The sequence below is a fragment of the Microbacterium sp. UBA7513 genome (assembly GCF_002478345.1).
Classification (GTDB): domain Bacteria; phylum Actinomycetota; class Actinomycetes; order Actinomycetales; family Microbacteriaceae; genus Microbacterium.
Genome location: NZ_DLNJ01000008.1, coordinates 1 through 54,696 on the forward strand (window position 1 = coordinate 1; position 54,696 = coordinate 54,696).

62 protein-coding genes, 3 tRNA genes and 1 pseudogene (1 of these 66 only partly in view) are annotated in these 54,696 nt (G+C 65.9%); 44 read left to right on the plus strand and 22 right to left on the minus strand.

Going from position 1 to position 54,696, the window contains the following annotated elements:
* Together B2W79_RS04325 and hpt are read right to left on the minus strand one after the other, a co-directional pair.
* A partial coding sequence (locus B2W79_RS04325; protein WP_292787465.1) for an ATP-dependent metallopeptidase FtsH/Yme1/Tma family protein occupies positions 1-731 on the minus strand: 731 nt, incomplete at its 3' end.
* A gap of 95 nt (positions 732-826) precedes the next feature.
* On the minus strand, positions 827-1,378 hold the full coding sequence (gene hpt / locus B2W79_RS04330; protein WP_071327677.1) for a hypoxanthine phosphoribosyltransferase: 552 nt from the start codon (positions 1,376-1,378) through the stop codon (positions 827-829).
* Between the two features lie 119 nt (positions 1,379-1,497).
* On the opposite strand from hpt, the gene B2W79_RS04335 reads away from it, so the two are divergent.
* A complete protein-coding gene (locus tag B2W79_RS04335) occupies positions 1,498-2,088 on the plus strand; it encodes a DUF937 domain-containing protein (RefSeq protein ID WP_071327678.1) in 591 nt (196 codons plus the stop codon).
* Positions 2,089-2,114: 26 nt separating this feature from the next.
* On the opposite strand, the gene tilS is transcribed toward B2W79_RS04335, so the two are convergent.
* Positions 2,115-3,107: a tRNA lysidine(34) synthetase TilS gene (tilS, locus tag B2W79_RS04340; RefSeq protein ID WP_292787470.1), complete on the minus strand. Its 993-nt coding sequence runs from the start codon at positions 3,105-3,107 to the stop codon at positions 2,115-2,117.
* Positions 3,108-3,208: 101 nt separating this feature from the next.
* Between tilS and B2W79_RS04345 the strand changes: the two genes are divergently transcribed.
* On the plus strand, positions 3,209-3,700 hold the full coding sequence (locus B2W79_RS04345; protein ID WP_071327680.1) for an inorganic diphosphatase: 492 nt from the start codon (positions 3,209-3,211) through the stop codon (positions 3,698-3,700).
* Positions 3,701-3,800: 100 nt separating this feature from the next.
* On the opposite strand, the gene B2W79_RS04350 is transcribed toward B2W79_RS04345, so the two are convergent.
* Positions 3,801-5,150 carry a M23 family metallopeptidase gene (locus B2W79_RS04350; protein ID WP_292787473.1) on the minus strand — a complete coding sequence of 450 codons (1,350 nt, stop codon included), beginning with the start codon at positions 5,148-5,150 and terminating at the stop codon, positions 3,801-3,803.
* A gap of 211 nt (positions 5,151-5,361) precedes the next feature.
* On the opposite strand from B2W79_RS04350, the gene B2W79_RS04355 reads away from it, so the two are divergent.
* The 3 genes from B2W79_RS04355 to B2W79_RS04365 all read left to right on the plus strand — a co-directional run bounded on the left by B2W79_RS04355 (position 5,362) and on the right by B2W79_RS04365 (position 5,680).
* Positions 5,362-5,434: transfer RNA gene (locus tag B2W79_RS04355), tRNA-Glu, on the plus strand.
* 31 nt (positions 5,435-5,465) lie between these two features.
* A tRNA-Asp gene (locus B2W79_RS04360) sits at positions 5,466-5,539 on the plus strand.
* A 68-nt stretch (positions 5,540-5,607) separates the two neighbouring features.
* Positions 5,608-5,680 (plus strand) — tRNA-Phe (locus tag B2W79_RS04365).
* A 168-nt stretch (positions 5,681-5,848) separates the two neighbouring features.
* Here the strand turns inward: B2W79_RS04365 and B2W79_RS04370 are convergent.
* The 3 genes from B2W79_RS04370 to B2W79_RS04380 all read right to left on the minus strand — a co-directional run bounded on the left by B2W79_RS04370 (position 5,849) and on the right by B2W79_RS04380 (position 8,769).
* Positions 5,849-6,796 carry a hypothetical protein gene (locus tag B2W79_RS04370; protein ID WP_029266130.1) on the minus strand — a complete coding sequence of 316 codons (948 nt, stop codon included), beginning with the start codon at positions 6,794-6,796 and terminating at the stop codon, positions 5,849-5,851.
* Between the two features lie 90 nt (positions 6,797-6,886).
* Entirely contained in the window at positions 6,887-8,032 is a 1,146-nt protein-coding gene (locus tag B2W79_RS04375) for a site-specific integrase (RefSeq protein ID WP_051667910.1), read from the minus strand.
* The gene (locus B2W79_RS04380; protein ID WP_062635493.1) at positions 8,032-8,769 is read right to left on the minus strand and encodes a helix-turn-helix domain-containing protein; all 738 of its coding nucleotides are present in this window, start codon (positions 8,767-8,769) and stop codon (positions 8,032-8,034) included. The genes B2W79_RS04375 and B2W79_RS04380 overlap by 1 nt, the downstream gene beginning before the upstream one ends.
* Positions 8,770-8,864: 95 nt before the next feature.
* Here B2W79_RS04380 and B2W79_RS04385 point away from each other — a divergent pair, with 95 nt between their 5' ends.
* From B2W79_RS04385 to B2W79_RS04430, 10 genes are all read left to right on the plus strand, one after another.
* Entirely contained in the window at positions 8,865-9,059 is a 195-nt protein-coding gene (locus B2W79_RS04385; protein ID WP_062635491.1) for a helix-turn-helix transcriptional regulator, read from the plus strand.
* A 464-nt stretch (positions 9,060-9,523) separates the two neighbouring features.
* Positions 9,524-11,344 carry a hypothetical protein gene (locus B2W79_RS04390; RefSeq protein ID WP_051667911.1) on the plus strand — a complete coding sequence of 607 codons (1,821 nt, stop codon included), beginning with the start codon at positions 9,524-9,526 and terminating at the stop codon, positions 11,342-11,344.
* Between the two features lie 39 nt (positions 11,345-11,383).
* Positions 11,384-11,800 carry a hypothetical protein gene (locus B2W79_RS04395; protein ID WP_029266140.1) on the plus strand — a complete coding sequence of 139 codons (417 nt, stop codon included), beginning with the start codon at positions 11,384-11,386 and terminating at the stop codon, positions 11,798-11,800.
* A 303-nt stretch (positions 11,801-12,103) separates the two neighbouring features.
* Positions 12,104-12,622 carry a plasmid mobilization relaxosome protein MobC gene (gene mobC, locus B2W79_RS04400; RefSeq protein WP_029266142.1) on the plus strand — a complete coding sequence of 173 codons (519 nt, stop codon included), beginning with the start codon at positions 12,104-12,106 and terminating at the stop codon, positions 12,620-12,622.
* Between the two features lie 2 nt (positions 12,623-12,624).
* Complete coding sequence (locus tag B2W79_RS04405; RefSeq protein ID WP_029266145.1) at positions 12,625-14,031, plus strand: relaxase/mobilization nuclease domain-containing protein; 1,407 nt, start codon at positions 12,625-12,627, stop codon at positions 14,029-14,031.
* A 285-nt stretch (positions 14,032-14,316) separates the two neighbouring features.
* Entirely contained in the window at positions 14,317-15,183 is an 867-nt protein-coding gene (locus B2W79_RS04410; RefSeq protein WP_051667912.1) for a metallophosphoesterase family protein, read from the plus strand.
* A 676-nt stretch (positions 15,184-15,859) separates the two neighbouring features.
* Positions 15,860-16,465: a hypothetical protein gene (locus B2W79_RS04415; RefSeq protein ID WP_143049225.1), complete on the plus strand. Its 606-nt coding sequence runs from the start codon at positions 15,860-15,862 to the stop codon at positions 16,463-16,465.
* Between the two features lie 362 nt (positions 16,466-16,827).
* A complete protein-coding gene (locus tag B2W79_RS04420; RefSeq protein ID WP_143049226.1) occupies positions 16,828-17,172 on the plus strand; it encodes a hypothetical protein in 345 nt (114 codons plus the stop codon).
* 20 nt (positions 17,173-17,192) lie between these two features.
* Positions 17,193-17,492 carry a hypothetical protein gene (locus tag B2W79_RS04425; RefSeq protein WP_029266153.1) on the plus strand — a complete coding sequence of 100 codons (300 nt, stop codon included), beginning with the start codon at positions 17,193-17,195 and terminating at the stop codon, positions 17,490-17,492.
* A gap of 178 nt (positions 17,493-17,670) precedes the next feature.
* A complete protein-coding gene (locus tag B2W79_RS04430; protein WP_029266155.1) occupies positions 17,671-17,952 on the plus strand; it encodes a hypothetical protein in 282 nt (93 codons plus the stop codon).
* 413 nt (positions 17,953-18,365) lie between these two features.
* Here the strand turns inward: B2W79_RS04430 and B2W79_RS04435 are convergent, their stop codons facing one another.
* Positions 18,366-18,713: a histone-like nucleoid-structuring protein Lsr2 gene (locus B2W79_RS04435; RefSeq protein WP_029266159.1), complete on the minus strand. Its 348-nt coding sequence runs from the start codon at positions 18,711-18,713 to the stop codon at positions 18,366-18,368.
* Positions 18,714-18,863: 150 nt separating this feature from the next.
* On the opposite strand from B2W79_RS04435, the gene B2W79_RS04440 reads away from it, so the two are divergent.
* From B2W79_RS04440 to B2W79_RS04460, 5 genes are all read left to right on the plus strand, one after another.
* On the plus strand, positions 18,864-19,109 hold the full coding sequence (locus B2W79_RS04440) for a hypothetical protein (protein WP_029266161.1): 246 nt from the start codon (positions 18,864-18,866) through the stop codon (positions 19,107-19,109).
* Positions 19,106-19,756 carry a hypothetical protein gene (locus B2W79_RS04445; protein ID WP_292787481.1) on the plus strand — a complete coding sequence of 217 codons (651 nt, stop codon included), beginning with the start codon at positions 19,106-19,108 and terminating at the stop codon, positions 19,754-19,756. Before B2W79_RS04440 ends, B2W79_RS04445 begins: the two co-directional genes overlap by 4 nt.
* Before the next feature lie 79 nt (positions 19,757-19,835).
* Positions 19,836-20,033, plus strand: a complete 198-nt coding sequence (locus B2W79_RS04450; RefSeq protein WP_071327683.1) for a hypothetical protein — start codon at positions 19,836-19,838, stop codon at positions 20,031-20,033.
* Positions 20,030-20,635 (plus strand): GIY-YIG nuclease family protein, encoded by a 606-nt coding sequence (locus B2W79_RS04455; protein WP_029266166.1) that lies wholly within the window; start codon positions 20,030-20,032, stop codon positions 20,633-20,635. The genes B2W79_RS04450 and B2W79_RS04455 overlap by 4 nt, the downstream gene beginning before the upstream one ends.
* Before the next feature lie 115 nt (positions 20,636-20,750).
* Positions 20,751-21,758: a hypothetical protein gene (locus B2W79_RS04460; protein WP_292787483.1), complete on the plus strand. Its 1,008-nt coding sequence runs from the start codon at positions 20,751-20,753 to the stop codon at positions 21,756-21,758.
* Positions 21,759-21,817: 59 nt separating this feature from the next.
* On the opposite strand, the gene B2W79_RS04465 is transcribed toward B2W79_RS04460, so the two are convergent.
* From B2W79_RS04465 to B2W79_RS04475, 3 genes are all read right to left on the minus strand, one after another.
* On the minus strand, positions 21,818-22,231 hold the full coding sequence (locus B2W79_RS04465) for a DUF3224 domain-containing protein (protein ID WP_197462133.1): 414 nt from the start codon (positions 22,229-22,231) through the stop codon (positions 21,818-21,820).
* Positions 22,232-22,407: 176 nt separating this feature from the next.
* The gene (locus tag B2W79_RS04470) at positions 22,408-22,896 is read right to left on the minus strand and encodes a hypothetical protein (RefSeq protein WP_029266170.1); all 489 of its coding nucleotides are present in this window, start codon (positions 22,894-22,896) and stop codon (positions 22,408-22,410) included.
* A 148-nt stretch (positions 22,897-23,044) separates the two neighbouring features.
* Positions 23,045-23,674, minus strand: coding sequence for a uracil-DNA glycosylase (locus B2W79_RS04475; protein WP_199787686.1), 630 nt, complete (start codon positions 23,672-23,674; stop codon positions 23,045-23,047).
* A 278-nt stretch (positions 23,675-23,952) separates the two neighbouring features.
* On the opposite strand from B2W79_RS04475, the gene B2W79_RS04480 reads away from it, so the two are divergent.
* The 3 genes from B2W79_RS04480 (at position 23,953) to lspA (ending at position 27,085) form a co-directional block, all read left to right on the plus strand.
* The gene (locus B2W79_RS04480; protein ID WP_036331343.1) at positions 23,953-25,821 is read left to right on the plus strand and encodes an alkyl/aryl-sulfatase; all 1,869 of its coding nucleotides are present in this window, start codon (positions 23,953-23,955) and stop codon (positions 25,819-25,821) included.
* Between the two features lie 12 nt (positions 25,822-25,833).
* Positions 25,834-26,457 carry a hypothetical protein gene (locus B2W79_RS04485; RefSeq protein WP_051667916.1) on the plus strand — a complete coding sequence of 208 codons (624 nt, stop codon included), beginning with the start codon at positions 25,834-25,836 and terminating at the stop codon, positions 26,455-26,457.
* A gap of 109 nt (positions 26,458-26,566) precedes the next feature.
* The gene (gene lspA / locus B2W79_RS04490) at positions 26,567-27,085 is read left to right on the plus strand and encodes a signal peptidase II (protein WP_081859717.1); all 519 of its coding nucleotides are present in this window, start codon (positions 26,567-26,569) and stop codon (positions 27,083-27,085) included.
* Here lspA and B2W79_RS04495 read toward each other — a convergent pair whose 3' ends face one another.
* The 5 genes from B2W79_RS04495 to B2W79_RS04515 form a co-directional block, all read right to left on the minus strand.
* On the minus strand, positions 27,086-27,526 hold the full coding sequence (locus tag B2W79_RS04495; RefSeq protein ID WP_036331298.1) for a VOC family protein: 441 nt from the start codon (positions 27,524-27,526) through the stop codon (positions 27,086-27,088).
* 1,004 nt (positions 27,527-28,530) lie between these two features.
* Positions 28,531-29,370 (minus strand): F510_1955 family glycosylhydrolase, encoded by an 840-nt coding sequence (locus B2W79_RS04500; RefSeq protein WP_029266184.1) that lies wholly within the window; start codon positions 29,368-29,370, stop codon positions 28,531-28,533.
* Between the two features lie 145 nt (positions 29,371-29,515).
* Positions 29,516-30,124 carry a DUF305 domain-containing protein gene (locus tag B2W79_RS04505; protein WP_029266186.1) on the minus strand — a complete coding sequence of 203 codons (609 nt, stop codon included), beginning with the start codon at positions 30,122-30,124 and terminating at the stop codon, positions 29,516-29,518.
* Between the two features lie 94 nt (positions 30,125-30,218).
* Complete coding sequence (locus B2W79_RS04510; protein ID WP_029266188.1) at positions 30,219-30,665, minus strand: DUF6153 family protein; 447 nt, start codon at positions 30,663-30,665, stop codon at positions 30,219-30,221.
* 70 nt (positions 30,666-30,735) lie between these two features.
* Positions 30,736-31,896, minus strand: a complete 1,161-nt coding sequence (locus tag B2W79_RS04515; RefSeq protein WP_051667917.1) for an FAD-dependent oxidoreductase — start codon at positions 31,894-31,896, stop codon at positions 30,736-30,738.
* A 104-nt stretch (positions 31,897-32,000) separates the two neighbouring features.
* Here B2W79_RS04515 and B2W79_RS04520 point away from each other — a divergent pair, with 104 nt between their 5' ends.
* From B2W79_RS04520 to B2W79_RS04575, 12 genes are all read left to right on the plus strand, one after another.
* Entirely contained in the window at positions 32,001-32,213 is a 213-nt protein-coding gene (locus tag B2W79_RS04520) for a heavy-metal-associated domain-containing protein (protein WP_029266192.1), read from the plus strand.
* Positions 32,210-33,160, plus strand: coding sequence for a hypothetical protein (locus tag B2W79_RS04525; RefSeq protein ID WP_029266194.1), 951 nt, complete (start codon positions 32,210-32,212; stop codon positions 33,158-33,160). Before B2W79_RS04520 ends, B2W79_RS04525 begins: the two co-directional genes overlap by 4 nt.
* Before the next feature lie 45 nt (positions 33,161-33,205).
* Positions 33,206-35,527 carry a heavy metal translocating P-type ATPase gene (locus B2W79_RS04530; RefSeq protein WP_029266196.1) on the plus strand — a complete coding sequence of 774 codons (2,322 nt, stop codon included), beginning with the start codon at positions 33,206-33,208 and terminating at the stop codon, positions 35,525-35,527.
* Between the two features lie 21 nt (positions 35,528-35,548).
* On the plus strand, positions 35,549-35,803 hold the full coding sequence (locus B2W79_RS04535) for a YHS domain-containing protein (RefSeq protein WP_029266198.1): 255 nt from the start codon (positions 35,549-35,551) through the stop codon (positions 35,801-35,803).
* Between the two features lie 73 nt (positions 35,804-35,876).
* On the plus strand, positions 35,877-38,120 hold the full coding sequence (locus B2W79_RS04540) for a heavy metal translocating P-type ATPase (RefSeq protein ID WP_371511043.1): 2,244 nt from the start codon (positions 35,877-35,879) through the stop codon (positions 38,118-38,120).
* Positions 38,121-38,143: 23 nt separating this feature from the next.
* Positions 38,144-38,488 carry a metal-sensitive transcriptional regulator gene (locus B2W79_RS04545; RefSeq protein ID WP_029266204.1) on the plus strand — a complete coding sequence of 115 codons (345 nt, stop codon included), beginning with the start codon at positions 38,144-38,146 and terminating at the stop codon, positions 38,486-38,488.
* Positions 38,489-39,019: 531 nt separating this feature from the next.
* The gene (locus B2W79_RS17635; protein ID WP_371511042.1) at positions 39,020-39,208 is read left to right on the plus strand and encodes a hypothetical protein; all 189 of its coding nucleotides are present in this window, start codon (positions 39,020-39,022) and stop codon (positions 39,206-39,208) included.
* 304 nt (positions 39,209-39,512) lie between these two features.
* Entirely contained in the window at positions 39,513-40,490 is a 978-nt protein-coding gene (gene trxB, locus B2W79_RS04555; RefSeq protein WP_029266208.1) for a thioredoxin-disulfide reductase, read from the plus strand.
* The gene (trxA, locus tag B2W79_RS04560; RefSeq protein WP_029266209.1) at positions 40,487-40,813 is read left to right on the plus strand and encodes a thioredoxin; all 327 of its coding nucleotides are present in this window, start codon (positions 40,487-40,489) and stop codon (positions 40,811-40,813) included. Before trxB ends, trxA begins: the two co-directional genes overlap by 4 nt.
* Positions 40,810-41,907: an ACR3 family arsenite efflux transporter gene (gene arsB, locus B2W79_RS04565; RefSeq protein WP_029266210.1), complete on the plus strand. Its 1,098-nt coding sequence runs from the start codon at positions 40,810-40,812 to the stop codon at positions 41,905-41,907. The genes trxA and arsB overlap by 4 nt, the downstream gene beginning before the upstream one ends.
* Positions 41,904-42,902, plus strand: a complete 999-nt coding sequence (locus B2W79_RS04570; protein WP_029266212.1) for a metalloregulator ArsR/SmtB family transcription factor — start codon at positions 41,904-41,906, stop codon at positions 42,900-42,902. Before arsB ends, B2W79_RS04570 begins: the two co-directional genes overlap by 4 nt.
* Positions 42,903-42,923: 21 nt before the next feature.
* Positions 42,924-43,328: an arsenate reductase ArsC gene (locus B2W79_RS04575; RefSeq protein ID WP_029266214.1), complete on the plus strand. Its 405-nt coding sequence runs from the start codon at positions 42,924-42,926 to the stop codon at positions 43,326-43,328.
* 46 nt (positions 43,329-43,374) lie between these two features.
* Here B2W79_RS04575 and B2W79_RS04580 read toward each other — a convergent pair whose 3' ends face one another.
* The 6 genes and pseudogenes from B2W79_RS04580 to B2W79_RS04605 all read right to left on the minus strand — a co-directional run bounded on the left by B2W79_RS04580 (position 43,375) and on the right by B2W79_RS04605 (position 48,096).
* The gene (locus B2W79_RS04580; RefSeq protein ID WP_029266216.1) at positions 43,375-44,031 is read right to left on the minus strand and encodes a DsbA family protein; all 657 of its coding nucleotides are present in this window, start codon (positions 44,029-44,031) and stop codon (positions 43,375-43,377) included.
* Between the two features lie 44 nt (positions 44,032-44,075).
* A complete protein-coding gene (locus tag B2W79_RS04585; protein ID WP_231479865.1) occupies positions 44,076-46,160 on the minus strand; it encodes a heavy metal translocating P-type ATPase in 2,085 nt (694 codons plus the stop codon).
* A complete protein-coding gene (gene cmtR / locus B2W79_RS04590) occupies positions 46,157-46,492 on the minus strand; it encodes a Cd(II)/Pb(II)-sensing metalloregulatory transcriptional regulator CmtR (RefSeq protein ID WP_029266220.1) in 336 nt (111 codons plus the stop codon). The genes B2W79_RS04585 and cmtR overlap by 4 nt, the downstream gene beginning before the upstream one ends.
* Positions 46,493-46,612: 120 nt before the next feature.
* Positions 46,613-46,999, minus strand: a complete 387-nt coding sequence (locus B2W79_RS04595; protein WP_029266222.1) for a hypothetical protein — start codon at positions 46,997-46,999, stop codon at positions 46,613-46,615.
* Positions 46,999-47,436: a hypothetical protein gene (locus B2W79_RS04600; RefSeq protein WP_292787498.1), complete on the minus strand. Its 438-nt coding sequence runs from the start codon at positions 47,434-47,436 to the stop codon at positions 46,999-47,001. The genes B2W79_RS04595 and B2W79_RS04600 overlap by 1 nt, the downstream gene beginning before the upstream one ends.
* Positions 47,437-47,687: 251 nt before the next feature.
* Positions 47,688-48,096: pseudogene (locus tag B2W79_RS04605) on the minus strand (heat-shock protein HtpX).
* 265 nt (positions 48,097-48,361) lie between these two features.
* Between B2W79_RS04605 and B2W79_RS04610 the strand changes: the two are divergent.
* The 9 genes from B2W79_RS04610 to lnt form a co-directional block, all read left to right on the plus strand.
* On the plus strand, positions 48,362-48,661 hold the full coding sequence (locus B2W79_RS04610) for a hypothetical protein (protein ID WP_143049227.1): 300 nt from the start codon (positions 48,362-48,364) through the stop codon (positions 48,659-48,661).
* Between the two features lie 79 nt (positions 48,662-48,740).
* Positions 48,741-49,406 carry a DsbA family protein gene (locus B2W79_RS04615; RefSeq protein ID WP_029266226.1) on the plus strand — a complete coding sequence of 222 codons (666 nt, stop codon included), beginning with the start codon at positions 48,741-48,743 and terminating at the stop codon, positions 49,404-49,406.
* On the plus strand, positions 49,406-50,395 hold the full coding sequence (locus B2W79_RS04620) for a flavin-containing monooxygenase (protein ID WP_029266228.1): 990 nt from the start codon (positions 49,406-49,408) through the stop codon (positions 50,393-50,395). Before B2W79_RS04615 ends, B2W79_RS04620 begins: the two co-directional genes overlap by 1 nt.
* A 10-nt stretch (positions 50,396-50,405) precedes the next feature.
* Positions 50,406-51,320, plus strand: a complete 915-nt coding sequence (locus B2W79_RS04625; protein ID WP_029266230.1) for a cation diffusion facilitator family transporter — start codon at positions 50,406-50,408, stop codon at positions 51,318-51,320.
* Positions 51,313-52,005: a copper resistance CopC family protein gene (locus B2W79_RS04630; protein ID WP_292787502.1), complete on the plus strand. Its 693-nt coding sequence runs from the start codon at positions 51,313-51,315 to the stop codon at positions 52,003-52,005. Before B2W79_RS04625 ends, B2W79_RS04630 begins: the two co-directional genes overlap by 8 nt.
* Before the next feature lie 19 nt (positions 52,006-52,024).
* A complete protein-coding gene (locus B2W79_RS04635; protein WP_231868231.1) occupies positions 52,025-52,534 on the plus strand; it encodes a signal peptidase II in 510 nt (169 codons plus the stop codon).
* Positions 52,531-52,866, plus strand: coding sequence for a DUF6804 family protein (locus tag B2W79_RS04640; RefSeq protein ID WP_029266233.1), 336 nt, complete (start codon positions 52,531-52,533; stop codon positions 52,864-52,866). Before B2W79_RS04635 ends, B2W79_RS04640 begins: the two co-directional genes overlap by 4 nt.
* Positions 52,867-52,891: 25 nt before the next feature.
* Complete coding sequence (locus tag B2W79_RS04645) at positions 52,892-53,842, plus strand: cytochrome c oxidase assembly protein (protein ID WP_029266234.1); 951 nt, start codon at positions 52,892-52,894, stop codon at positions 53,840-53,842.
* Positions 53,843-53,912: 70 nt separating this feature from the next.
* Positions 53,913-54,696, plus strand: the 5' portion of a protein-coding gene (gene lnt / locus B2W79_RS04650; protein WP_051667918.1) for an apolipoprotein N-acyltransferase. Its footprint extends 740 nt past the window's final position; 784 of the gene's 1,524 nt are visible here — the first part of the coding sequence; it begins with the start codon at positions 53,913-53,915; its stop codon lies off the right edge, out of view.

A 54,696-nucleotide genomic window follows, 5' to 3' on the forward strand; every position in this document is an offset into this window, starting at 1 on the left:
CGGGAGGCGCCGACACCGACGAACATCTCGACGAAGTCGGAACCGGAGATCGAGTAGAACGGAGCTCCGGCCTCACCGGCGACGGCGCGGGCGAGGAGGGTCTTTCCGGTTCCGGGAGGGCCGTACAGCAGCACGCCCTTCGGGATGCGGGCGCCGATGGCCTGGAACTTCGCCGGGTCCTGCAGGAACTCCTTGATCTCGTGGAGCTCCTCGATGGCCTCGTCGGCACCGGCGACGTCGGCGAAGGTGACCGTCGGGGTCTCCTTGTTGACGAGCTTGGCCTTGGACTTGCCGAACTGCATGACCTTGCCGCCGCCGCCCTGCATGGACGACAGGAGCCACCAGAACAGCAGACCGAGCAGCACGAGGGGAAGCAGCAGGGAGAGGAAGCCGTCGAACCAGGTCGCGCGCGGCACGGCGTCGTTGAAACCGTCCTTCGGAGCGGCCGCATCGATCGCGGCGACCACCTCGTCGGCGCGGGCCTCGACGTAGTAGAACTGGACGTTCTCGGAGCCCTCGTACGGCTTCGACAGCGTCATGTCCACGCGCTGATCGCCGTCGGTGGTGGTGACCTCGGTCACGGTCTTGCCGGAGAGGAGCTCGAGCCCCTCCTGCGTCGTGATCTGCTTCGGCGCGCCGAGGTTCGAGATCAGCAGGAATCCGCCGAAGAGCAGCACGCCGATCAGAGCGACGTAGATCAGCGGATTGCGGGTGAGCTTCTTCACATCCATGGTCGGATCAGCGTATCGCCTCCGTGCTAGGGGGCCGCTGTGCGTTCACCCACGGCGCAACGCCCCGAGGCTGGGTCGCTGAACCTGTCGAAGCGTCAGCTGTAGACGTGGGGCGCCAGCACGGCGACGTCGCGGAGGTTGCGGTAGCGCTCGGCGTAGTCGAGCCCGTAGCCGACGACGAATTCCACGGGGATGTCGAAGCCGACGTACTTGCAGTCGATCTCGACCTTCGCGGCCTCCGGCTTGCGCAGCAGAGCCAGGACCTCGATCGACTCCGCGCCACGGGACCCGAAGTTCTCCAGGAGCCAGCTCAGCGTGAGGCCGGAGTCGATGATGTCCTCGACGATGAGCACGTGCTTGCCGTGCAGGTCGGTGTCGAGGTCCTTCCGGATCTGCACGACACCGCTCGACTTCGTGCTGGCGCCGTAGCTCGACACCGCCATCCAGTCCATCGGCGCGTGGAACGGCAGCGCGCGCGCGAAGTCCGCCATGACCATGACCGCGCCCTTCAGCACGCCGACGAGGATGAGGTCCTTGCCCTCGTAATCCTTCGCGACCTGCGCCGCGAGCTCGTCGAGCTTGGCGTGGATCTCCTCCTCGGTGACGAGGATCTGTGCAAGGTCGTCCTGGATCTCCGCGGCGCGCATGGATCGATTTTAGGCGATGCGGCCGTGTGCTCCGTTCGCGCGCGTGCCTCCCCTGCGCGGGCGGCACCGCACTACTCTGACGGTGACGCGGGCGGACGCCCCGACGGAAGGAGATCCCCATGGCGACTCACGACATCCTCAGCCAGGTCCCCCTCGACGACATCGCGCAGAAGCTCGGAGTGTCGCGCGACGAGGCCAAGGTCGCGGTCGAGCAGGGCGGCGCCGTGCTGCTCGGCGGGCTGGCCAGGAACGCGGAGAGCTCCGAGGGGTCGGCGGCCATCGAGAAGGCTCTCGGCAAGCACCGCGGTGCGTCGAGCCCGGCGACGGTCGACGACATCGATCAGGAGGACGGCGAGAAGATCGTCTCCCACATCCTCGGAGGGAAGGAGAAGGAGGTCACGAAGGAGCTGACGGAGTCGAAGGCGACCCCGGGCATCGACTTCGGAAAGCTCCTCCCCATCCTCGCGCCGATCGTGATGGGTCTCATCGCCAACGCGACGAAGGACAAGACGGCGAAGGCGGACGCGGGCACGGAGGGCTCCGGCGGGATCGGCGACGTCATCGGCGGCATCCTCGGCGGCGGCGACTCCGGCTCCGGCGGCGGGCTGAGTGACGTGCTGGGTGGCCTCCTCGGCGGCGGCAAGAGCGGCTCCGGCGGCGGCATCGACCTCGGCGGCATCCTCGGCGGCCTCTTCGGCGGCAAGAAGTAGGACGTGACGCCGCCGCGGTCCGCGATTCAGCGGGTCGCGGCGGTGAACACGATCCGGCCGCCCTGGCGCACGGCGGCGCACCCCGGCAGGTCGATCGGCCCTTGACCCGACCAGTCGGTCACGAGGCGGGCGACCTCGATCGTCTGCGTGCGGCTCAGGCTCGCCCCGAACTCGCTGTCGACCACGAGCCGGATGATGCGGTTGCGCAGCGCCGCGGGGTTGGCGGCGAGCGCGGCGACGCTCACCGAGATGCCGGCCTCGGCGTGCTCGACGATGTCCTCGATCGTCTCGTGGGTCATCTCGTCGAACGCATCCGCATCCTCCCGGAGCTGCTCGGCGGTGCGGGCCAGTGCCTCGGCGATGCCTGGGCCGAGCTGCGCCTCCAGCACCGGGAGCACGTGGCGACGCACCCGCACCCGCGTGTAGCGGTCGTCGGTGTTGTGCGGGTCGTCCCAGGGCTGCAGCTCCGCCGCGGCGCAGAACGCACAGGTGGTCTCGCGGCGCACGCCGAGCAGCGGGCGCAGCCACCGGAGGCCGTCCTCGTCCTCCCGCTCCGGCGCCATGCCCTGCAGGCTCGTCGCCCCGGAGCCGCGCGCGAGCCCGAGCAGGACGGTCTCCGCCTGGTCGTCGAGGGTGTGTCCGAGCAGGACTGCCCGCGCGCCGATGTCGCCCGCCGCCTCCTGGAGCGCGCGGTACCGCGCATCCCGCGCGGCCGCCTCCGGCCCGCCGTCGCCGTCGACCTCGACGCGGACGACGAGCGCCTCGAGCCCGAGCCGTCCGGCGACGCGTGCCGTCTCGGCGGCGACCTCGGCCGACCCGTCCTGCAGGCCGTGATCGACCGTCACCGCGGTCGCACGCACCCCGCGTTTCGCGGCCTCGAACGCGGTGGCCGCCGCCAGTGCGAGCGAGTCGGCACCGCCGGACACCGCGACGACGACGGTCGAGCCCTCCGGCAGATCGGCGAGCGCGGTGCGCACGGCGAGGCGGATCTCGGCGACGGCGGGGTCGAGGGAAGGCATCCCTCCACGCTAGGGCACCGTCTCGTCCGTCACGGTCGGATCCGCGACCCCCGAGTAGGCTGGTCGGCGGCATCCAACCGATCTTCCTGAGGAGCACACGCATGGGCGCACACGACGCCGTCATCGAGATCCCGCGCGGCAGCCGCGTGAAGTACGAGGTCGACCACGAGACCGGGCGAGTGCACCTCGACCGCGTGCTCTACACGACCTTCGGCTACCCGGCCGACTACGGCTACTTCGACAACACGCTCGGCGAGGACGGCGACCCGCTCGACGTGCTGGTGCTCCTCGACCACCAGATCTACCCCGGCGTCGTCGTCGAGGTCCGCCCGGTCGCCGTGCTGAAGATGAGCGACGAGGCCGGTGGGGACGACAAGCTCGTCGCCGTGCTCTCCAAGGACCCGCGCTGGGCCCACATCCAGGACATCGACGACATCGCCGAGTACACGAAGAAGGAGATCGCGCACTTCTTCGAGCACTACAAGGACCTCGAGCCCAACAAGTGGGTCAAGGTCGACGAGTGGGGCAACGCCGCCGAGGCGCAGCGCATCCTCGACGAGGCCATCGTGCGCTTCGGCGAGCAGGGCCACTGACCCCACCGGAGTCGCTGACCTTCTCTGGGTCGCTGAGCCTGTCGAAGCGAAGACCCCCGGACGCCGGGCGTCCGGGGGTCTTCTGCTGTCCGGCCGTCCGTCAGACGGAGATGCCCTTGCTCGCCATGAAGTCGATGGGGTTCGTGTACCGGCCGTTGATGTAGACCTCGAAGTGCAGGTGGCAGCCGAAGGAGCCGCCGGTGTTGCCCGCATACGCGATGACCTGGCCGGCGCGCACCCACTGGCCGTTCCGGACCGCGAAGCCGCCGGGCTTGATGTGCGCGTAGCCGGTGGCGATACCGCCGCCGTGCTGGATCCGGACGTAGTTGCCGTACCCGCCGTTGTAGAACGCGGCGTCGACAGTGCCCGAGTGGGCGGCGTAGATCGCCGCGCCGCAGCCGTTCGCGAGGTCGACGCCGTAGTGCCAGCTCGACGAGCAGCCGTTGGCGTTGCACTGCTGCGAGCGGGGGCCGTAACCGGAGCTGCGGTAGCCGCCGTGCGGACGCACCCAGCCGCCGCTTCCCGGGGTCCCGCCGCCGCCGCTGTTCCCCCCGGCGTTCGCGGCGGCCTCGGCGGCTTCGCGGCGCTTACGCTCCTTCTCGCGCTCCTCGACGCCCTTCTGGTAGCCGGCGACGGTGGTCGCGGTGGTGTCCTTCAGCGCGGCGAGCTGCGCCTGCATCGTGGCGAGGTTGGAGGACTGCTCGTCGAGCGCGGCCTGCGCGGCGTCTGCGGCCTGCTGCGCCGCGACCATCTTCTCCTCGGCGATCTTCTGGAGCCGGTCGCGCTCGTCCCGGGCGACGACCGCCTGGTCGCTGAGCGACTGGGCGGAGTTCCGCGCGGCGACCGCGTCGTTGTAGACGGTCTGGTTGTACTCGAGGAGCTTGTCCATCGACCCGAGGCGGGCGAGGAGCTCGTCGGCGTTGGCTGCGGAGCCCGCGAAGAACAGCTCCAGCGAGGTGTCGTCACCGCCGTTGCGGTAGAGCTGCGCGGCGACCTGACCGGCCTTGCGGGCGGACTCGTCGGCGACGGCCGCCTGCGTGTCCGCCTTCTCCTGCAGCGAATCGGCCTCGGCGATCGCGGCGAAGTAGGCCTGCTGCGCGTTGTAGAACTCGGTCGAGGCGACCTCGGCGGCGGCCTGCGTCTCGGAGACCTTCTGCGTGAGGGACTGGATCAGTCCCTCGATGCGCTTCACCTCTGCGGCCTTGGAGGCCTCGTTCTGCTTGGCCTTCTGCACGTCGTCCCAGCTCGGGTAGGACGCGGCGTGGGCGGCCGTGACTCCGGACGAGATGCCGAACGCGCTGAGGGCGACGACGCTGAGCGCGCCGAGTCCGAGAGCACCGCGGCGGCTGATGCCGTCGCCGAAGAGGGTGCGTCGCTCCGTCGGGGTGGGCGCACACCCGCAGTCCGCGGATGCCGCGAGTGCCGCATCCTGCGTGGTCTTGTCGTTCACACGGCCCCTTCCGCCGGTTTCACAGATGCCACAGTAACAACAACTTTCACACCAGCACCAGACTCCCGGAGCGCCGGAAACGGCACCTCCGCACCCTCCATGGTCTCGCTCGAACACGCCCGGGGGAAGCGGGTTCCGGGCTCGATTCGCGATTTGCCCGGATGATCCTTTATGCTTGAGCGTCGGCAAGGAAGTCCCCCGGGACTGACTCGGCCCCATCGTTTAGCGGCCTAGGACGCCGCCCTTTCACGGCGGTAGCACGGGTTCGAATCCCGTTGGGGTCACTCCATCCGATACAATTGAAAACACCAGTATGGCCCTGTAGCGCAGTTGGTTAGCGTGCCGCCCTGTCACGGCGGAGGTCGCGGGTTCAAGTCCCGTCAGGGTCGCTCCGTGCGACGAGCTCTTTCTTCGGAGAGGGCTCTTCGTCTAGGACGCGGCAGCATCATCGCCGCGCGGCTCTGTAGCTCAGTTGGTAGAGCGTTCGACTGAAAATCGAAAGGTCACCGGATCGATGCCGGTCGGAGCCACTGGAACCCTCGCGTAGCTTCTACATCGCGGGGGTTCTTTTATGCGCTTATCAGGGTTTTTCCGCGTCAGCGACTGCCTCCCTCCGGGCAGGCTCTGGGGTTTTCAGTCGTGGACTCCGCACAAACTCCGCACTATCAGGCTCAGGCAGCAGCGTCGCCCGAACGCAACTAGCGCCCAATCCTGACCCCAAAGTCTCGATGCATCCCCAGAGATAGAAGCCCCGTGTAGTTGCTAGCGAAGGGCACGGCACGAAGGTGGTCAATCAACGCTCGCTGACGAATCGTCACTGAGCCCTGTTCACCAGTCAAGCGCGCCTTCGCCACCGCGTGGATCGCGTCGATCTCGTCGGCGAAAGCGGATGCAACTGCGAGGTTGATGGAAGGGAACGCGAACTGGATCGTCTCTCGCCACTGTTGCACCCCCTCTTCGGCGCTAGGACCCTTGCTGAGGAACCGGATGGACGGTCCGTGGTGGTCGATGATCACGCCATTCGGGTCCTCCTCGCTACCGAGGCGCAGCCCGGATTTCCGAGGTTGCACTGCAAGCCCGTGCTTCGTCGAGTTGTACACGTTAGCCTCGCGGGCGAGCAGCGCGGCTGCCCGAGTCAAGAGAAATCGAAGGACGTCAGCGTCCTCTGTCCATGCCTCCGCGGATACCTCAGCAGGCGCATCGAGCCTGCCGCGGAATACCTCGCGCAATAGCTCATTGCGCGGAGGGCTGGTCAACAAGTCGCCCGCCATCTGCTTGAACTTCGCGAAGCTCGTCAACGACGAGAGCTTCAGCGGCGGACAAGGCTCCGGTTCCACGTGCGCGAAGTACAACCGCAGGAGTGCCTCCGCCGCGAGGTACATGATCGAGATCGACTCGACCACAGCGAATCCGTCGATCTCTTCGTCGTCTAGTGGCACCTCTAGCTCGACGCCCATACCCCACGCACGGACACCTCCAACGAGCGCGGGATGCAAGGCGGCATCGGCGTCGCCGAGGGCGACGAGCAACGCGATTCGAGTTCGCAGGTACTGCGATGGTGAATGCGAATAGAAGTCACGGTTCAGCTCGTCCGCAAGATTCAGCCCGCTCGCAGGATCAGGCGCCGGCGGCTGCTCATCAGTCATCGATGGATCGTATCCGCAGCCACGGACACTACGATCGGGTAGAGCGGAAGCCCTCTCCTCACTCCGCCCCGGGCTGCTTCTCGCACCGGATTAGATCAGCCCGTCCAGCTTCTGGCCCATGATGCCTGCAGCTTTGGTGGAGCCCTTGATGGTGTTCATGTACACGTCCTGGGTCATGCTCGGGTTCTCGTGTCCGAGGTAGTCGGCGATCTCTGTCGCGGACAGTCCAGCCTTGTCAAGAATCGTGGCTACCGACTTTCGGAACGCGTGCGTTGACAATCCCGGGTACCCCAGGCCGTCGCGACGGTCTCGAAGCTCCCGCTGCGTGTTCGAGGGATCGCGAGGGCGCATCAGCGGAGTCGGGAAGATGAGGTTGGTATCGGCGCGCAGCCTCTCGTGCCGCTTGTGAAGGAGGAGCATGGTCGCTTCCGGCAAGTGGGTGGTACGCGCGGACTTGTCGGTCTTCGCGAACTCCTGCCGCACAATTCCCCGCCCCTTCACACGCACATTCTGCGCGACAACGGAAGCTGTGCCGGCGGCGAAGTCGATAGCGCTCGCTTCGAGCGCGCACACCTCGGCCACTCGCCACCCTGACGCGAGCATGAACGTGATCAGATCCACCGTGTCCCACTCGTTGAGCTTCTCGTCCTCACGGACGCGCTGGAGAAACATCGGCAGTTCGTCCAACGGGATTGCGGTGCTGCCCTTCTTCTTCCTTTGGGTGACGCGCTCGAGCTCACGCACGGGGTTGTGCGACAAAGCCCCGTTCCGCACCGCTAGGCCGAGCATGCCACTCAGCGCCGATCGGCAGTTCTTTGCTGCCCCCGGGCCGGCTTCCTTCTCAACGGCGTTAAGGAACTTCTGCAGCCGTTCAGGTGTGGCCTCGGCGACTGAGAGGTCGCCGATCCGGGGCGCGATATGAGCGGTGACTGCATAGCCGTAGGTCTCCAGCGTGCCTTCTGAGCGCCCCAACTCACGCCGGGACTCCAAGAACCTCTGGCCGAGGGCGCGGAGGTGCGTTGCCGGTTTCAGCTCGCCACCGCGGTCGGCCTCGATCGTGGTCAGCGCATGCCTCAGCGCGGCCGTCGCCTTGGCCTTGCTCGGCGCGTGCTTCTCGATCTGGCGGGATTTGCCGTCCGCGAAACGATACCGCGTGCGGGCACGCCACTTCCCCGGCTGAACCTCGGCCACGTGGATGGTGCCGTAGGTTCCGATCGCCATTCGAGGTCTGGCCATCAGACTTCACCGTCGGTGGATGCGCGGAGTTCGTCAATGAGCACACGCGTGACGCGCCCACGCGCCTGCGGCGTGCTGTCCTCGCCGGCGCGGAGCAGGGCCTCGACTTCAAGGGAATGGCCCCAGAGTCGCGCCGCGTACTGCTGAAGCAGAGGTGGGCGTATCCCAAGCTTCTTTGCCGCCCGAGACTCTGCAAGGCTCACACTAGGCCGACGAGCGCTCTGACGCGTGTCACGGTCGGGCACCTCCGTCATGGCCCCCCACTGTGCATCCACCTGGTCATACGACTCGGACTTCCTGCCGTGCACCCTCATATGCTCAAGGGCCGCCATCTCGAGTTCCTCGTCCCACTCGTGATCCCCACCTATCGGCGCGGCGCCCACGTGCGCATAGTCGCCATCCTCGAGCGCGATCGGTGCGCCCGACAGTACGCGGTTGACCCACTCCCGCCGCACGGGCTGATCCTCACGGAGCTCGTACGGCCGTTCCAGCAACTCCGCAGCCCCAAGAAGGTCGGCGAGTCGAAGCGGCTCACCAGAGAGCTTTCCAAGTGCGAGTGCGAGCGTGAGAAGCGTCGGAACCGTCGGCGCAGCCTTGCCCCGCTCAATCGCCTGGACGCTAGACAGGCTCCACGTTGCTCCGTAATCGCGTCCAACGGTCGCGATCGCCTCAAGGGTAATCCCGTGCCGCCGCCGGTAGGCGGCAAGAAATCCGCCCACCGCTTCCGCGTATGCCATTGATTCCATGCTTACAAGTTACCAGAATCATGTAGCTTGTGTTACGGTACCTCACAAGTTACAAATTTCTGGTACTCGCTATCAAAGGACTCCGCATGACACAGACGACGAACACCCTCCTCGACGTTCACGATCTCTCCGCCCAGACCGGCATGTCTGTGTCGACTATCTACCGCAAGCGGTCGCTCGGTGAGCCGCTCCCCCGGGCCGTGAAGATCGGCGCCGCTGTTCGCTGGCGTCAGGCCGATGTCGACCGTTGGATCGAGGAGCAGCTCGAGCCGGCGATGTGATGCGTCCTCGCCGGACCCATTGCGCGCGGAAACCGTGCGGAACTTCGAGGCAACTGTCGGGACCGACACGTTCCGCGTGGTGTTCCGCACGTGGCGCGCCCCGCCGTCGCCTAGATAACCCGCGCACGGGAGCGGAGATGCGGACGGAACCCCATCACTTCTCTATTGGCACCTCGGAGGCGAAATAGGTGCAGTCCGCGCAGGAGAAGTGCGGGGGTGACTTCCGCACTACCGATCTTCCTCGGCTCCCGGGAGCGTGCCTGCTCTTGCCTCGCCCCCGAAGCGGCCTGCTGGTGCTCAACACGCGCACGGCAGGGTGCAGGCGCGGATACGAAGGGACCGCAACCACAAGATCGACATCACGCTCGAACCCTGAGCGAGCACTACCCATACGGAAGAAACAAAAAGGGCCACCGAGCTGCAACTCGGCGACCCCATGGCGGATCTGAAAGGAGATCCTGCATTTGACTACCACCAGCGTACCTGAAGACCGCGATATCCCCGAGGCGCTCGGGAAGCGGTCCACCGCGCAGCAGCTCGTTGAGTTGGCCCTCGATCACTACGACCTTCACGTCGATACCGATGGCAAGCCTTTCGGTGTTCGCAAGGGCGGTCACGTAGCGATTCCTCTCCTCGGCAGCAGACGCTCCGTCCGCAAGGAACTCGGCGGCATGTACCGGCGTCGGACCGCTCGCACAGCCTCGCAGAACGCGTTGACTGAGGCGATGAGCGCGCTTGAGTACGAGGCGGAGGAGAGTTTCGAGCCCATCAAGCTGCACCTGCGCACGGCGCGCCCCAGCGACGACGAGATCTTCATCGACATCGGCGATCGCAGTGAGCAGGTCATCCGCGTGACGGCAGCCGGCTGGGAGATCCTCGACGGCGACGATGACCTTCCCGTGCTGTTTCGCCGCACCGCCGTGACCGCCCCTTTGCCCGTCCCTGCGCGCGGCGGAAACCTCGACGCATTGTGGGAGTTCGTCAATCTGCCGGCCTCGGACCGCGGCTTGATCATCGGCTGGCTCGTCGCTGCGACGATCCTTGTCGGTCTTCCGTGCCCGGCCTTGGCTCTGCTCGGTGAACAGGGAACCGCCAAGACCAGTAGTGCACGACGGCTCTTCTCCCTGTTCGATCCGACCACCGCGCCGGTGAGGCGCCCACCGAACGATGCGGACCGGCTGCTTCACGCCGGGGCTCACTCGCGCGGCGTGGTCTTCGACAATATGTCGTCGATGCCGCGTTGGTTGTCGGACGGCTTGTGCCGATTCGTGACCGGTGAAGCTGATGTCGACCGCGCGCTGTACACCGACGACGACGTGCGCATCATGCAGGTGCAGGGCGTCCTGGGATTCACCAGTATCGATATCGGCGTTCTCAACGGCGACCTCGCCGAGCGATGCGTCTGGGGAGATCTTGAGGTGATCCCCGCAGACAGGCGTCGCTCAGAACGCGAGTTGAACTCCGCTTGGAACGCGAGCTACGCCTCGATGGTGGGTGCATTGTTGGACCTTGTTGTTCTGACCTTGCAGCAGCTGCCCGTCGTGAAACTCGGCAACAAGCCTCGGATGGCGGACTTCGCCGAGATCTTGGCCGCTCTTGATCATGCAACGGGGTCAGACACTCTGAGCCGTTACCGGCGGGCGCAAGATTCTGTCGCCGAGGACATCGTGAGCACCGACCAGTTCCTGGTGGCGATCACCGAGACGATCAAACGTCGCTGGACGGGTACCGGCAAGGCCCTTCACGAGCTCTTGCGCAGACCCTCGGACGATCGCTATTGGCCCGAGCCTCGTGGCATGAGTGGCAAGCTCCGGCGAGTGGCTCCGGATCTTCGAAAGGCAGGGTGGCAGATCGACGAGATCAAGCCGGACCCGACCACCAAGCGTTCCAAGACTTGGGTTCTGGTGCCTCCGGATTCCGCCATCTCCGATGCGGATCTTGCGAGCGTGAAACTGACCCGCGAGTTCGTCGCTGAAGACGTTCGAGCGTGGATCGCTAGGTTCATGGCGAACGGGGCCACCGCCTCATGCGCCACCGACCACGGATCCGCTGCGAGCTCGGGCTTCCCTATCACTTGCCGGACGCCCGGCTGCACTGCCGGCTGGCGCTCCGAGTGGGACACGCCGTTGCAGCGGTCCCGAGCGCTGACCTCACGACTCGCGGACGAACTCACGGCTCTCGGTATCAGCGTTGCTGACCTGGACCAGTACGTCGGCAGCGATCCCTTTGCACCTCCGGGTAGGGGCGAGGAGACCGTAGCCCCACCTAAGACCGAGCCCCGTTGATCGGGGCTGACCACTACACCGCACCGTTAGGAGAACACCATGCGAAGGACCCGTAGTCAGCTCCGAGCTGCGCAGATCGCCGCGCTGCAGGCCGAGCAGGACGCCTACGACAAGAACGTGAACGACGCGATCAAGGTCGCGGCGTTCGCACGCTGTGACGCCGTCGAGCAGCTGTACGAGCTTCTCGACGTCCAGCCTGAACCACCCATCATTCGTGATGGCAAGCACGGCCGCTACGAGGTCACGTCCGATAAGGACGAGGCCAAGCGCGCTGCTCGCCTCATCGAGGCTGTCACCGTCCTGCTATCAATTGAGGAGCAGCCTACGACGCAACCAGTCGGCAGTGATCGTCAGGTTCCTGCTCAGGCAGCTGAGAGACCGCCGCAGGCGGCTTCTCCGGCCCTGGTCGCGACGACTTCAAGCACGCCGACGGCGGTCAAGCAGCCAGCCGCCTGAGCGTTGCGTCGCCCGCGGCCCCGTGCGGTCGCGGCGAGTAGAGAAACCCCATCTGCCCTCGAAGAGGCGCTGATGGGGTTTCTCCGTTTCGGAAGGTGGCGCCACGACCTGTGCGTGGAGGCGGGAGCCTTCATCCGGGTGTCGGGCCGGAGGCCTGACCAAGGAGTATCCAAGGACAGGAGCGCAGCGATATGTCTGACGGATAAACTGCTTGCCGTTATTTGTGTAGTCTGGGACCACCCTCGCGGAGCGGGGAAGTAAAGGCCCAGACTGCACAAAGAACCGAGCGAAGGGGACGACCTGATGACGAGGACCGGCAAGGCGAGCGAAGCGACGCCGCGTCGTCCGAGGAAGAGGGTCGTCAACTTTGCGAAGCGCCGCACACTGAGGTTCAGCGACGACGAGGAACGAGCCGTCGACGACGTGCGGCGAGCTTTGGCCAAGTCCTCCGGACGCGACCTCGAAGAGGTCTCCTTCTCCGAAGCTCTGCGCCTGCTCATTACTGACCGTGAGGGTGCCGCCGAGGTGGAAGCGAGGGCGCTGGCTATCGAGCGCCAGGGCCCGAACGTGACCGACTGGGGCCTGGCCGACATCTCCGATCGGCTCGGGTACGAGCTCGGTCCGATTCGCAATCACATCGCGCATATCGGCGGCAACCTCAATCAGATCGCGAAGCGGCTGAATATCGGCGACCCGGTGACCGCTGGGGAGGTCTCGGAGGCTCTCCTTACGGTGGCTGAGCTACGCGATGTTCCCGACGATATCGAGAAGCGCATCGCACGCCTCGTGGACCATGGCCTGCCGCCGCGCGGGACGGTGTAGTTATGCCTGTTGTGGTGGCGAGCTCGACGCGGTCGGCCGATGCGCTGATCAACTATGCGCTCGATGACAAGCCCGAGCAAGATGGCGAGCGGTACGTCATGGCGTCCGGCGTGGGCGGCATGCTGGTATCGGTCGCGAAGCAGCAGATGCGCGACGTCCGCAAGAAGTGGGGTAAGGACAAGCCTGGCGCGTTCGTCCAGGCGTATCACGTCATCCAGTCTTTCGCGAAGGACGAGTTGGACCCCGAAGAGCCAGACGACTGGCTGACGGCTCAGAAGCTCGGGACAGCACTCGCAGAAGAGAGGTTCCCCGGCCGACAGGTGCTCGTTGTAACACAACGAGACGGGCGAACAGGCTGTGTGCACAACCACCTCGTCGCGAACTCCATCGAGACCAAAACCGGCCGCAGTCTCAACAGTTCAGTCGTCACGCACGCACGCCTTGTCGAGGCACATGAGCGTGTTCTTGAACAGCGCGGCTTCGAGCAGCGAGCGGACCTCAAGCAGGCCTTCAGCGACGCGAACGAGCGCTTCGAGCGGGGCGAGCCGAGCGGTCTTCGCCGCGCCGGGTCGACCGCGGACAGTGAGCTTCGCGAATGGCAGCGGCACATCATCTGGGAAACAGAATGCGACCTCGCGGATGAGTTCGGTGCGCCCCGCAACAAGCAACCTTTTAGTCTCACCGTGCTGAGGGCGAGCATCGAGAACACGCTCGCCGATCCAGCCGTTGTCGACTGGGACAGCTTCGTCGAAGTCGGTAGAACCCGAGGCGTTCAGATCGAACAGCGCGGCAAGAAGGGCCGTGGCATTTCGTACGGCATGCTTCGCGAGAATCCGGACCGAACCCCAGCCGATCCAACGCCGAGTGATCGACGCCGCTGCACCACACTCGGCACGGCCTTCGAGAGGGACGCTGTTGAGACCGCTTTCGCTCGCAACAGCGCGGTGACATTGTCCGTGCCACAACACACGACTGTTGAACGCCGACTGTCGCCCAAGAAACGCATGATGATCGCTCTGGACGAGGCGACACAGGAGGCAAATCGCGCCGCGCAACGCCTGGTGGCTACAGCCCTGTCAAACGCCGACGCGATGACAAGCGAACACGAGAATTCCGGTGCGCACGCTCCCACCGAGCTACCCGCAGTCCCGGGCACAATGGGACTGTCGGAACTCCGAGAAACTCAGCCACGGATCGCGGACCCAGAGGAACCAGAAACGGAGGTCACGGTTCCCGACTACCGTCCGCACGACGTCGAGCAACCGCGATCGGCGCGGCCGCAGGCTAACACCGGTGAGAATCAGGAGACCTCCCCCAAGCCTCGCCCGCTGCGACTGCGGTTCCCCGCACTCTTCGAAGAGGCGGAGCTTTCCGCGCCCGATCACCAAGAACGGAGCATCGGCGACTAGCACTGTGCAGTGGGTGGCCGGTGACCGCCTCGTGTCCATATAGTGGTCCGACGGTGCCCACACTACATAGTCGCTAGTGGCAGTCCGAAAAACGGGCTTCAGCTGGTCCTTTACAGGCCGGTTCGTGGTCACTAACGGGACACCGCATTTCGCTGGGCAGCAGGGGTGGCCAGAACATGACCACAATATGGTCGCTCGGCGCCCACTGATCTCGGCCGTTTCGCATTCTCCACGTTGAGTTGTCGACGCCATGTCCGAGTCGGCACTCACGGGCATGATGGATGGATGCAGATCCATGAGACAGCCGACAGCTTCGACCTGCCGGATGAGCGCGTGTGGGTCGTGGGCGACCTCCACGGCAATGCTGGATGGATTCAAACGCTGCTGCCCGCGATGCGTCGGCATGACCCATCGCTGCGCACCATCCTTCAACTCGGAGATTACGGTTTCGAGCATGCTCAGCCCGGGACTGGCCCGGTCGATTATTGGGCGAAGCGCACAGGCATCGAGCGCGTGCTGGTCACGCCTGGCAACCACGAAGAGTGGAACCACATCACCCCGGCGCAGGAAAGCGCCTCCGGTATGGCGATCAGGGTCAGTGACGTCGTGTGGCTCATCCCCCGGCCGTTCCGTTTTCAGATCGCGGGACGCGAGGTGCTATCGCTCGGCGGCGCGTCCAGCGTCGACAAGGCGTTTCGAACTGCGGGCAAGGACTGGTTCGAGGATGAACTCATCACGGAACCGATGGAAGCCGCCGCGATTGCCGGCGGCCCGGCCGACCTTATGCTCACGCACGAGTCTCCAGCGATCGCGGTACCGGAGGTGCAGCGGCTGCTCACGAACAATCCGCATGATTTTCCTCCCGAGGCGTTGGCCGTATCTGCTGCACAGAGAGAGCGTGTGCAACGTGTATCTGATGCTGCGCTCCCCCGCTTGCACATGCACGGCCATATGCACGTTTACGGTAAGTTTGAGCGCGAGGACGGCAGGACCGTGGTCAGTCTCGATCGGGACACGTTTGCCTGCAACGCAGGAGTGCTCGACCTCGCGGGCCTCGCGTTCAGCCCACTTCCACTCAACGAGATCCGCGGCGGAAGACGACGGTACAAGCACCGCGCTGATCAAGGCGATGGCGCCGTCGTTCGCAGCTGATGGACCGGCGGATCGTCACCCTCCGCGGGATGATGCGAGCAGCCCGGAAGCGACTGGCCTCATGCGCTCTCCACTTCGAGGCGCAGATCGCGCTGCCCCGAACCGGTTGCTGGGGGCTTAGCGAGCGCCCCAGCTCCGTAGGAGCATTCCGCTGAGCCCTGTGCTCATCCGCCCAGAACTCGTCTCCGGGCGTGGCACAAATCTGACCTCTCTGCCCTTCTAATCACGGGAATGAGACCTCAGCGGACGCCGATGGAGCTAAGTGTGTCATTGGACCGCCAGCGGCCTGGATGATGATGAACCCGGCTCGATGCTGAACTCGATGAGCCGAATCGTATTTACTTTGTTTATTTCGCGGGGCAGCTCACGTTGCGCGCACGCCGGCCCACGCAGCTACGTGGTCACGTCGCTCTGAACACATCGACGCGGGACGTCGATAGCTAGGTCACGGGCGCCTGCCCCGGCCGCGCCGACTACGACGATGTCGACCTGATCGCTGAGGTTCTGCATCAACAGTGACCCCCCGCCGCTTACGCAAGCTATACTCGCTAATGACCGTTAGGATCCGATGATGTCGAACGCAACCGCACACCCCCTCCGCAGCGATCGACGCGCATACCTCACGGCGACTCGGTCGGACGAAGGTCGCGAGATCACCATCAAGATCGTCGGTCCTGTGGAATTCACGGACCACGAGGCCGAGGAGCTCGCGCACGAGCTGAACGTGCTGGGCTCCAGCGGTCGGCGCGCTCACCTCATCAGCATCCTGCAGGGCGTGAACAAGGCGCTCCGGCTCGAGGAAGAGCCTGGGCACTCGTCGCTGACGGAGGCTGAGCTGGACGCACTGCGCGCAGCCGGCTCGCTCGTTGAGCCGGAGAACGCGCTGCCTGTCGAAGAGCGCCCCAGCGTGCTCACGGCCCTCCGCCAGCAGGACATCCTCGCTGAGGCGCTGCCGACTAAGCGCGTCGCAGAACTGCTCGACGTGACCGAAGGCCGAGTGCGCCAGCGCCACGGCGAGGGGACTCTCTTCGCGATCCCGGGCCCCGGCCGCGGCCTGCGGTTCCCGACGTTCCAGTTCACCGACCACGGTGAGCTCCCGGGCTGGGGAACGGTGAGCCGAGCGCTGCCCGAAGGGGCGAACCCCGTGGCCGTGGAGTACTTCCTCACTCACGCTCACCCCGACCTGGGAGACGGCGAGCTGACTCCTGCCCAGTGGCTCGCAGCCGGCAAGCCCGCAGAACCTGTCGCGGCGCTGGCCGAGCAGGCGTTCTCGATCCGATGAGCGCGCTTCCTGCCCCCGACGCATCGAAGTTCCCGCATCCTCTCCCCCCGAGCGCTGTCCGTACGCTGCCGGCCGGCACGATCTTCGGACGCATCTACGACGCCGGCGGCGCTCACCCTGCCCGGTGGCACGAGCTCCGCCACTTCGGGCCCACGGGGAGCCGATTCGATCACCACCCCGATCCCGTGGGTCACCATCCGAACCACGCCGTGACCTACGTCACGCCCCAGATCACGGTTCCACCGGAGACGGCAGTTCAGAGCCTCCTGCTCGTTTGCCTATCAGAGTGCTTCAGCGACCGAGGCGTCATCGAACGCGGTGGCGTCGGAGCGGGAGGGACCGGGGGCACGCAGCCTCGGTTCGTGCTGTTCGCGACCACCCGCGAGATCACACTCCTCGACCTTATCGACAGCACCTGGGTCACGGACGTCGGCGGGAACGATCAGATCAACACTGGCGATCGGTCGCTGTCCCGGCCGTGGGCCCGCGCCATCCACCAGGCATATCCCGACGTCGACGGCGTCTTCTACCGCCCCCGCACCATCGCGCAGCGTCCGCAGCTCCCCGAGGCTCGCGCCGCGGCGCTGTGGGAGCGCGCCGAAGACGCCCTGCCGGTGAGCCCGACCGCGGACATCGAACTCAGCTCGCCTGGACTCACCGTGACGCTCGAGTCGTTCGCGAAGACCCTAGGCCTCGGCTTGGCGTAGAGACCCGAAAGGAGGGTGTCATGACCGCCCGTACCTGGTCTCAAGACCTCGAATACCTTCGCACTACGCTCACGCGTGCTCAGCAGACGCGCTATCGGCGCCAGGAATTTGTCCAGCTCGAGGACGGCAACACGGAGCTCGGATGGGTTCTCTATGAACGCGAGCAGATGCTCGCAGCAGTGAACGCTCTCCACGCCGCTGCAGGCAAAGCGCCCGTCTCGAGCGACCAGCTCCAGGCTGCAGAAAGCAGTGCCTGTGGCCATGTCGACTATACGTCGAAGTTCGCCATCGGGTGCGCGGACCTGGTGGCCGCGGAATGAGTCCGTCATCCGCCACCCCGCACGCCTCCGACTCGGCCGAGCAGCGCATGGCGGAGCAGCGCATGGCGGAGCGCGCGATCGTCGCGGCCGTCGCCGAGCAGCTGGGCGTCGCGCTCACTCCCGCTCGGATCGCGATCGATGACGCCCACATGGAGATCGACGGGCGACCCCAGACCGCATGGTCCTCGTGGAGGCCTACGCCCGTATCGGCGCACTCAAGGGTGCGCAGCCCCGCAAGCTCGCCACCGACGCGTTCAAACTCGCCTGGGCCGGTCAGAAGCTCGGTGCGACCCGGCTCATCCTCGCCGTGGCTGACGAGGCGGCGGCCAGCTACCTGCATCGCCCGGGCGCGTGGCTGACGGCTTCCATCCGCGACGCCGGCATCGAGATCATCGTCGCCGAACTCGGCGACGTGATGCGCGAAGCGATTCTCGCGGCGCAGGCTCGTCAGTACCGCTGAGATTCAGCTACTGTAGCTCGCGGCGGCCGCGACGGAACTTCTTCTTCTTGAGCGGCGCCGTCGGCCGTGGATCAGCTGCCTGCGAGAGCGGATCGACGTACCCTCGCCGGTTCGCCGGCACCCACCCCTTTGGTGTGTGATCGCGCTCAGCATGGCGTGCGTCGAGCCCGGCCTCACGCCGTTGCCCACGTGCGCGCCCCGCGCGCGCCTGGCGCTCTTTCGCGATGCGTTCACGCTCCTGCTCACGCAGGACGTCCGCTCGCCGCTGCTCCTCAGACGTAAGCCGCGGGGCGCCATCAGAGGAACGAACCGGGTGCTTCTTTCCGTCGCCGACGCGCAGACGGATACTCGCGGCGTTCTTCGCCTTCCAGTTCGTCCCCTGCTCGAACCCGCGCGCCTCTCCCACGGCGGCCTCAGTGCGCGGCGTCGTACGCCTGCTGCACCGCGTCGGGGACGCGGCCGCGGTCGGAGACCTGGTGACCGTTCTCCTTCGCCCACGCGCGGATTGCCGAGAGGTCGCGCTTGGCGGCGCCCTGCGAGTTCCGGCGCCCACGGCCTCCGCGAGTACCGCCGGCGGACACCCGGCGGGCTGCCGCGATCCACGGCTCAAAGGCCTCTCGCAACGCTGCTGCGTTCTTCTCGGACAGATCGATCTCGTACGCGGTGCCGTTCAGGGAGAAGGTCACCGCCTCGCCGGATCCGACTTCCAGGACTTCTCCGTCGATGTCGTCGACGAGCTGATGCACGATTTTGCGGGCCATGCCGCCGAACATATCAGCCAGCATCTAAGCCGAATCGCAATGGTGGCCGATATCCCGCGAACTGCGTGCGGGATTCGAGACCACTCTTGTCGATGTCGACCTCTCGACGTACCATTACTAATGCATTACTAACACGCTTGGAGGCCTCGAATGGCTGCACGACCGATCAGTTTCGCCGTCGAAGAGACGGACGTCCCTTTGCTCCAGGAGCTCGCCGATGCGTTCGGCGGCGGCAACCGCAGCGAATTCCTGCGCGTCGCCATGAAGGAGTTCAAGAAGAAGCTCCGCGTCCAGCAGATGAACGATCTGCACGCCGAGATGCTCGAAGAGCGCGGCGGCAAGGTCTACACGACCGAGGAAACGCTCAAGCTCATCGAGGACTTGGGAACCTCATGAACAGCCAGCGGGAGCGCCCTCGGATCGCGGTCGTCTACGACATCAACGTCTACCTCGACCACATCCGTAGCGGCACCGGAATGCTGCTCCCCGACAAGCTCCCCTCCCCTTCGGCGGCATCCGACGCTCTCTCGCTCGCGTTCGATCAGCAGGTGCGTTTGTTCACCTCGCCGCACATCCTGCGGAACGTCCACCGCCTGATGATCGCCTCCGGGCAGTCTGAACGAACCACGGCCAAGTACATCGAGTTCGTCGCCGAGGCCTGCGACGACTCCGGAGGCGCGATCGTGGACCCGGTCGTCCGCGACTATGCCATCGGGAATCACGAGGACAATAACATCCTCGCCCTCGCGAAGGACCCCGCCGTCGACGCGGACGTGATCGTCTCCTCCGACCATCACCTCATCGATCTCGGTCCCGCATGGAACGGCCGGCTGATGATGCGGCCGCGACAGTTCACCTCGCACATGGTTCGGTCCAGCTTGCAGAGTGCGGCTCAGCGCACCCCCGCCCCGAAGGTGCCGCGGACTCCCGCGCCACCGAAGCGCGTCTCCGATGCCTTCCCCGAGCTTCGCGGTGTGCACCTCGATCGGTATGGTCTTGCTGGCTCCTCCGCACCTCAGCGAGAAGATGGCCTGCAGCACTGAGAACAACCCGGGACACTGCCGACCTTCGAGGACAATCCGTGGGAATGCGGTCAACGAGGGCATCGTGCATGATGACCTCATGAGCGCATCGCACGACGTCATCACCCCCGCCGAGCTCGGCCGCGAACTCGGTCACAACGACGGTGATCGGCCCGGCATCACTGTGCGCCGCTATCTGCGCGAGCGCTACCCCGACCACTTGAAGAACCAGCGCTGGGAGCTGACCCCCGAGCAGGCCGACGAGGTTCGTGCGCACTTCGGCAGGACCTCGGCGTGAGCGCTGACTCCCTGCACGACCTCACCAATCCTGCCGTCGCCGCGCTCACCGGAGAGCGCTGGGCGATCATGGAGGCCGCGCAACTCGTCCCCGCCCGTCCCGGACTGTACGCCATCTACGGCGACGAGCAGGCCTGGCGGGATCTCCAGCTTGAGCCGGCTCCGGATCATCCCCTGTACGTCGGCAAGGCCGAGGAGAGCCTGGTCTCGCGCGACCTGAACGGTCACTTCGCCACGAACCCGAAGTCCAAGCCCCGCACCGGCGGGTCCACGGTCCGGCGGTCGTTCGCCGCCCTCCTGCGCGACTTCCTCGATCTGCATGCGGTCCCGCGCAACCTCGCGAAGCCGGAGCGCTTCGCGAACTACGCCCTTGCCGACGGCGGCGACGCACGCCTCAACGAGTGGATGCACGCGCGCCTCCAGCTCTCTGTCTGGCCGGCGCCAGCGGACATGCGGGTCCCGCTCGGCGACGTCGAGACCAGCGTCATCGTGCGCCTCACACCACCGATCAACTTGGACAAGAACCCCGGCAGGCTCCCCCGGCTCTCGGCTGCTCGAGCCGCGATGGCCGCCGAGGCCGCCGCGTGGCGCCCCGAGGGCTGAACGCCATCGTGGAACTCGAGATCACCGCTACTCCGCGCGAGACACTCGTCTGGGCGCCGTCGACCGAGCACGCTGCACAGCTGCGACGAGAGCTGACTGACTCCGGCTACCTAGAGTGCTCGATGCTGATCCGTGGGAGCTGAACCAGCAGAGCATCATCCCCGAGGGCGAGCATCTCGAGTTCGACCCTGCGCGGATCTTCAACGTCGACATCGGCGCCGACGCGAACGCGTCCCTGCAGATGCTCGTCGACTCCGGTCACGTGCTCTTCTGGCACCGGTGGCATCCGCGACCAGCCCGGAAGATCTGGGGGGTCGCCGTCTCGTCGCAGCGTGGTCGCCGAGCAGGCACCAGTCCGGTCGAAAGCGCCGTGCACTTCGGACTCAAGGTCCGCGGCAGCCGCGAGCTCGGCCTCCGCATGTCGCGCGAGACCTACGCCCGGATCAACAAGCGCTCCTCCCTGCAACGCTGGTACCGCGAGGAGGACCCGTATCTCTGGGACGCGATCGACGACAGATACGAGGACCCCGACCACCGCATCTACACAGACGCATGGTGCTCGTTCCTCCAGGAGCTGGCACTGGCGAACTACGACCTCAACATGGCGCACTTCGCCTCCCTCGACACTGCCGAGTTCGATGCCGCGCTGCAGGCGGCAATCACCAGCCAACCGGGCATGACCGAGGTCACCGATCTCACGAAGTGGGATGGGGTGCCCGGCCTCTACGTCATGGTGCTCGACGAGTACCGCCAGGCGTATGTCGGCGCGACGAACGCCTCGGTCGGAGTGATGAAGCGCATCAAGCAGCACTGGACCGGTGCGAAGCCTCTGGACCGGTTGATCTGGCCCGATCCCCGAACGTCCATCCTCTCGATCGACAGCTTCAGAGCTCTCGACACCACGCGCATCTTCGCCGCCAGGACCTCGCGGTCGTTCGACGGTGAGAACCCGCTGCTGGACCTCTTCCCGCCGCAGTTCATGTTGAACCGCATCATGGGCGGCCGCGATGTAGTGAAGCTCGCCGGCCTCGTCGGCGTCGACCAGGTCATCAGAACGCGCGTCTTCGACGCCGCCGCGCCTGACCAGCAGACTGAAGCCGCGAGCAATCTCAGTCAGGCCTGAGACACCTTCAACAGGCGAGCCGCTTGCGCTTCACCCGTGCTGTCAGCTCAGCGCGTAGGTCAACAGGTAGCGGTGTTCCCGTCGATGATCTCGAGGTCGAGCGTTCCGGTGATTCCTGCCAGGTCCGCGGTTCCCGAGCCGGGCACGATCTCGTAGCGCAGCTGTTGGTCGGGTGCCGTCATCGTTCCGAACTGCTGGAACGCGAAGCCTCCGCGCAACCCGTCGAGCTCGCCGTCAACGGTTTCCACGGCGACATAGCCCGCCTTTCCGGTTGCCGGATCGCCAGCTGCGAGCATCGTCCCGGCCCCCTGCCCGGCAAGGTCACCCCGCCATGTCTTGGTGATGACCATTCGGCGGATGCCCGCCTGATCGTGCTCCGCGGGCTCGAGCGACACCTCGAACGTTCCTCTTGCCGTCCTCATGTCGCCACTGACCTCCGCGGTCCTGATCTCTTCGCCCATCAACGCGCTCAACGGTGTCCTCTTCCTGTCATGGCTTCGACGTTACGGGGCGCGAGAACCAGCGTGCTTGAAGATTCGCGACACCATGTGTCCGTCGGGACTCGCCTGGAACGAGCCACCAACTGCAACAGAACAGCCCCCATTCGCTCCGAGAGCGTGGGGGCTGTGCCGACTAGTGAGCGAAGTGCTTACTCGCGGCTGAGGCGCACGGTCATCGTGGTGCCCATCGCGGTGACCTCGTAGCTGAGCTCGTCGTTCTCGTACGTGAACGTCTTGGTCGCGTCGCTCGATGCCATGATCGAGGACTCGGTCTTGGACGTGTCGTTCGCCGAATCGAAGGTGAACGAGTCGCCCTCTGCCGGGACCTCGACGGTGCCGGCCCAGTACAGCGACTTCGTGTCACCGCCGTCGGCGACCCAGTGGACCTCGATCGTGTCACCGGTGATCGTGGCCTCCTGCCACGCGTCCTCGGAGTTGGAGTTGTTCTGCTTCCAGGAGCCCTCCAGACTCACCGGCTCCGGAGCTTCCTCCTCCTGGACCTGCTCGGTCTCGGACGAGGAGGACTCGCCGCCAGACGACGAGCTGGACGGTTCGGGAGATGCGCACCCCACGGCGCTGATGCCGAGGAGTGCCAGAAGTGCGATGGTCGCGCCGAGCTTGGGTGCTGTGATGTTCAAGGGATGCCTCTCCGAGCAGGTTGATGTCGACGCTGACCGTATCAGCGCCTACTGACACCTTCGGTTCTCAGTGCGAGACGCGAAAGGCGCTGATGACCATCGTTACCGGACGGTCATCAGCGCTCGCGTGGCGAGCTCCCCGTGCCCGTCATGGCGTCGATCGCACGGGCTCGAGCAGACCTGCCACCTCGACGAACGCGTCGGCTCGTCGCTTTACGCGTGCAGCTCTCTCCTCGAGATCCCGCACGAAGAGAGCCTGCGGCGAAGGGTGAAACGTCCGAACGACGGTGAGACCCCGCTCACGCTCGATCTCAGGGGACTGCCTAAGCAACCGGCGCCAGGCGTGATCCGCATCACCACCCTGGAGTAGCACGACCTTCAGCCTCGGCGCGAGTTCCAGCAGGTGCAGGATCGTCTGGACGCCGGCATCCAGCTCAGCCGCCTTCGGGGCGCGGTTGATGTACCAGGGGTACGCATTCCACGGCAGCAGCTCGTACGGAGATAGCGCTGCTTGCTCGAGCAGGACCGCCTGAAGCTCGGCGCTGCCGTCGTTGTTCTCGACGCAGATGAAGCCCGAACCCTTGCCGTCCTGCGTCGCGGGCCCTGGATCGCGAAGAATGCTCAGCACCCGCGCTTCGACTCCACCATGAAGGGGCGCGACGTACGGCGCCCACCCGCGGCCGACCTCACGCAGTTCGTCGACGTACTCGTTGACCGGCGCGATGTGCAGCGCATAGCGATCGTCCCACTGCTGCTGTCGAAACTCAGGGTCCGCCATACGTCGGGGCATGCGCCGACGGTATCAGCCAGCGTCCGTCCGGGTGTGCGGGATGCCGCACGTGCGACCGAGGGAGTCGCCACCCATGAGGCATCCCGCGTGAGGCCTCCCCAGCCTCGTCCCCAGAACCGGACACCCGCGGGGGCCCGCGGTGATCCGATACCTCAGGATGCCGCGTGACAGCGGCCGGCACAAGGTTCAGACGAAAGGTGGTTGTCACCGTCTTTCGTGACCGCAAGACTCGTCGTGAACTGTTCTTCGGAGACGGGAGCACCATCATGGGTCAGCGCGACGCATCAGAGACCATCCGGCAACAGCAGGCAGAGCTGCAGGCACGGCTCCCGTTCGACGATGAGCGGGATCTCGCGGCGGCCGAGCGAGGATTCATCGGCACGCTAGACGAGCCTGCGATCCGCAACGCCGCCGGCGATATCATCTGGGACGCGTCCACCTATGACTTCTTGCAGGGTGATGCTCCGGAGACGGTGAACCCGAGCCTGTGGCGCCAGAGCACGCTGGTCGCCAAGCACGGCCTGTTCGAGGTCGTGCCCGGCCTGTACCAGATCCGCGGGCTCGACCTGTCGGTGATGTCATTCGTCGAGGGCGACACCGGCGTGATCGTGATCGACCCGCTGATCTCGAAGGAGACCGCAGCCGCGGCGATGGCGCTCTACCGGCGTCACCGCGGTGACCGCAAGATCACCGCTGTCATCCACACCCACTCTCACATCGACCACTTCGGCGGCGTGCAGGGCATCGTCTCACAGGCCGACGTCGACGCGGGGGTCGAGATCATCGTCCCCGCGGGCATGGTCGAGCACGCGGTGGCAGAGAACGTCTACGCGGGCACCGCGATGGGCCGGCGCGCCGGGTACATGTACGGCGCGGCACTCGCACGCGGCCCGCAGGGGGCAGTCGGCGCCGGTCTCGGACAGACGACGTCGACCGGGGAGGCGACCCTGCTCGCGCCGACGCTGGAGATCACCGAGACGGGGCAGACCCACACCGTCGACGGGCTGGAGATCGAATTCCAGATGGCGCCGGGCACCGAGGCGCCCAGCGAGATGCACTTCTACTTCCCGAAGTACCGGGCGCTGTGCATGGCGGAGAACGCCACGCACACGCTGCACAACCTGCTCACCCTGCGGGGCGCGGTCGTGCGGGATCCGCACGTGTGGTCGCAGTACCTCACCGAGGCCATCGAGCGTTACGGCGACGACGCCGAAGTCGTGTTCACCTCGCACCACTGGCCGACCTGGGGCAACGCGGAGATCCGTGAGTTCCTCGGTCTGCAGCGGGACCTGTACGGGTACCTGCACGACCAGACGCTGCGGATGCTGAACCAGGGCATGCAGGGCGCCGAGATCGCCGAGGCGATCCAGCTGCCGCCCGCGCTCGAGAACGCCTGGCACGCCCGCGGCTACTACGGCTCGGTCAGCCACAACGTAAAGGCCATCTACCAGCGGTACATGGGCTGGTTCGACGGGAACCCGGCTCGGCTCTGGCCGCACGCGCCGAAGGAGCAGGCGAAGCGCTACGTCGACGCGATCGGAGGCATCGACCGGGTCCTCGAGCTCGCCCGCGCCGCCTTCGACTCGGGAGACTTCCGCTGGGCGGCCACACTGCTCGACCACGCGGTCTTCACCGAGGAGAACAATGCGGAAGCGAAGGCGCTCTACGCCGACACCCTCGAGCAGCTCGGCTACGGCGCTGAGAACGGCACCTGGCGCAACTTCTTCCTCTCCGGGGCGACCGAACTGCGCGAGGGAAACTTCGGTACCCCGACCGTGACCAACGCCCCAGCCATCCGAGCGCAGCTCACCCCGGAACAGCTGTTCGATGCCGTCGCGATCACCGTCGACGGCCCGCGCGCCTGGGACCTCGACCTCGGATTCGACATCACACTCAGTGATCTCGACCGCTCGTTCCACGTCACGCTCCGCAACGGCGTGCTCGTCTACGTCGAGCGCGAACCCGCCACAGATGCCGCACTGCATCTCACCCTCACCAAGGAGCGGCTCATCCGCCTCGCCGGCGGAGACCTCGACGCCGAGGGCCTGGACGTGCGCGGCGACCTCGGCGTCCTGAAGCAGTTGCTCGGCGTACTGACCCCCGGAGACCCGGCATTCGAGATCGTGCTGCCCTAAAAGACGGCGCGCATGGACGCCACCGAGAAAGTCACTCATCCCGGCCGGTGGTTGGAGGTGGCCACGGTGGTGCTGCTGTCCATAACCGCGGTCATCACCGCATGGTGCGGATTCGAGGCGTCGAAATGGGGCGGTGAGATGTCTATCGCCTTCAGCCAAGCGTCCAGCGCACGTGTCCAGGCCGCCTCCGCCGAAAGCAGGGCCCAAGCGGCGCGCCAATACGATCTGACCATCTACACCGAATGGGTGCTCGCCACCGCAGACGACGACCAGGAACTCGTCACCTTCATCGAGGAACGCTTCACGGACGAGTTCCGGATCGCGTTCGACGCCTGGACGGCGGAGGGGCGCGTATCCCAGGGGCCCCTCGCCAGGGAGGAGTACATTCCGCCGGGGACCGAGGAAGCGGAAGACCTGCACGCGCGCGCGGACGCCAAGTTCGACGAAGCACTCGTGAACAACCAGCGCGGAGACAACTACGCTCTGCTCACCGTGCTCTTCGCGCTCGTGCTGTTCTTCGCGGCGCTGTCCCAGAACCAGCGCGCCGAATGGCGCCGGCGCACCTTCTTCATTCTGGGCCTGACTCTCGCTGTCATCGGTGTGGTCATCTTGGCGACGTTCCCCGTGAAAGTGTGACTGGCGTCGAAGCCCTGACCTCTCGGCCATAGCCCAGCGAATAGTCTGGTGAAGCCGGTAACCGAAAACCGGCCCGGCACGAGCTATCGCACGAAGAGGGAACTGCACAGTGACGTCACCGACCACGAACCGACGCTCGGGAGTGCGCTGGTCCTTCCTCGCCGGGCTGGCCATCGCAGCGGTCGTCGTCGCCGTCGACCAATGGACCAAGATCTGGGCCGCCTCTGCGCTCTCGGGCGGAGAATCGAAGGACGTCCTGCCACCGGTTCTCGAGTTCCAACTCACCGTCAACCGTGGCGCCGCGTTCTCCCTCGGCACCGACTTCACCTGGCTGCTCGGACTCCTCGCCGCTGCCGCCGCGGTCGCCATCACGGTCTACCTGTGGCGGGTGGGATCGCTCTGGTGGGCAATCGGGCTGGGCCTGGTCCTCGGCGGTGCGATCAGTCATGCCGCTGACCGCCTGGCACGCGGTGGCGTCATCGACTTCATCGGCTACTTCGATCTGTTCATCGGCAACGTCGCCGACATCGCGATCGTCGTCGGCGGCATCTACCTTGTCGCGCTCGTCCTCCTGCGTGTGCCGACCCGCCGCATCAAACCGACCCCGGCGCCCTCGCCGGCGTCGTAGCTATCGCCAGGGCATGTGCTGCAGGCACCAGGTGTTGCCGTCGGGGTCGGCGAAGAAGGCGTAGAACACTCCGCCGAGGTCCTCGACCTCGCTGATCTCGACGCCGCGCTCGACCAGTTCGGCACGAGATGCCTCGATGTCGGCGACCACCAGGTGCAGCCCTCGCAGGGTCCCCGGAGGCATGTCGAGCGTGGGCAGGCCCTCGGCCAGGGTGATCGAGCATGCCGAACCCGGTGGCGTGAGCTGGACGATGCGGACGCCGGGCTCTGGGTTGATGTCGACGTCGAGCCGAAAGCCGAGCTGGTCTCGGTAGAAGGTCTTTGCTCGTTCGATGTCGGTGACCGGAACCGGCACGAGCTCCAGCAACAAGGCTCCCGGCGGCACGGGTGGGTTGGTCAGATCGTTGACGGTGTCGCTTGGGGGAGTGGATGCGTCGGTCATGGATACCGCCCTTCTTGAGCTGGATGCCCCGCAATCGAGGGGCCGATGATCTGCGGTCCGAGTCTGCCCTCGGCCTCGATCTCCGCCAGTCTCGCTGACGGCTACCGAATCGTCGACCCTCGGGCAAGGGCTTCGAACAAGCCCATCTCTTGCCACCTGAACGTGCGCTCTCGATCGGCGATCTCGATTGCCCGCCGGAGCTCGCTGAGTACGCCGGGGATGATTCGATATTCGTGCCGATAACGCAGAACGCCGATGACTACGGCGTGGAGCTCGACACGGTGACCTGACACCACGCGTGGCGATGAGCCAACTGCTACACGATCAGTGGCTCCGTTCCGGCGTGCGCTAGCGGCGACCGTCCAGGCTCAACGCCAGACCCTCGCCGCAACACGAGACCGAGATCCCTCCCCTGAAGCAGTTCCCGGCGAAGCTCGCTCGGAACCGCGTCATGGGTGGACGCGACGTTGCCCGCTTCGCCGGCCTCGTCGAGATCGACAAGGTCATGAGACGTTGGGATGTCCCTGTCTCTTGACGCCGCGATTCGGCCAGTCATTCACGCCGTTCATCGGAGGCCGGCGGCGATCGCCAGACCAGTGCTACCCCGATGATCGTGGTGATGATGGCGACGTCGTAGCTCGCCACCGTGTACGTCCACCAAGTGCCATTGTGGCTTCCGTATTGTGTATCGGTGCTCAGATGGATCAGGACGAGCGCGGGTCCGGCTGCCAGGAGCACAATCCCTAACCGCACAAGTCGGCGGTGCAGTCGGTACGCACGCGACGGGCGAGGTGGCGGCCTGCTCGGTGCGGAACGATGGCTGAGCGCGGACAGGCGGAGCGGATCGAATCGTGCGTCCGGCGACATCAGAGGATCGCTCCAATCGCGAGGTAGGTGGCGAAGGCGAGGAGGACGACGGCGATCGTTGCCGCGGTGATGAAGAAGACGAAGTTCCGGAACGGATTCTTGTGTTCGTTCATGGTGGATTCGTGAGTGGGCTGCGGTTACCGGGCCGGGCTGAGGACGGTGAAGCCGTCGACAGTGACACCAACGATGCCTCGGTCATCGACGAGGATGATGCGGTCATCGATGGTGCTGAGGGCTTGAACGGCTCCGTCGAGTGGCCCCAGCTGCTGCCACGTCCCGTTCTGATCTTGGGCCCAGAGGACCCCGTCGGTGCCGGCGCCGACGAGTGTGCCGTCTGTGCGTGCTACGAGGGCGTAGAGCAGGGGTGATTCGGGGACGGGGGTGAAGGTGTCGCCACCGTCGGTGCTGACGAGCAGTCCTTCTTCGGTGGCGGCATAGAGCCCGGACTCTGTGGCGGCGAGGTCGGCTGCCGCTAGAGGGGCATGGGTGGTCCAGTTCGTTCCGTTGTCGGTGCTGGAGAGCAGGTCGATTTGGCTGGAAGCGATGCCGTACAGGGTTCCGTCGGGGCTGGCGGTGAGGACGTGGAAGTCGGTTGTTCCGTTCAGGGCGATGGGCGACCAGTTGAGGCCATAGTCATCGCTACGGATGATGCCGAGGTTCGGGGATCCCAGCTCGGCCGGGGTTTGCTCTCCGGGGTGTCCGGAGGCGAACAGGGTGTCGCCGGTGACAGTGAATCCCATGGCATCGAAGTCATGGCCGCCGACGGGTCCGGAGACGTTCCCGTCCGGTGTGACGGTGAAGATGCCGTTGTGCGTGGCGACGAGCAGATCGTCACCGCGGGGGTCTTCGGCGATGCCGTGGATGTGGTCGATGCGGGGTGTCGCATCGGGCTCGTCGGACTGCGCGGCAGTACAGCCCGTAATGACGAGCGTCAGCACGGGGATGGTTGCGGCGGCGAGAAGAAATGATCGTTTCATGATGGTTTCCGGGTAGCGGCCAGGAGGGTGGCCAGGCTTGTGACGCGGGCAGCAGGGAGCGCGCCGCGGGGTCGGTCTTCGCGCGGGGCGATCGCGCGGGAAACGCAGGGCGGGTCGTTCGGGAATCGGCCCGCCCCGCGTGGTTCTACAGTTCTCCGAGGAGGTCCTTCATCGTGGCGATCTCCGCCGTCTGGTCATCGATCACCTGTTGCGCGAGCTCGAGGACGTCCGGGTTCTGCGCGTCGTCAAGCGCCGTCTGTGCCATGTCGACGGCGCCTTCGTGGTGCACGATCATCTGCTCGAGGAACAAACGGCTGGCCTCGGTCGCGTCGGCGTCTTCCAACATGGTCATGTCCTCTTCGGACATCATGCTGTCGTCGCCGCCCATGGAGCCGTGGTCCATGCCGCCCATCGAATCGGGGTCGTACTCCACACCCCAGTCCTCGAGCCACCCGAGCATCTTGTCGATCTCCGGGCCCTGCGCCGCCTTGATCTGTTCGGCGAGCTCGACCACCCGCGGGTCCGCGCCGTCCTTGGCCAGCAGAATGTCCGACATCTCGATGGCCTGCTCATGATGAGGGATCATCATCGTGACGAACATCTCGTCAGCCTCGGTTGAGGCCGACGAGGACGTCGACGCGGACGGTGAGCTGCTGGTACCGGACGGCGCGGTGCCGGTGTCGGCGCAGCCGGTCAGTACCAGGGCGAGGGTGAGAGCGCCGGTGCTGAGTGCGAGGGGGATCTTCTTGTTCATGGTCGTTCCTTCGTAAGTCGTATGAGAGTTCGCTGAAGCGGCGGCGCCAACGGGCGCCGCAGGGCCGCCCACAGTTGGGTCGGCGTGCGAATACTCAAGTTCGACTGATCGAAAGAACCGTCAACGAGGGGCCACGAGGGAGGGCATCGGTCGCTTCCCACCGCAACCAGCTGGTCACCTCGCGAAGGGAGATGCCGGAGCGTCGGGCAAACGTCGGTGGGACGAGGAGCAGAAGGCCGGCCAGCAACGCGAGTACGCAGGCGGTGACCATGTCGTCGTGACCCTGCCCTTGTCCGGTGGTCACGTGGCACGGCCCGTCGCAGGCAGCGGCACCACCGTCGTCGAGGCTCGCCGTGGCGTCCGGAACGTGAGCGACTGTCGATGCGGAATGGGCGACGCCCGAGGAGCCGTGCCCGGCAGGTTCCGCGGTGAAGGTGTGCATGCCCAGGAGGCCGACGATGATCAGGACGGCCGCGGTGCCGAGCATCAGCAGGGTGCGCAGCGACAACTGCGGGCTTGTGGCGCGAACCGTCACCTGCATCCTCGATCCTTCCTGTTCCTCACGACGCTAGCACCGCCGCCTGTGTGCCCGACATCGATCCTGTGCACACTCAGAAGCCGCCTGCCAGCTCGTGCTTGACCGCCAGGATTTCCCTTGCCGCTGACCACCCGACAGCACCCGCCCTCTTGCCGTCGGCGGTCCTGAAGGTCGAGACGAGGCCGCCGCCGGCCGATGACGTCGTTTCCGCGGTCGCCTGCGGCAAGACGACGCCCGCTCCACTCAGCGTGACGCCGTGCACATTCACCGTGAACCCGGAAACGTGCCGGTACGGGCCAGGATCGTCCCCGCCGTGCAGATCATGAAGCAGCGCTCGGGCGGCGTGAGCCCCTTGTGCCACCGCATCATCCCAATGATCCATACGATAGAGCGAACCGTCGGGACCGACATGAGCGGCGACCCCACCGGCCGCATACACTGCCGGGATCGTCCTGGCACGGAGCCGGTCATCGACCTCGATCGCGGCACCGTCTGAGCGGATCCATGAGACAGCCGGAACTGTTCCGTGGGCGAGGACGATCACGTCTGACGATACAGATGTCCCATCATCGAGGAGTACGTCACCCCCGCTTCCGGAAGCCGAGATGGAGCGCACTGTCCGGCCTGGATGGAACTCCGTGTGCGCAGCGTGCAGATCGCGGAGCCGGGTGGCGATCGGCAACCCGAGGCTGTGCGCCAAGGGGATTTCGGAGCGCGCGACGAGATGCACTCTGGCACCAGCGCTCACAAGGTAGCTTGCTGCTTCTGCTCCGACCAGCCCGGCACCGAGGACAGTGACAACCCGCCTTTCGAACGTCGGACCCGCATGCCCTCGGATGCGTAGCGCGTCGGACGCGCTGTGCAGCGTGAAGACCCCCTCGCTGACGCCTGTCGCCTGCAGGGGACGCGGGGCGGCGCCGGTCGCCACGACAGCCGTTGCGAATATCAGCCGTCTGCCATCGTGCAGCAAGATGCCCCGCTCTTCCATCCCGACAGCGCTGCCGGGGATCGTCTCGACATCGATCGAGTCCAAGGCAGGCAGCGCGGATTGCTCCGGGGTGAGCAGGCCACGAAGGATGCCCTTGGTCACCAGCGTGCGGTTGTACGGGGCGAACGGCTCCGCATGCACGATCCGGATCGACCCGTCGAAACCGCTGCGCCGCAACGTGACCGCCGCAGAATGACCCGCGGCGCCCGCGCCGACGATGAGCACATCCGAGCTGGTCTTATCCATGAGAAGCTCCCTTCACCCCCTTGACCGGAATACCCTGGGTGGGTATATGGTTAGGCATACCAGTACCCTACCGGGGTATTCCGAATCGAGGGAAGGAAGCCATCATGAGCACGAGCGAGTACCAGGTGAGCGGGATGAGCTGCGGCCACTGCGAGGTCGCTGTTCGCGGCGAGGTCAGCCAGGTCCCCGGCGTCGAGAACATCGAAGTGAGTGCGCAGACCGGCCGGCTTCTCGTCACGACGAGTTCCGCAGTGGATGACGCGGCCGTGCTCGCGGCCGTCGATGAGGCCGGGTACGAGGCGGTCCGACTCTCATGAACGCCCCGGGCCGCCTCGGCCTCTACGGCGCGGGCCTTGTCGTTGTCTTCGGCGCCGCCTTCGCCGCCGCGGGCGCACTCGTGCCCGACAGCACGGTGACCGCATGGGCGGACGCCGGGCATTCCTCGCATGACGCGCAAGCGCCCGAGGATGCTGCTGGCACGAAAGACGATCAGGAGATGGGGGTGAGTGGAGTGATGAGCGCGGCATCGGGATTCACAATGAGCCCCGTACAGGCGCCGGCGAACGTCGAGACGGACGGTGAACTCTCCTTCGACATCCGCGATCCCTCAGGTGTCCCGATCACCGATTTCGACGAGGCCCACGATAAGCAGTTGCACCTGATCGTGGTCCGCAACGACGGGCGTGAATACCGTCACGTGCACCCCGAACTCGACCCGAGGACCGGGGTCTGGTCGCTGCCATGGTCCTGGGATACCGCGGGAACGTACCGGCTGTATGCGGACTTCACCTCTGAGGGGGTGAGCGCCACGCTCTCCCGCACCGTCGATGTGGCGGGGCAGCTGACACCGGAGCCCGAGGTCGCCGTCAAGACAAGCGACACGGTCGACGGCTTCGACGTGACCGTCAGCGGCGACCTGGTCGCCGGAACTGGAAGCGAACTGACTGTCAAGGTCTCTCGGGACGGGGAACCCGTCACGGTGCTGGAGCCGTACCTCGGTGCGTTCGGCCACCTCGTTGCCCTGCGCGATGGCGACCTGGCGTATCTGCATGTGCACGCGCGCGGCGAGGAACCACAGCCGGGCGATCTGGCCGGCCCCGAGGTGGAATTCACCGCCGAGACACCCACCACCGGCCGCTACCTGCTGTACCTGGACTTCCAGGTCGACGGACAGGTCCACACCGCACAGTTCGTACTCGAGGCGACCCCCGCCACCGGCGACCAGGCGGACACCGAAGACGACGCCGAGCACGACGGGCACTGACCCGCTCAGTGCGCATCGAGTTGCAAGAAGGATCGAGGAGACATCATGACGGATACGCAGTCAGCAGCCGCGTCCAGCGTGGAGCTGGAGATCGGCGGGATGACCTGCGCGTCGTGCGCGATGCGCATCGAGAAGAAGCTCAACAAGCTGGACGGTGTCACCGCCACCGTGAACTATGCGACGGAGAAGGCGAAGGTCACCGCACCGAACGGGTTCGACCCGGCGCTGCTGATCGCCGAGGTGGAGAAGACCGGCTACACGGCCGCCCTTCCCTCACCGGAGCCGTCCGCGGTAGTCGACGGTGAGGACGCTCCGGATAGGGAGCTGGTGAGCCTGCGGAACCGTTTGATCGCTTCCATCGTGCTGACCCTTCCTGTGATTGCGATGTCGATGATCCCCGCATTGCAGTTCACTTACTGGCAGTGGCTCTCACTCGCCCTGGCCGGCCCCGTCATCGTTTGGGCGGCCTGGCCTTTCCACAAGGCAGCGTGGACGAATCTCCGGCACGGTGCGGCGACCATGGACACGCTCATCTCGATGGGGACGATAGCCGCCTTACTGTGGTCGCTCTACGCGCTGTTCTTCGGCACGGCCGGCGTCCCCGGGATGACCCACCCGTTCGAGCTCACCGTGGCACCGTCGGACGGGGCGGCGAACATCTACCTCGAAGTGGGTGCCGCGGTGACGATGTTCATCCTCGCCGGACGCTACTTCGAGAAGAAGGCGAAACGGCAGGCGGGCGCCGCCCTGCGCGCGCTGTTGGAGCTGGGAGCGAAGGATGTTGCTGTGCTTCGCGCCGGCGCCGAGACCCGCATTCCCATCGCGGACCTGCGAGAGGGCGACGAGTTCGTCGTACGGCCCGGCGAGAAGATCGCCACCGATGGTGTGATCGTCTCCGGCACCTCCGCGGTCGACGCGTCCATGCTCACCGGTGAATCCGTGCCGGTCGAGGTCGGCGAAGGAGACTCCGTCACGGGGGCGACGGTCAATGCCGGTGGCCGGCTCGTCATCCGGGCGACGAGGGTCGGGTCGGACACCCAGTTGGCGCAGATGGCGAAGCTCGTCGAGGACGCCCAATCGGGCAAGGCCGAGGTGCAGCGCCTCGCCGACCGGGTGTCGGGTATCTTCGTGCCCATTGTCATCGCGATCGCCATCGCCACGCTGGGCGCTTGGCTCGGCGCGGGATTCCCTGCCGCGGCGGCGTTCACCGCCGCGGTCGCGGTGCTGATCATCGCCTGCCCGTGCGCCCTGGGCCTTGCCACGCCCACCGCACTGCTGGTGGGCACGGGCCGCGGCGCGCAGATGGGCATCCTCATCAAGGGTCCGGAAGTTCTCGAGTCGACGCGACGGGTGGACACCGTCGTTCTGGATAAGACCGGGACGGTGACCACAGGGCGGATGACGCTCACCGGCGTGTTCACCGCTGACGGCGTCGACCGCGGCGAGCTGCTGCGCCTGGCGGGTGCGGTGGAGGACGCCTCCGAGCATCCCATCGCGCAGGCCATCGCCAAAGCCGCAGTCCAAGAGGTCGGCACGCTTCCGACACCCGAGGGTTTCGCGAACATCGAGGGCAAGGGAGTGCAGGGCATCGTCGACGGGCACGCCGTCCTTGTCGGCCGCGAGTCGCTTCTCGAGGACTGGTCCCAGCGCCTTCCCGAGAATCTCGCCGCCGCGAAGAGCGAAGCAGAGCGTCAGGGCAAGACCGCGGTCGCCGTGGGGTGGGACGGGGAAGCACGCGGTGTGCTCATCGTCGCGGACACCATCAAGCCGACCAGCACCGAAGCCATCAGGCAGCTGAAGGCGCTGGGACTGACACCGGTGCTCCTCACCGGAGATAACCGTGCCGTGGCCGAGCAGATCGCGTCTGAGGTCGGCATCGATGAGGTCATCGCCGAAGTGCTCCCGAAAGACAAGGTCGACGTGGTCACCAGGCTGCAGCGCGAGGGCAAGGTCGTGGCGATGGTCGGAGACGGCGTCAACGATGCGGCCGCGCTCGCCCAGGCAGACCTGGGGTTGGCCATGGGCACGGGCACCGATGTGGCGATCGAGGCCAGCGACATCACGCTCGTCCGCGGCGATCTGCGCAGCGCGGCCGACGCGATCCGTCTGTCTCGGAAGACGCTCGGCACGATCAAGGGCAACCTGTTCTGGGCCTTCGCCTACAACGTCGCCGCCATCCCGCTGGCAGCCCTCGGTCTGCTCAATCCCATGCTCGCCGGCGCCGCGATGGCGTTCTCCAGCGTCTTCGTCGTCGGCAACAGCCTCCGCCTGCGCACGTTCCGCAGCCAGGCGGCGGACCCATCCCCGACCGCCGCGCCCGCACCGCGTGATCATGCGACGCGGAACGCAACCGTCGGAACCCACTGAAATCACGAAAGAGGAACACACATGTCTGATTCCGGATCCTGCTGCAGCCACAACAGCCACGGCTCTGTCCCAGCCGACGGACGCAAGGACCTCCTCGCGCCGTCCGCCGAACAGCTCGCCGAATGCCCCGTGATGGTCGGCAGCACCGTCGTGAAAGCGGACGCTGAAGCCGCTGGCCTCTACCGCGACTACGAGGGCACCCGCTATTACTTCTGCTGCGCCGCCTGCGGCCCCCTGTTCGACGCTGACCCCGCCAAGTACGTGACCGCAGCCTGACATCGCTTCACCTGTGCGGGGCGGCACACGGATCGCCCCGCACAGCTTCATCGTTTCCGAGGAGGATAGCCTCATGAGCCAGCCACACAGCGACGACGCTGATCACACCCACGAACACGCAGCGCACGGGCACACCCCATCGGTCCCCGCCGCGGCCACAGAAGACCCCCCCGTCCACACCCCTCACCACGACACCGCCGTGCACCACGACGGTCCCGATACTGCACCGCACGGAAGCGGCGCGCCGATGGGCCACCAGGGTCACGGCGAGCATGCCGGCCATGACGCACATGGTGGACACGACGCTCACGGTGGACACGGGGGTCATGCGGGGCATGGCGACCACGTCGGACAGTTCCGTCGCCTGTTCTGGATCATGCTGATCCTCGCCGTCCCCACCGTCGCGCTGTCGGGCATGTTCGCGATGATCCTCGGCTACACCCTCCCCGACATTCCCGGCCTGGCCTGGGTGTCCCCGGTACTGGGAACAGTGATGTACATCTGGGGTGGAAAGCCGTTCCTCGTCGGTGCTGTCAGCGAAATCCGCGACCGCAAGCCCGGGATGATGCTCCTCATCGGACTCGCCATCACCGTTGCGTTCATCGCCTCTTGGGGTGCGAGCCTCGGCCTGCTGCACCACGAGCTCGACTTCTGGTGGGAGCTCGCGCTCCTCATCGTGATCATGCTGCTCGGGCACTGGATCGAGATGCGGTCCCTCGCGCAGACCACGTCCGCTCTCGACTCCCTGGCCGCGCTCCTGCCCGACGAAGCAGAACGCGTCGAAGGTGACCAGGTCGTGACGGTCTCGCCTGCCGAACTCGTCGTCGGTGATGTCGTCATCGTTCGCCCCGGGGGCAGCGTCCCCGCCGACGGTCGCATCGTCGACGGTCGCGCGTCGATGGACGAGTCAATGGTCACCGGCGAGTCCCGCACCGTGACGCGCGGTATCGATGACCAGGTCACGGCCGGAACTGTGGCGACCGACTCCGGGCTGCGCGTGGAGATTACCGCCACCGGTGACGACACCACTCTCGCCGGCATCCAACGCCTGGTCACCGAAGCACAGAGCTCGTCCTCGCGCGCGCAGCGCCTTGCCGACACGGCGGCAGGCTGGCTGTTCTGGTTCGCTCTCGGCGCTGGCGTGATCACGGCGATCGTGTGGACGCTCGTTGGGCTTCCCGATGATGCCGTCATCCGCACCATCACGGTGCTCGTCATCGCTTGCCCCCACGCACTCGGTCTCGCAATCCCCTTGGTCGTCTCCATCGCCACCGAACGCGCCGCACGCGGTGGCGTACTCGTGAAGGACAGGCTCGCGCTGGAGAGCATGCGCACCGTCGACACCGTGCTGTTCGACAAGACAGGCACCCTCACCAAGGGCGAACCGACCGTCTCCGAGGTCTCAGTCGTCGAAGGCAACGACACCGACCGGGTGCTCGCCCTGGCCGCCGCCGCGGAGGCCGACAGTGAACACCCGCTCGCCAAGGCCATCGTCCGCGCCGCCGCCGACCGTCACCTCGACGTGCCCCGCAGCTCGGACTTCACCTCCTCTCCCGCAGTCGGCGTCACCGCGACCGTCGACGGGACCGTTGTACGGGTGGGGGGACCGCACCTGCTCACCGAGGAAGATGCGCAGGAGCTGCCCGTTGCCGAGCGGTGGCGCAATGACGGTGCGATCATCCTCCACGTGGTTCAGGACGGCCGTGTGATCGGCGCTCTCAAGCTCGCCGATGAGGTGCGGTCGGAATCGCGCGAAGCCGTCGATGCACTGCACGCGCTGGGTGTGCAGGTCGTGATGATCACCGGCGATGCCGAAGCCGTCGCGCACACCGTGGCCGAGGACCTCGGCATCGACCGTGTCTTCGCCGGCGTCCGACCGGAGGACAAGGCCGCGAAGGTGCAGGAGCTCCAGAACGAGGGACGCAAGGTCGCGATGGTCGGTGACGGCGTCAATGACGCCCCCGCCCTCGCCCAGGCCGATGTCGGGCTCGCGATCGGCGCCGGCACGGACGTTGCCATCGCCTCTGCCGGAGTCATCCTCGCCAGCGACGACCCCCGCTCGGTGCTCTCCGTCATCGAACTGTCCCGCGCCGCATACCGGAAGATGAAGCAGAACCTCTGGTGGGCCGCCGGCTACAACCTGATCTCCGTACCCCTCGCCGCCGGCGTCCTCGCCCCCATCGGGTTCGTGCTGCCGATGTCGGTCGGGGCGATCCTGATGTCCCTGTCCACCATCGTGGTTGCCCTCAACGCGCAGCTCCTGCGGCGACTCGACCTTCGCCCGGAAACCACGGCCCGCGCGATCCTCAACCGATAACCAATCCAGAACCGGAGACCACGATGACCGACACCATCGAGACCGACCAGGTCGAGTCCGACACCGCCTGCGAACACGGCGAACACGGCGAACACGGCTACATCACCGACAAAGCCCGCTATCTCGCCCGTCTCAAACGGATCGAAGGACAAGCCCGCGGCATCCACCGCATGGTCGACGAGGAGAAGTACTGCATCGACATCCTCACCCAGATCTCAGCGCTGACGAGCTCACTCCAGGGCGTTGCTGTCGGTCTTCTCGAAGACCATCTCCGCCACTGCGTCACCGACGCCGCACGTGCAGGCGGAGACATTGCCGAGGCCAAGATCACTGAAGCATCCCAGGCCATCGCACGCCTCGTCCGCTAAGCCAGCGAGGCGGCCCCGCGGATGCCTTCGATGCTCCTCGGATAGCTCTGGGCGAGTGGACGCTCAGGACTTTGCGCGCCTGTAGTCAAAGGCGCCGTCCTGACGCTGAGAATCGAGCAACTGATCGAGGATGCCATCGTGATCGATGACGGGCTTGGGCTGGCCATCCGGCTGCAGCCGCCCATCTAACCGAACGTGGCGTCGATGACGTGGTCGTCGAGCGTGGCTCCTCCGCTGGTGCTGCCGTGTCCGAGTGGGGTCATGCACGCCTCTTCTCAGGCTGGCCGGAGCTCACCGACACTGCAGCGCGTCGCCTGCTCGAGCCGACCGGGACGGCGCCGGCAAACGGCTACCCGACGGGGGCGGAGTGGGTGAGTGAGTACCTCACCCCACTCGTCGATGTGCTGGGTGACCGCGTCCTCTACGGCACAACGGTGACGGGAATCGCGCGGCAGGGGCGCGACAAAGACGTAGACAGCGGCCGCAAGGGCCAGCCATTCGTTGTGCACACGGTCGACCAGGACGGCTGCGATGGCCGTATCCTCGCCAGTGCTCGACGCCGTGGCCAGCATCGCCTCGGAGATCGACCCGAACATCCACTCCTGCGGCTCCGTCGGAGCCACCGGCGCACGCCAGCTCGCGCAGCCCGAGAAGGACCTGTTCATCGTCGGTGCGAAGTCTTATGGCCGCGCCCCCACCTTCCTGGCGCTCACGGGCTAGGAGCAGGTCCGCAGCGTCGCAGCTCACCTTGCCGGAGATCACGAGGCTGCGGAGCGCAACGAGCTCGTCCTTCCCGACACCGGGGTCTGCGGCGGTGCCGGCGGCTTCGACGCCGAGGGTGCCAGCTGCTGCGGCACGCCATCCGTACTGCGCAGATCGGCGCAAGGCCCGTCGGCGCAGTCTGACCGACCCACGAGAGGGCGACTTCCCGATTGGGAGGTCGCTTCTTGGCATCCAGGTGCAGTGTCCGTGAACTGTCTCGCCGCCGATTGCGCCTTACTTTGAAGAATGTCAATATAGATTCATGTCGAATCAACAGATTGAGCTGGTCATCATCGGATCGGGCCCCGCAGGCTTCACCGCCGCGATCTACGCGGCCCGGGCAAACCTCGCCCCGGTCGTTATCGCCGGTTCGGTGACCACCGGTGGTGCGCTGATGACGACGACCGAGGTGGAGAACTTCCCTGGGTTCGTCGACGCCGTCAACGGACCGGAGTTGATGGAGTCGATGCGTCAGCAGGCCGAGCGGTTCGGCGCCCGCATCCTCCTCGACGACGCAGTCAGCGTCGACCTCGACGGACCGATCAAGGCCATCGTGACTGGCGCGGGTGAGACGTTCCGTGCGCGTGCGGTGATCCTCACCATGGGCTCCGCCTATCGCAAGCTCGGGTTGCCGGATGAGGAGCGACTCACCGGCCGAGGCGTGTCCTGGTGCGCCACCTGCGATGGGTTCTTCTTCCGCGAGCAGGAGATCGTCGTCGTCGGCGGCGGGGACTCCGCGATGGAGGAGGCCCTGTTTCTCACCCGTTTCGCATGCAAGGTGACCGTCGTGCACCGTCGCGGCGAGGTCCGCGCTTCGAAGATCATGGCGCAGCGCGTGCTTGACCACCCGAAGATCGAGGTGGCATGGAACAGCGAGATCGCCCGGCTGAACGGCGACGAGAAGCTCGAATCCGTCACCCTCCGTGACACCGTCACCGGCACCGAGCGCGAGCTGGCGGCGACCGGTGTCTTCGTCGCGATCGGCCACGACCCCCGCTCGGAGTTGGTCACAGGACAGGTCGTCACCGACGCAGGCGGGTTCGTCCGAGTGGATCATCCTTCCACCCGCACGAACATCCCCGGGGTGTTCGCGGCCGGCGATCTGGTCGATCACACCTACCGGCAGGCGATCACCGCCGCCGGCACCGGCTGCGCCGCCGCTCAGGACGCCCAGCACTACCTCTCGAACCTCGAGAACGACCCGGCCGCTCCGATCGAGGCCGAGGAGGTCTTCGCATGAGCACGCTCACCGCCGTCACCGACGCCACGTTCGAGGACGAAGTTCTCGACTCCGACATCCCTGTCGTCGTCGACATCTGGGCCACCTGGTGCGGTCCGTGCCGCCAGGTCGCTCCGCTTCTTGAGCAGCTCGCCGCCGAGTACGACGGACGAGTGAAGATCGTCAAGGTCGATGCGGATCGGAATCCCGAGACCGTGACCGCCGCTGGCGTCACGTCGATCCCCACCCTCGGCTTCTTCCGCGACGGCACCGGCACGGACATCCTCATCGGCGCGCACCCGAAGCCCGTCATCGCCGAGAAGATCGAGGCGCTGCTCGCATGACCACCGCAACCGCAGCTTCCGCTCCCGCCGCCGTCCGGCGTCTGTCCACCCTCGACAAGTGGCTGCCACTGTGGATCGGGCTCGCCATGGTCGCAGGACTTCTCCTCGGCCGATTCGTCCCCGCTCTGTCGGACCTGCTCGGCCACCTCGAGGTCGGCGGCATCTCGGTGCCCATCGGGCTCGGGCTGCTGGTGATGATGTACCCGGTGCTCGCGAAGGTCCGCTACGACAAGATCGCGGCCGTCACCGGCGACAAGAAGCTCCTCGTGTCTTCGCTGGTGCTGAACTGGCTCGTCGGCCCTGCGGTCATGTTCGCCCTCGCCTGGATCTTCCTGCCAGATCTGCCCGAGTACCGCACGGGGCTGATCATCGTCGGTCTCGCCCGCTGCATCGCGATGGTCGTCATCTGGAACGACCTCGCCTGCGGCGATCGGGAAGCGACCGCCGTACTCGTCGCGATCAACTCTGTCTTCCAGGTGGTCGCCTTCTCACTGCTGGGCTGGTTCTACCTCACCGTCCTGCCCGGCTGGCTGGGTCTGGACACTCAGGGGTTGGAGATCTCGGTCTGGCAGATCGCCCTGAACGTGCTGGTCTTCCTCGGCGTGCCACTCGTCGCCGGCTTCGCTTCCCGCTGGATCGGCGAGAAGCGTCGCGGCCGCGCCTGGTACGAGGAGAAGTTCCTCCCCGTGATCGGCCCCTGGGCGCTGTACGGGCTGCTGTTCACCATCGTGCTGCTGTTCGCGCTGCAGGGCGATGCGGTCCTGGCCAACCCGCTGGACGTCGCGCGGATCGCGCTGCCACTGCTGGTCTACTTCGGGCTGATGTGGTTCGCAGGGCTCCTGCTCGGCAAGAGCCTGGGCCTGAACTACGCCCGCTCCACCACGCTGGCCTTCACCGCGGCCGGGAACAACTTCGAACTCGCCATCGCCGTCGCCATCGGCACCTTCGGCGCCGCCTCCGGGCAGGCTCTGGCGGGCGTCGTCGGCCCTCTCATCGAGGTGCCCGTCCTCGTTGGACTCGTCTACGTCTCCCTCTGGGCGGCGCGCGCTTGGTTCCACACCGATCCCTACACCGGCGAAAGGATCACCTCATGAACGTCACGCTCACCGACGCCGTCGACAGCTGCAGCCCGGTCGCTACCCACGCCATCGGCCACGAGGCGGCGTCCACCGTCGCCGCGACCTTAAAGGCTCTGTCGGATCCGCTGCGCCTGCGCATGCTCTCCGCGATCGCTTCCGATCCGCGAGGCGAGTCCTGCGTGTGCGATCTCGCCGAGCTCGCACACGTCTCACAGCCCACCGTGTCGCACCATCTGAAGGTCCTCAAGGGCGTCGACGTGCTCACCTCCGAACGGCGCGGCACCTGGGTCTGGTACCGCATCAACCCCAGCCGCCGGGGCGCCGTCACCGCTCTGCTGGACTCCTTCGCGCCTGCGACCATGACGGCGCCCGGCGAAGACGGCGACGCCGAAGGCCGCGCCGGCCACCCCGAGTTCGATGCGCGGATCACCCACCTCGCCGATGAGCTCGCCGCCGAGGTCCCCGAGCTCGCCCCGGAGACCGTGCTGGGCATCGTTCGTGAGTCGTACACGTCACTCGCCCGCACGGCAATAGTCACGGGAGCGCTTGTCCCGCTCACCGAACGCTTCGCACGTCAGCGACTCGCCGACCTCACGCGCGACCGCGACTCCGCTGTACCCCAGGTGTTGTTCGTCTGCGTGGCCAATGCGGGGCGTTCGCAGCTCGCTGCCGCGCTTGTCAACAAGCTCGCCGCCGGCAGGGTTGTCGCCCGCTCGGCAGGATCTGCTCCCGCGGACGTCATCCATCCGCACGTCCGCTCGATCCTCGCCGAGATCGAAGGCGACCTGGCCGCCGAACGCTTCCCCAAGCCCCTCACCGACGATGCCGTCCGTGCCGCCGACGTGGTGATCACGATGGGCTGCGGCGACGTCTGCCCGATCATCCCCGGCGTCCGCTACGACGACTGGGCCGTCGGCGACCCTGCCCTCGCATCCCGCGAGGGCGTCGAAGCCATCCGCGACGACATCGAGGACCGCGTCCGCGCCCTCGTCGATGAGCTCACGCACTGACCACCACCCACAGGAGCCCTCATGACCGACACCACCAAGCCCTCCGTCCTCTTCGTCTGCGTGCACAACGCCGGCCGCTCCCAGATGGCTGCCGGGTTCCTCCGCGACATCGCCGGCGACCGCATCGAGGTCCGCTCCGCCGGCTCCATGCCGGCCGACCAGATCAACCCCATCGCCGTGGAAGCGATGAAGGAACTGGGCATCGACATCACCGCCGAGCAGCCCAAGATCCTCACCACCGAAGCCGTGCAGGCCTCCGACGTCGTGATCACCATGGGATGCGGCGACGCCTGCCCGTTCTTCCCTGGCAAGCGCTACGAGGATTGGAAGCTCGACGATCCTGCCGGTCAGGGCATCGAGGCTGTTCGCCCGATCCGAGACGAGATCCGGGCACGCATCGAGAGGTTGGTCGACGAAATCCTCTGATTCAAAGTCTGTCCGCTGAGGCGGGCCTCGCGCACGCTCGATAGTGTCAGCGAGCGACGGCCTCGTCGAGGGCATCCGTGAGGTCCCTGAGCTGGGTGAGCTCGAGCTTCTCGCCGTCGAGGAAGAAGGTCGGCGTGCCACTGACGTTGAGATACTGGCCGTCGTTGCGGTCTGCTTCGACTCTTTCCTTGGTGGCGGGGTCGGCGATTGCTTCGTCGTACGAGTCCATGTCGAGGCCTAGGTCTTCGGCGAACGTCCGGAACAACTGGGTGTGAGAGGTCTGCTGCTCGCCCCTCTGAGCCTGGGTCTCGAACAGGCGAGCGTACATCTCCTCGAACTTGCCCTGTTGAGCTGCCGCTTCGGCGGCGAGGGCGGCGTTCATGGAGTTGAAGTGTCCGGGCAATGGGAAGTACCGCACGACGTAGTTGATCTCGCCCTCATAGTCGGCGCGGATCTGTTCGACCACCGGGTAGAACGCTCCGCAGGCTTCGCACTCGAAGTCGAGAAACTCCACCAGCGTCGGCGCATCCGGGCCGGCGTCGTCCAGGACGTGCGAGTCAGTCCGGGCGCCGGGCAGTGCGCCCGCCGAGCCGGAAGGGTCGGGAGCAGCGGGCCGGGTCAGCATGACCACGACCAGAGCTGCGATCACGAGGACGATAACGACGGCACCGGTGATGAGGCTGACTTTGACGGGGGTCTTCACGAAGGATGGCTCCAGCTCGGACGGCGATATCACCGCAGGGTTGGTCAGGCGCGTGCGGGCTCGGGTGCCGGCGCTAGCTCTCGGAGAGCAGCGGGGCGTCGGGCTGCACGGACGCCGTTGAGGATGACGACGACCTCGGCGATCTCGTGTACCAGGACGACACCGGCCAGACCGAGAACGCCGAACAGCGCCAGCGGGAAGAGCACGATGATGATGGCGAGGGCCAGGGCGATGTTCGCGGTCATGATGCGTCGCCCGCGGCGCGCGTGCGCGAGCGCGCCGGGGATGAGGCGGAGGTCGTGGCCGGTGAACGCGACATCGGCGGACTCAATGGCGGCCGCCGAACCTTTCAGTCCCATGGCGATGCCGACCGTGGCGGTCGCTAGTGCTGGGGCGTCGTTGATGCCGTCCCCGACCATGGCCGTCGGGCGGACGGTGGTCAGGGATTCGATCGCGTGGGCCTTGTCGGCGGGCAGCTGCTCGGCCCGCACATCGTCGATGCCTGCCTGGGCGGCGATGGCGCGGGCGGTGCGTTCGTTGTCGCCGGTGAGCATGACGGTCTCGATGCCCTGACTGTGGAGCATCCGCACGGTCTCGGCCGACTCCGGGCGCAGTTCGTCACGGATGCCGATGAGCCCGGCGACAGCGCCGTCGGCTTCGACGACGACCACGGTCATGCCCTCCGCAGCCATCCCTTCGGCGGCGGTGCTGAGCACGGCCGGGTCAAGCCAGCGCGCGTTCCCGACGCGGATGAGTGTGCCGTCGACGCGGCCGGCGATGCCGTGGCCGGCTTCTTCCACGACATCGATGGCGGACAGCGCCTTCGGGGATGCCGCGGTGATCGCGGCGGCCAAGGGGTGCGTGCTGGTCGCCTCGATGGCGGCAGCCCAGGCGAGCAGGTCGTCGCGATTGGTCCCGTCGGCGGGTCGGACGTCGACCACCGCGGGTTCGTTGCGGGTGAGCGTCCCGGTCTTGTCCAGCGCGACGGCGCGGATCGTGCCGAGCTGCTCGAACGCCTCCCCGGACTTGATCACCACGCCGAACTTCGACGCGGAGCCGATGGCGCTGATCACGGTGACCGGCACCGCGATCGCCAGCGCGCACGGGGACGCCGCGACCAGGACCACCAGTGCCCGCTCGATCCAGGTCCAGGGGTCACCGACGACGAAGCCGAACAGCGCGACGAGCGCCGCGGCGATCAGGACGACGGGAACCAGCGGGCGCGCGATCCGATCCGCTAGTCGTGCCCGATCGCCCTTGCGGGCGTGGGCCTGCTCCACCAGCGAGACGATCTGCGTGAGGGAGTTGTCGCGGCCATCCGCGGTCGCCTCGATCCGCAACGTCGCCGACCCGTTCACCGAACCTGCCGCGACCACGTCGCCGGGCCCGACCTCGACCGGGATGGACTCCCCGGTGATCGCCGATGTGTCCAGGCTGGAGCGTCCCTCGACGACGACACCGTCGGTCGCCACACGCTCGCCCGCTCCGACGACGAGGATGTCGAGCTCGCGCACATCGGCAGCAGGGACCGTGATGTCGCCACTGAGCCGTGAGACGCGCACCGTCTCCGGGATCAGTGACAGCAGTGCGCGCAGGCCCTCCTTAGCGCGGTCCATCGCTCGGTCCTCCAGCGCCTCAGCGAGGGAGAACAGGAACGCCAGGGTCGCTGCTTCACCGACGTGCCCGAGCAGGACGGCGCCGACAGCAGCGATCGTCATCAGCAGACCGACACCGAGCCGGCCACGGATCACGCGCCGGATCGCACCGGGAACGAACGTGTACGCGCCAGCGAGCAGAGCTGCCCACTGCAGCACCAGTGCGGCAATCTCCAGGCCCGTCCACTCGAACGCGTACCCGGCGAGTAGGAACACACCGGACAGCGCCGACGGCAGTAGAGCGATGTCCCGCCACCACGGTGGACGCACCTCGAACTCGTGATCGGCGCCGGCGGCTGGTGGCAGGGCGGGGCCGCAGCACGCATCGCCGTCATCATGAGCAGATACGCCCGCCGCCGCCTGCACGACCTCTGGGCCGCAGCAGCCGTCTCCCCCCTGCGGTAGCGACAACTCGACGCGGTGGATGGTGCCTGTCTTCCGCGGCTCGTCGTCGCCGCAGCACTCCGCGCTCATGCGCAGCACTCGCACTTCTCGTCAACGCACGGCACGCCTTCATCGACCGCCACAACCGCGTCGAGAAGATGCCGCAGGCCCACCGTCAGGTGCGGATCTGCGATCTCGTACCGCGTGCGACGACCCTCCGGCGTCGCGATCACCAGTCCACAGCCCCGAAGACAGGTGAGATGGTTCGACACGTTCGTGCGGCTCAGTTCAAGATCACGGGCGAGCTCGGCCGGATAACCCGGGGCATCCAGCAGCGACAGCAGGATCCTCGAACGCGTCGGGTCGGCCATCGCCCGACCCAGCCGGTTCATCACATCGAGACGAGAAGCAATAGTCAGCACACGATGACTATACACGGGACACTGAACTATAGCGATGGCGACTCCACTGGACACTGCATCGAGGCGTGGCGCCTTGTCCACCACCTCCTGGAACGTGCCGAGCTTCACTCAGGATCGCGCCTACCGGAAGTTCTTCGACGAGTCCGTGTCGTTCGGATGCGACGGGGATGCCTCGATGAGTATCACCCGTCCCGGCTTCTTGCCCTTCGGCTGGGGAGCGTCGACCGCGTAGCGAAGCCTCGCGCCGTCCGTGACCTTGTACTGCCAGACGGGCAGGGTCCTCCCGCCCACCACCGCTGTAGATAGGTTGCCCTTCAGCTGGTAGCAGCGCGAGCTGTCGAACCGCGTCGGGTGAGCGGTCAGGTAGTCCCAGGCATCCGCGAGGGCGTTCTTCGCGGTCGCGCGAAGGTCGCGCCACCCGCGCTCCGCCGCGACGTCGCCGAAGACGATCTCGTACTCGCTGACCCTTGTCGGTCGCGGAACCGACGATCCCCGCCTTCCCGCCATTACGGGCGCTCGACCCGCGCAGACGTCTCCGTCAGATCGATCGGCTTAGCCGGCTGCGCACCCATGGCGTAAGCCGCAGCAGTCTCCCGCCACTCGTGCTGAGCACGCAGCAGGCGTTCAAACGTGCCCAACTCGCTGGCGGAGTAAACCAGCCGCTCAATTTCGCTCGCGTAAGTGGCCAGCTCGCCCTCATCGAACTCACTCGTCCACGCGAAGAGCTCCCGCAGCGCAGCGCCGACATCGCCCCTGTTCCGCCCGATAGCGCGGAGCAGTTCACTGGAGAGCTTCACGCCAAGCTCGAGCGTGTCGAGGTCGTGGCCACGAAGGATAACCAGGTCATCGCCATCCCGACGAGTGATACGCACCTGGCCCTCGTCGATGTGGGCAAGGACATCCTTCGGCTTACGGAGGAGATCGGTGAAAGTCGCGGTGCTCATGAGACCAGAGTACATCAGATAAACATCAGAGGTTCTGCGTCTTGTGCGCTGGAGCCCCCCGCTGCACCCGTCCGGATGTCCGTTCAGTCGGACACCCCACTGAGAACGAGTGCATCGGCCGCGATAATGTCGGAAGCGCGGTGAGATGACGCTAGATGTCACTCGGACGGGGACGGCGTCGGATTCTCTACGCGCTTTGCGGTGACACATTCCTGACGATGCACCACCGGATTGCCATCCCGCCCACGAGATCAGGTGAGTTCACTCTCGAGTTGTTCGATGCGTGCGCGGATGTCGTCGCAGTTCGAACGGACGGCGTCGATACCCTGGCGCGCTGGGTCGTCCAGCTTCCAGTCCTCGTAGCGCTTGCCAAGAAAGAACGGACAGGCCTCGCCGCATCCCATACTGATGACGACGTCAGACGCCTGCACGGCTTCGGTTGTCAGCACTTTTGGGCTGCTCGGCTGTGCTGTCGATTCCGAGCACGCCCATCGCCTCGTCAGCAGTCGGGTTGGACCGCTCGGCGGGCATGGATCCCGCCGAGCGGACCTCGACGCGGTCGCCTGCGATGTCGCGGAGACATCCGGCCGCCATCTGCGAGCGTCCGGCGTTGTGGACACCGACGAAGAGGACGGAGCGCTTGGTGGTGGTGTCAGTCATGGAGGGCCCTAGTAGGTACTAGTCCAGGAGGCCTCGTCCACGAGGGTGCGTACCCGTACGGTTTGATTGTCGAGGCTGGTAACATCCTCGTGAAATGATCACGTCTGGCCGGTCTCGTAACCAGGCGGCGTCTGTTGACAAGCTCCTGATAACGAAGATCATTACAGGCCTTGGGTTGGCCCTGCTCTTGATTGTCGGAGCATGGTCCGGTGGTCATCGCGACGCGGACGCCTCTCCATATCTCACTGCTACCTCGACTGCATCGATGGAAACCGAGCTTACGAGCTATGGTGCGGTTGGCTCGTCGACGCATGGTTCTGGTGGCGCCTCATCGGAACGGCTCCTGATAGACGGCGCCTCCGCGAACGCACTGATCGGCCTTACAGGGTGCGTGTTTGGCCTCGTCTGCTCCTTCCTGATCCTCATCGTCGCTCGAGCCTTCGTAAATCGCGTGCCGAACGGAAATCGCGAGCGACTTCCGCGCATGCCCGAGATGAGGGCCGCACCCGACCGCCCGTTTGCACGAACTCTTTCCCTCACGCAACTCTCTCTGTCGCGCACCTGACATCGATCAGCCATCTCACGATGGCGCTTCACATTCGGTGGGGTTCACGTTCGTTGTGCTGTGTTGTGGTTGGAGAGAAATGAAAGCGTCTCAAAAGGCGATCCTCGTCACGGTGGGTCTCGTCGTTGTCCTCCTTGTCGTCGCGCTGGTGTACGTCCTTCTCAGTGAGAATCGGGCCTCCGCGCCCGAGACAGAAGGCAACGACGGCCCTCAGGTGGTGCGAGAGAATTCACATGTGCTCGACGATGGCGGCGACGCAGCGGTCACCGTGGTCGAGTTCCTCGATTTTGAGTGCGAGGCGTGTGGCGCCTTCTACCCGCTGGTCGAGGACCTTCGTGAGAAGTTTGATGGGGAGATCACCTACGTCATCCGGTATTTCCCGTTGCCTGGCCACTTCAACTCGAAGAACGCTGCGATCGCGGCAGAAGCGGCGGCCCAGCAGGGACGGCTGGAAGACATGTACCACCGCTTGTTCCAAACACAGGCCCAGTGGGGTGAGGCTCAGGAGTCGCGTGCGAACCTGTTCCGGGGTTTCGCTGTGGAGCTCGGGTTGGATATGGCTGCTTTCGATGAAGCGGTCGCGGATCCGGCGACCGCACAACGAGTGGAGTTCGACGTTGATGAGGGCGAGCGACTCGGCGTCAGCAGCACTCCGACGTTCTTCATCGACGGGGAGCAGGTCGTATTGGAGAAGTGGACGGACCTCGAGGACGGCATCGAAGCTGCGGTGAACGGGACGCAGTGATGGTGCGTTCGTTATCGCATCGCCGAGCGATTATCGTCGGGGCCGGCCAATCTGGATTGGCGATGGCGTCCGCGCTGTCGTCCTATGGGCTGGAGGCACAGAAAGACTTCGTCATCATCGATTCCGCGCCGACCGGTCAACGAAGCTGGGCAACCCGTTGGCACTCGATGAGGCTTCTCAGCGATGCTCGCAACAGCACTCTCCCCGGGTTCCCCTTTCCCGGGGACAATCGCCGTCATCCAGGCGGTCGCGAGATGAGCGACTACCTGGCTTCTGTAGAGAAGACGCTCGGCGTGAAACCTCTCTGGGGCGTTCGCGCTCTCGAGGTGGAACGCCGCGGAGACGGATCCACGTTGCACCTTTCGACGTCCATCGGGGACGTGCAAACGCGAAACGTTGTCTGTGCCACAGGATCTGCGGCAGTGCCCCGAGTCCCTACCTGGCGCCAGAATCTGTCGGCACCCGGAACGGTTCTACATTCCAGTCAGTACCTACACCCGGGCCAGATCCCTTCGGGGACCGTGTTGGTGGTCGGCGGAGGGTTCAGCGGCGTACAGATCGCCGAAGAACTCGCTCACTCGCGAGATGTCACTCTATCCACCCGAACAGAACGACCGCGGCCGTCAGCGCGATGGTCCATCTGGCCGAGGCTGCGCCGCAACCACTCGATTCGTTCCGGCCCCGCGCCCACCGCTCTGGCCGGCGTGAGCCACGCGCCCCCCGTCGTGGAGGCCGACGGAGCCGTCGTGACATTTGCCGATGAGTCGACGATGCAGCCGCACTCCATGATCCTCGCTACCGGCTACGAACCCGGCGACAAGTGGCTACCCGCCCCGGAACCCACCGGTGCTCGGACACAAGCCAACACGCATATTCCCGGACTGTTCACGGTCGGCATCCCGAAGTACTCCCGAACCGGCGCAGACACGATTCCGGGGGCATGGAGTGATGCTGCCATCGTCGCCCCCAACATCATCGACCGCCCCTGAAAGGATCACCATGACAGAAGCAGGGCACTCGCACGGAGTGGGTGACGCCACTCCCCGCAATCGTCTGATCATCGCTTTCGCGATCACCTCCTCGGTCTTCGTCATCGAGGTGATCGGGGCGATCATCACCGGCAGCCTCGCACTACTCGTCGATGCGGCGCACATGCTCACCGATGTCACCGGGTTGGCTATGGCCGTCACCGCGGCGCATCTCATGAATCGCCCTCCCACCCCCAAGTACACCTTTGGCCTGCAAAGGACCGAGGTTCTCGGAGCACTCGCCCAAGCAGCGCTGCTCCTCGGGGTCGGCATCTTCGCGCTCGTCGAAGGTATACGGCGGCTCTTCGAACCCCCAGAGATCGCGTCAGGAAGCCTGCTGTTCTTCGGTATCGTCGGCCTGGTCGCCAACATCGCATCCATGCTCGTCCTGTTCAGCGGCCGCGGACGCAATCTCAACATGCGCGCCGCATTCCTCGAGGTCGTCAACGACGCCCTCGGCTCCGTAGGCGTGATCGCCAGCGCGATCCTCATCGCCGCTTTCGGCTGGTATCAGGCCGATGCCGTCGCCGGTATCTTGATCGCCCTGCTCATCATCCCTCGCACGCTCATCCTGTTGCGAGCATCCGGACGTGTGCTGTTGGAATCGACACCCCCGGGTCTCGATCTGGACGATGTCCGCCGCCACATCCTTGCCCTTCCGCACGTGGTCGCGGTGCATGATCTGCACGCGACTCAGGTCTCAACGGACCTCCCCACCCTCAGTGCCCACGTCGTGGTCGACGACACCGTCACCATGGAGACCTCCGCGGCGTTGCTGACAACTCTTCAGGAGTGCGTCAGCGAGCACTTCGCCGTCAGCATCGAGCACTCCACTTTCCAGATCGAACCCGAATCGCATCCCGGAGAGCACGACACCCATGCATAAGAACCTCCCCAGACGCACCGCCATTGTCTTATCCGCCGTGCTGTTGTCAGGAGCAGTCGTCGTCGCCACCCCGACGGTCGCTGTCGCTGACGACAACTTCGACTCGTCGTACCCCGTTGCCGACTCGACCATCAGCGGCTCGCCTGATGAGATCTCACTGATGTTCACGGGAACCCTCAACAACGAGGCCGGCACGACGATCATCGAGGTCCTTGATGAAGGCGGAGAAGACGTTGCTGTCGATTCGCCGACGGTGAGCGGTCAATCGATCACTCAGCATCTCTCCCCGGAAGCCGCCGTTGGTCTGTTCACAGTGCGCTGGAAGACAGTCTCTGGGGACGGGCATCCGATCAGCGGGCAGTTCTCGTACACCGTCGGACAGCCCGGACCGAGTACGAAAACCGCGCCACCCGCAACGCCGAGCCCCAATCCCAGTCCCAGCCCGGAAGAATCCGACAACACTACGGAGGAGCCAGAGCCCGCTCCTGCCAGGCAGACATACGGTGGCACACCATCAGGCGGAGCAGAGTCCGAGATGCTGCCCGTGTTCTTCGTCGGCGGCCTGGCAGTGATTCTCGGGTTCGGCGTCGTCGGAGTGATTCTGGCCGGACGCCGGCGCCACCAGCAAGACCGTGCCCAGGCTTCTAGAGATACGGCGGCTGGGGAGGGGGGTCACGATGCGTGACCGGGCACGAAGGTTCGCCGTGGTGTTGATCATCGCCGCGATCGTCACTTTGGTCGATCAGGGAACCAAGGCCCTCGCTCTGAGCTCATTGAGCCAGGATCAGCGCATACCCCTGGTCGGCGATTGGCTCGGTCTTCAATTGGCGTTCAACCCGGGGGCGATCTTCTCGTTGGGCGAAGATGCGACCTGGGTCATCACTGTCGTCGGCGTCATCGCGACCACTCTGCTCGTGGGAGCCGCTACGCGAACCCAAAACGCATGGTCAGCAGTCGGCTTCGGTTTCATCGTGGGAGGCGCGATCGGCAACCTCATCGATCGCCTCTTCTCTCCCCCGTCGTTCGGAATCGGACACGTCACCGACTTCCTCGCCTACGGAAACCTCTTCATCGGAAATCTGGCCGATGTCGCCCTGGGTATCGGCGCCGTGTTCCTTGTGATCGCGGGTCTGCGCGCCAGTCGCCGACACTCCTCGCCTTCTCGCCCCGAATCCACAGATCCCGCACCAGCCGAAGAGATGGCCCGCCCATGAGCCCCAAACAACGTGTTCCCTCCACCTATCAGCGCAATGCTCTCGCCCCCAGCCTCGTCGCTGCCGCCATCCTGTTTCTCGCGCCTTTGCTCGTCCAGGCGGGCTGGGCGCCACTCGTCCTGTTTGTTGCGTCGATTTTCGGGCTGATCATCGCATGGTTCGCCGTGCAGGCCCGTCATTGGTGGTGGGTACCGATCTTCGTCGCGGTGGCTGTGCTCTGGAATCCGGTGATGCCCTTCCCCTTCTCCGGTGTCGTGTGGGAGATAGCTCAGCCCGTCGCCGCTGTGGTCTTCCTGGCGGCGGGGGCGACGATCAAGGTGATCCGGAAATGATCTGCGGGAACCTCGCGTCAACACCATGCTTGTGAGCGGCGCGATCCCCGACACTCCGCCAACGCTGCAGTCCTTGCTCGCGCCGGCGGATCTGACCATTCCTGTGTTGCCCGTCATCGCCGGAGTCCTTGCGGCCCTCTATCTCGTCGGAGCGGTCCGCCTATGGATGCATGGTCGGCGCTGGTCCGTCTGGCGGACCGTCAGCTTTCTTCTCGGATGTGTTCTCCTGGCGGCAGTCACTGGCCTTGGGGTAGAGGCGTACGGAGAAGTCCTTGTCTCTGTGTTCATGTTCCAGCAGCTGACCCTGATGATGACGGTGCCGCCGTTGCTGGTTCTGGGCTCGCCGGGCACTCTTCTCCTCCGAGCGACACCGCACCGTGGAGCCGGCCGGATGATCCTCACGGCAGCGCATACCGGTCTTCGGAGTCGCGCCGCCAGGTGGTTGCTCAGCCCGTGGTGCACGGTTCCCCTCTACCTGTTCGCCTTCTACGGCCTCTACCTCGCGGGCTCGGCGGACGTCATCCTCGCCCTGCCTGCCGGCCACGTCATGCTCGAGTTGGCGTTCCTCCTCGCCGGCGTGCTGTTCACCATTCCGATCCTGTCTTCGGATCCACTCCCGGTGAGGTTGGGTCACGGAGCGCGGGCACTCGATGTGTTCGCCGAAGCCGCACTCCACGCGTTTTTCGGAGTGTTTCTCATGATGGCCAGCACGATCCTGGTCGGTTCGTTCGTCGCACCCACGGAGGCCCTGGGCGTCGACCCCCTCGAAGATCAACAGCTTGCCGGCGCGCTGGCTTGGTCGTATGGCGAAGCGCCCACGGTGCTGATGCTGGTGTACGTGATGCACCGCTGGTTCCGCAGCGACACGGCCGCTGCTGCTGCTGCAGACCGGTACGTCGATCTGCATGGGAACTCAGAGCTCGACGCGTATAACTCCTACCTCAGCAAACTGAACTCTGATGACCCTCAACGTTGATGCAGTCGTGAGGCGCCCAATCGCCTCCCGCAGGAGGTGTAGTCGTCACATCGGGTTCGATCCACGCACCATGTCGACGGCAGTACCGTTGCCCGTTGCGATAGTCGCGTCCGCTATCGCCGGCGCCGCGCTGGATCTTGCGTACCCGGAGCTCGGCTGGTGGCCCGTGGCCTTTGCGAGTGTGACGATCGGCCTGTGGACACTGCGCGGGCGTTCGCTACCCGCGGCGTTCTTGGTTGCCCTCGTCTACGGGGCCGCGTTCTATTTCACCCACCTCGTCTGGGTCTCACGATTTCTCGGCCCCATCCCCTGGGTGGCGTTGGCCGGACTGGAATCGCTGCTCTTTGGTGCCGGTGGGATGCTGATTGCGCTCGCATATAGGGTGATGACCAGCCGCTCGCGGTGCGGATATTCCATGATCACGCCTGCGCTCATCGCAGGCGTGTGGGTGCTGCGCGAAACCGTGATGGGAACTTTCCCTTACACGGGGTTCCCCTGGGCGCGGATCGGATTCACCCTTACTCAAAGCCCGTTCGCGGAAGCCGCCTCCTGGGTGGGAACTACCGGGCTCTCCTTCCTGACGGTCCTCATCTGCGCGAGCAGCTTGGACGCACTCGCTCATCGACGACGGCGACCGGGAGCAGTCGCAGTTCTCGCTCTCACTGCCACCGCGCTCGCCCCCCTGTTCCCCACTACGCAGGCAGGTGCCATACGTGTCGGATGGGTGCAAGGAAACGGACCAAGCGGCTACTTCGACACCAAAGCACCCGGCGACATCATGCGGGCTCAGGAAGGGGCGACAGCTCCTCTCCTCGGTCGGGGGATGGATCTTCTCGTCTGGCCAGAAGGCGCAG

Bases quoted from the DNA above. Each gene is read 5' to 3' on its own strand.
- hpt (WP_071327677.1), bottom strand. From the start codon at position 1,378: ATGCGCGCCGCGGAGATCCAGGACGACCTTGCACAGATCCTCGTCACC.
- B2W79_RS04335 (WP_071327678.1), top strand. From the start codon at position 1,498: ATGGCGACTCACGACATCCTCAGCCAGGTCCCCCTCGACGACATCGCG.
- tilS (WP_292787470.1), bottom strand. From the start codon at position 3,107: ATGCCTTCCCTCGACCCCGCCGTCGCCGAGATCCGCCTCGCCGTGCGC.
- B2W79_RS04345 (WP_071327680.1), top strand. From the start codon at position 3,209: ATGGGCGCACACGACGCCGTCATCGAGATCCCGCGCGGCAGCCGCGTG.
- B2W79_RS04370 (WP_029266130.1), bottom strand. From the start codon at position 6,796: ATGACTGATGAGCAGCCGCCGGCGCCTGATCCTGCGAGCGGGCTGAAT.
- B2W79_RS04375 (WP_051667910.1), bottom strand. From the start codon at position 8,032: ATGGCCAGACCTCGAATGGCGATCGGAACCTACGGCACCATCCACGTG.
- B2W79_RS04380 (WP_062635493.1), bottom strand. From the start codon at position 8,769: ATGGCATACGCGGAAGCGGTGGGCGGATTTCTTGCCGCCTACCGGCGG.
- B2W79_RS04385 (WP_062635491.1), top strand. From the start codon at position 8,865: ATGACACAGACGACGAACACCCTCCTCGACGTTCACGATCTCTCCGCC.
- B2W79_RS04395 (WP_029266140.1), top strand. From the start codon at position 11,384: ATGCGAAGGACCCGTAGTCAGCTCCGAGCTGCGCAGATCGCCGCGCTG.
- mobC (WP_029266142.1), top strand. From the start codon at position 12,104: ATGACGAGGACCGGCAAGGCGAGCGAAGCGACGCCGCGTCGTCCGAGG.
- B2W79_RS04405 (WP_029266145.1), top strand. From the start codon at position 12,625: ATGCCTGTTGTGGTGGCGAGCTCGACGCGGTCGGCCGATGCGCTGATC.
- B2W79_RS04410 (WP_051667912.1), top strand. From the start codon at position 14,317: ATGCAGATCCATGAGACAGCCGACAGCTTCGACCTGCCGGATGAGCGC.
- B2W79_RS04425 (WP_029266153.1), top strand. From the start codon at position 17,193: ATGACCGCCCGTACCTGGTCTCAAGACCTCGAATACCTTCGCACTACG.
- B2W79_RS04430 (WP_029266155.1), top strand. From the start codon at position 17,671: ATGGTCCTCGTGGAGGCCTACGCCCGTATCGGCGCACTCAAGGGTGCG.
- B2W79_RS04435 (WP_029266159.1), bottom strand. From the start codon at position 18,713: ATGGCCCGCAAAATCGTGCATCAGCTCGTCGACGACATCGACGGAGAA.
- B2W79_RS04440 (WP_029266161.1), top strand. From the start codon at position 18,864: ATGGCTGCACGACCGATCAGTTTCGCCGTCGAAGAGACGGACGTCCCT.
- B2W79_RS04445 (WP_292787481.1), top strand. From the start codon at position 19,106: ATGAACAGCCAGCGGGAGCGCCCTCGGATCGCGGTCGTCTACGACATC.
- B2W79_RS04450 (WP_071327683.1), top strand. From the start codon at position 19,836: ATGAGCGCATCGCACGACGTCATCACCCCCGCCGAGCTCGGCCGCGAA.
- B2W79_RS04475 (WP_199787686.1), bottom strand. From the start codon at position 23,674: ATGGCGGACCCTGAGTTTCGACAGCAGCAGTGGGACGATCGCTATGCG.
- B2W79_RS04480 (WP_036331343.1), top strand. From the start codon at position 23,953: ATGGGTCAGCGCGACGCATCAGAGACCATCCGGCAACAGCAGGCAGAG.
- B2W79_RS04485 (WP_051667916.1), top strand. From the start codon at position 25,834: ATGGACGCCACCGAGAAAGTCACTCATCCCGGCCGGTGGTTGGAGGTG.
- B2W79_RS04495 (WP_036331298.1), bottom strand. From the start codon at position 27,526: ATGACCGACGCATCCACTCCCCCAAGCGACACCGTCAACGATCTGACC.
- B2W79_RS04500 (WP_029266184.1), bottom strand. From the start codon at position 29,370: ATGAAACGATCATTTCTTCTCGCCGCCGCAACCATCCCCGTGCTGACG.
- B2W79_RS04505 (WP_029266186.1), bottom strand. From the start codon at position 30,124: ATGAACAAGAAGATCCCCCTCGCACTCAGCACCGGCGCTCTCACCCTC.
- B2W79_RS04510 (WP_029266188.1), bottom strand. From the start codon at position 30,665: ATGCAGGTGACGGTTCGCGCCACAAGCCCGCAGTTGTCGCTGCGCACC.
- B2W79_RS04515 (WP_051667917.1), bottom strand. From the start codon at position 31,896: ATGGATAAGACCAGCTCGGATGTGCTCATCGTCGGCGCGGGCGCCGCG.
- B2W79_RS04520 (WP_029266192.1), top strand. From the start codon at position 32,001: ATGAGCACGAGCGAGTACCAGGTGAGCGGGATGAGCTGCGGCCACTGC.
- B2W79_RS04525 (WP_029266194.1), top strand. From the start codon at position 32,210: ATGAACGCCCCGGGCCGCCTCGGCCTCTACGGCGCGGGCCTTGTCGTT.
- B2W79_RS04530 (WP_029266196.1), top strand. From the start codon at position 33,206: ATGACGGATACGCAGTCAGCAGCCGCGTCCAGCGTGGAGCTGGAGATC.
- B2W79_RS04535 (WP_029266198.1), top strand. From the start codon at position 35,549: ATGTCTGATTCCGGATCCTGCTGCAGCCACAACAGCCACGGCTCTGTC.
- B2W79_RS04540 (WP_371511043.1), top strand. From the start codon at position 35,877: ATGAGCCAGCCACACAGCGACGACGCTGATCACACCCACGAACACGCA.
- B2W79_RS04545 (WP_029266204.1), top strand. From the start codon at position 38,144: ATGACCGACACCATCGAGACCGACCAGGTCGAGTCCGACACCGCCTGC.
- B2W79_RS17635 (WP_371511042.1), top strand. From the start codon at position 39,020: ATGGCCGTATCCTCGCCAGTGCTCGACGCCGTGGCCAGCATCGCCTCG.
- trxB (WP_029266208.1), top strand. From the start codon at position 39,513: ATGTCGAATCAACAGATTGAGCTGGTCATCATCGGATCGGGCCCCGCA.
- trxA (WP_029266209.1), top strand. From the start codon at position 40,487: ATGAGCACGCTCACCGCCGTCACCGACGCCACGTTCGAGGACGAAGTT.
- arsB (WP_029266210.1), top strand. From the start codon at position 40,810: ATGACCACCGCAACCGCAGCTTCCGCTCCCGCCGCCGTCCGGCGTCTG.
- B2W79_RS04570 (WP_029266212.1), top strand. From the start codon at position 41,904: ATGAACGTCACGCTCACCGACGCCGTCGACAGCTGCAGCCCGGTCGCT.
- B2W79_RS04575 (WP_029266214.1), top strand. From the start codon at position 42,924: ATGACCGACACCACCAAGCCCTCCGTCCTCTTCGTCTGCGTGCACAAC.
- B2W79_RS04585 (WP_231479865.1), bottom strand. From the start codon at position 46,160: ATGAGCGCGGAGTGCTGCGGCGACGACGAGCCGCGGAAGACAGGCACC.
- B2W79_RS04595 (WP_029266222.1), bottom strand. From the start codon at position 46,999: ATGGCGGGAAGGCGGGGATCGTCGGTTCCGCGACCGACAAGGGTCAGC.
- B2W79_RS04600 (WP_292787498.1), bottom strand. From the start codon at position 47,436: ATGAGCACCGCGACTTTCACCGATCTCCTCCGTAAGCCGAAGGATGTC.
- B2W79_RS04610 (WP_143049227.1), top strand. From the start codon at position 48,362: ATGGAAACCGAGCTTACGAGCTATGGTGCGGTTGGCTCGTCGACGCAT.
- B2W79_RS04615 (WP_029266226.1), top strand. From the start codon at position 48,741: ATGAAAGCGTCTCAAAAGGCGATCCTCGTCACGGTGGGTCTCGTCGTT.
- B2W79_RS04620 (WP_029266228.1), top strand. From the start codon at position 49,406: ATGGTGCGTTCGTTATCGCATCGCCGAGCGATTATCGTCGGGGCCGGC.
- B2W79_RS04625 (WP_029266230.1), top strand. From the start codon at position 50,406: ATGACAGAAGCAGGGCACTCGCACGGAGTGGGTGACGCCACTCCCCGC.
- B2W79_RS04630 (WP_292787502.1), top strand. From the start codon at position 51,313: ATGCATAAGAACCTCCCCAGACGCACCGCCATTGTCTTATCCGCCGTG.
- B2W79_RS04640 (WP_029266233.1), top strand. From the start codon at position 52,531: ATGAGCCCCAAACAACGTGTTCCCTCCACCTATCAGCGCAATGCTCTC.
- B2W79_RS04645 (WP_029266234.1), top strand. From the start codon at position 52,892: ATGCTTGTGAGCGGCGCGATCCCCGACACTCCGCCAACGCTGCAGTCC.